A 56647-nucleotide genomic window follows, 5' to 3' on the forward strand; every position below is an offset into this window, starting at 1 on the left:
ACGGGATTGTGACTCCCGTTGTCGTGGGTTCGATCCCCATCGTCCACCCCATATTCCGAAAGGCGCCAGATTTAACAGTCTGGCGCCTTTTTTGTTTTACGGTTTCGGATTTTGGCGGCTGCAGGTTTCGGGTCGCAGGGCAGGGTGTTTCGTCGTATTAATGTTGCTCGATGATGCTGCGCTGTCCGCCGGCCTTGCTTGCGAGGTCGGCTGTCAGGGAGATGATTCAACCGCCTCTATATATAGAAGAGGTTGGCGCAGAGCCCTGGCTTGAATTGGCTGTATTTGCTAACAGGGCGAGGCGCAACCGCTTGTCCCCACCTTCAAATGGCCTGCTGTTTTTTTACCCGTTTTCAGTAGGGTGACTTCTTGAGTTTGACCTACTAGAATGCTTGCCCTTGATTCTTGGGTCGGAAACGGCCGGCTAACGTCTGTGCAACGAGGAATATCCATGCAAGTTTCTGTTGAAAATACTACTGCTCTTGAGCGCCGCATGAGCATCACCGTGCCGGCTGAGCGCATCGAGACTCAGGTCAACAAGCGTCTGCAGCAGACTGCCCAAAAGGCCAAGATTGCTGGCTTCCGTCCAGGCAAAGTGCCAATGAGCGAAATCAAGCGCCGTTTCGGTGCTGATGCGCGCCAGGAAGCGATCGGCGACGTGATCCAGTCCTCCTTCTACGAAGCTGTGGTTGAGCAGAAGCTGAACCCGGCCGGTTCGCCATCGATCGAGCCTAAGTCGCTCGAAGCTGGCAAGGACCTGGAATACGTAGCCGTATTCGAAGTGTTCCCTGAGTTCACCGTTGCCGGCTTCGAAGGTATCACCGTCGAGCGTCTGAGCGCTGACGTGGCTGACGCCGATCTGGACAAGATGCTGGACATCCTGCGCAAGCAGAACACCCGTTTCGAAGTGGCCGATCGCGCTGCCCAGAACGAAGACCAGCTGAATATCGATTTCGTTGGCAAGGTTGATGGCGAAGTATTCGCTGGCGGTTCCGCCAAGGGCACTCAGCTGGTGCTGGGTTCCGGCCGCATGATCCCAGGCTTCGAAGAAGGCCTGGTCGGCGCTAAAGCCGGCGAAGAGCGCGTTCTGAACCTGACCTTCCCAGAGGACTATCAGAACCTGGACCTGGCTGGCAAAACCGCCGAGTTCACCGTGACTGTAAACACCGTTTCCGAGCCAAAACTGCCTGAGCTGAACGAAGAGTTCTTCGCTCAATTCGGCATCAAGGAAAGCGGCATCGACGGTTTCCGCACCGAAGTTCGCAAGAACATGGAGCGTGAACTGCGTCAGGCGATCAAATCCAAGGTCAAGAATCAGGTAATGGACGGTCTGCTGGCCACCAACCCGATCGAAGTGCCGAAGGCTCTGCTGTCCAACGAAGTTGACCGTCTGCGCGTGCAGGCTGTTCAGCAGTTCGGTGGCAACATCAAGCCTGACCAACTGCCGGCCGAGCTGTTCGAAGAGCAAGCCAAGCGTCGCGTTGTCCTGGGTCTGATCGTGGCTGAAGTGGTCAAGCAGTTCGACCTGAAGCCAGACGAAGCCCGCGTTCGCGAAATGATTCAGGAAATGGCTTCGGCTTACCAAGAGCCTGAGCAGGTCGTGTCCTGGTACTACAAGAACGAGCAGCAACTGAACGAAGTTCGTTCGGTTGTGCTGGAAGAACAAGTTGTGGATACTGTTCTGCAGAAAGCTAGCGTGACCGACAAATCGGTCTCTTACGAAGAAGCGGTCAAGCCGGTAGAAGCTCCAAAAGCCGACTGATTGTTTTTGCGTTAGAAGCACACACCATAAGCCAGCCTTCGAGCTGGCTTATGCGTATTCAAGACATGACTATTTGGGAGTGACTGCAGAGCATGTTCCGTAATTCCTATATTCAGCAGAACTCTGATATCCAGGCCGCCGGCGGCCTGGTCCCGATGGTTGTCGAGCAATCTGCTCGTGGCGAGCGCGCCTATGACATCTACTCGCGTCTTCTTAAGGAACGAGTGATCTTTCTGGTGGGTCCTGTAGAGGACTACATGGCCAACCTGATTTGCGCGCAATTGCTGTTCCTTGAAGCGGAAAACCCGGACAAGGACATCCATCTTTATATCAACTCCCCGGGCGGTTCGGTGACAGCGGGCATGTCGATCTACGACACCATGCAGTTCATCAAGCCAAACGTATCAACTACCTGTATCGGTCAGGCGTGCAGCATGGGCGCGTTCCTGCTGACGGCCGGTGCACCTGGCAAGCGTTTCTGCCTGCCGAACTCGCGCGTGATGATTCACCAGCCGCTGGGCGGTTTCCAGGGGCAGGCGTCGGACATCGAAATCCATGCCAAGGAAATCCTCTTCATCCGCGAGCGTCTCAACACGCTGATGGCCAAGCACAGCGGCCGTACGCTTGAAGAAATCGAGCGCGACACCAACCGCGACAACTTCATGAGTGCAGAAGCTGCGAAGGAATACGGTCTGATCGACGAAGTGATCAACCAGCGCCCAGCTTAAAATAAGCAACTCAAAATAGGCTTGGTCGGCGCGTCTGATCAGCGGCGGGCTTGAAAAAGCCCGCAATAGCCTTCATCTTGTGTTGCAAGCCTATCGGATTTGGATCGAACGAATGACTGACACCCGCAACGGCGAGGACAACGGCAAGCTGCTCTATTGCTCCTTCTGTGGCAAAAGCCAGCATGAAGTGCGCAAATTGATTGCCGGCCCCTCGGTCTTTATCTGCGACGAGTGCGTCGACCTGTGCAATGACATCATCCGCGAGGAGGTGCAGGAAGCACAGGCCGAAAGCAGCGCGCATAAATTGCCTTCGCCTAAAGAAATCAGCGGCATCCTTGATCAGTATGTAATTGGTCAGGAACGTGCCAAGAAGGTTCTGGCAGTAGCGGTGTACAACCACTACAAGCGTCTGAACCAGCGTGACAAAAAGGCTGACGACGTCGAACTCGGCAAGAGCAACATCCTGCTGATCGGCCCGACAGGCTCTGGTAAAACCCTGCTGGCCGAAACCCTGGCCCGTTTGCTGAACGTTCCGTTCACCATCGCCGACGCAACCACCCTCACCGAGGCGGGTTATGTGGGTGAAGACGTCGAGAACATCATTCAGAAGCTGCTGCAGAAGTGCGATTACGATGTAGAGAAAGCCCAGATGGGGATTGTCTATATCGACGAAATCGACAAGATTTCCCGCAAGTCCGACAACCCGTCGATCACCCGAGACGTTTCCGGTGAAGGCGTGCAGCAGGCCTTGCTCAAGCTGATCGAAGGCACGGTCGCTTCCGTTCCGCCGCAAGGTGGCCGCAAGCATCCGCAGCAGGAATTCCTTCAGGTTGATACCCGTAACATTCTGTTCATCTGCGGTGGCGCATTCTCCGGTTTGGAGAAGGTCATTCAGAACCGTTCCACCAAGGGTGGCATCGGTTTCAACGCAGAAGTGCGCAGCAAGGAAGAGGGCAAGAAAGTCGGTGAATCCCTGCGTGAAGTCGAGCCTGACGATCTGGTCAAGTTCGGTCTGATCCCGGAGTTCGTCGGTCGTCTGCCGGTTCTTGCGACGCTGGACGAGCTGGATGAGGCTGCTTTGATGCAGATTCTCACCGAGCCGAAAAATGCCCTGACCAAACAGTATGCCAAGCTGTTCGAGATGGAAGGCGTAGATCTGGAGTTCCGTTCCGACGCGCTGAAGTCGGTCGCCAAGCGTGCCCTGGAGCGTAAAACCGGTGCCCGTGGCCTGCGTTCGATTCTCGAAGGTGTACTGCTCGACACGATGTATGAAATCCCCTCGCAGTCCGAGGTGAGCAAAGTCGTGATCGATGAAAGTGTGATCGAAGGCAAGTCCAAGCCACTGTATATCTATGAAAACAGTGAGCCGGCTGCCAAGGCTGCGCCGGACGCGTAAGCGCCCGGGCTGCCGGAACAAGGAAGGGGCCTTCGGGCCTCTTTTTTTTTATGTCGTTTTTTACATCCGCTTTGCGCTTGTTTTTTTTCAAGTCAGCCCCCATCTTGGTTTCAAGTTTAATTCCATCTGATTACGGCCGTATGGCCGCCGTAGAGGCGAAATCATGAAGACCACCATCGAATTGCCTCTCCTGCCATTGCGTGATGTCGTTGTGTATCCGCACATGGTTATCCCGCTGTTCGTGGGGCGCGAGAAATCCATCGAAGCCCTCGAGGCTGCGATGACGGGCGACAAGCAGATCCTGCTGCTGGCCCAGAGAAACCCGGCTGACGACGATCCCGGTGAAGAAGCTCTCTATCGCGTAGGTACTATCGCCACTGTTCTGCAGTTGCTGAAGCTGCCGGACGGCACCGTCAAGGTTCTGGTCGAGGGCGAGCAGCGTGGTGCTGTCGAGCGCTTCAGCGAAGTTGATGGCCACTGCCGTGCTGAAGTGTCGCTGATCGACGAAGTCGACGCCGCCGAGCGCGAATCCGAAGTGTTCGTGCGCAGCCTGCTGTCGCAGTTCGAACAATATGTGCAGCTGGGCAAGAAAGTCCCGGCTGAAGTCCTGTCGTCGCTCAACAGCATCGACGAGCCTGGCCGCCTGGTAGACACCATGGCCGCGCACATGGCGCTGAAGATCGAGCAGAAGCAGGAAATCCTCGAAATCATCGATTTGTCGGCCCGGGTCGAGCACGTTCTGGCCTTGCTGGACGCCGAGATCGACCTGCTGCAAGTCGAAAAACGCATTCGTGGCCGCGTCAAAAAGCAAATGGAGCGCAGTCAGCGCGAGTACTACCTGAACGAGCAGATGAAGGCCATTCAGAAAGAACTCGGCGACAGCGACGAAGGCCACAACGAAATCGAAGACCTGAAAAAGCGCATCGACGCTGCCGGTCTGCCGAAAGATGCCCTGGCCAAGGCCACTGCCGAGCTGAACAAGCTCAAGCAAATGTCGCCGATGTCCGCCGAAGCCACCGTGGTGCGCTCGTACATCGACTGGCTGGTTCAAGTGCCGTGGAAGGCTCAGAGCAAGGTACGTCTGGACCTGGCCCGTGCCGAAGACATTCTCGACGCCGATCACTACGGCCTGGAAGAGGTCAAGGAACGCATCCTTGAATACCTTGCCGTGCAGAAACGCGTGAAAAAGATCCGTGGCCCGGTGTTGTGCCTGGTCGGTCCTCCAGGCGTGGGTAAAACCTCGCTGGCCGAGTCGATCGCCCATGCCACCAACCGCAAATTCGTGCGCATGGCCCTCGGTGGCGTGCGTGATGAAGCTGAAATCCGTGGTCACCGTCGGACTTACATCGGTTCGATGCCAGGAAGATTGATTCAAAAGATGACAAAGGTGGGTGTGCGCAACCCGCTGTTCCTGCTCGATGAAATCGACAAAATGGGCAGCGACATGCGTGGCGACCCTGCGTCGGCGTTGCTGGAAGTGCTCGATCCTGAGCAGAACCACAACTTCAACGACCACTATCTGGAAGTCGATTACGACCTTTCGGATGTGATGTTCCTGTGCACCTCGAACTCGATGAACATTCCGCCGGCGCTGCTGGACCGGATGGAAGTCATCCGTCTGCCGGGCTACACCGAAGACGAGAAGATCAACATTGCGGTCAAGTACCTGTCGCCGAAGCAGATTGCAGCCAACGGCCTGAAGAAGGGCGAGCTGGAATTCGACGAAGAAGCGATCCGCGACATCATCCGTTACTACACCCGCGAAGCCGGTGTGCGTGGCCTCGAGCGGCAGATTGCCAAGGTCTGCCGCAAGGCGGTCAAAGAGCACGCGCTGGAAAAACGCTTCTCGGTAAAAGTGACAGCTGATCTGCTGGAGCATTTCCTCGGTGTTCGCAAGTTCCGCTACGGTCTGGCCGAGCAACAGGATCAGATCGGTCAAGTGACCGGCCTGGCCTGGACTCAGGTGGGCGGCGAACTGCTGACCATCGAAGCCGCCGTGGTGCCGGGTAAAGGTCAACTGATCAAGACCGGTTCGCTGGGTGACGTAATGGTCGAATCGATCACTGCGGCCCTGACCGTGGTGCGTAGCCGTGCCAAGAGCCTGGGCATTCCCCTGGACTTCCACGAGAAGCGCGACACGCACATCCACATGCCGGAAGGTGCTACGCCGAAAGACGGCCCGAGCGCCGGTGTAGGCATGTGTACTGCGCTGGTGTCGGCTTTGACGGGGATTCCTGTGCGTGCCGATGTTGCCATGACCGGCGAGATCACCCTGCGTGGTCAGGTTCTTGCCATTGGCGGTCTGAAGGAAAAACTGCTGGCCGCTCACCGTGGCGGAATCAAGACTGTGATTATTCCGGAAGAGAACGTGCGCGATCTGAAGGAGATTCCTGACAATATCAAGCAGGATCTGCAGATCAAACCGGTTAAATGGATTGACGAGGTCCTGCAAATTGCGCTGCAATACGCGCCGGAGCCCTTGCCGGATGTGGCTCCGGAGATAGTTGCCAAGGACGAAAAACGTGAGTCTGACTCTAAGGAAAGAATTAGCACGCATTAATACGCTTTTGCCTGGGGGGCTTCCTTGACAGCTTTTTAGAGCCCTTGTTATAAAGCGGCTCTTAAGTGTCTGTAGGCCATTCAGCACTCGTTTTTGCTTTCACCAAAAAACTTAGAATCATACTCAAATAGATATAAGGGGACTTAGAGTGAACAAGTCGGAACTGATTGATGCTATCGCTGCATCCGCTGATATCCCGAAAGCTGCTGCTGGCCGTGCGCTGGACGCTGTAATCGAATCCGTCACTGGCGCTCTCAAGGCCGGCGACTCCGTTGTTCTGGTTGGTTTCGGTACTTTCTCCGTGACTGATCGTCCAGCTCGCATCGGTCGTAACCCACAGACCGGCAAGACTCTGGAAATCGCGGCAGCCAAAAAGCCAGGTTTCAAAGCCGGTAAAGCCCTGAAAGAAGCCGTCAACTAAGTTTGATTCAGGATTTTACCCATCCGGGTCGGGGTCATGCCTGACTTGGCAGCGGAGCGGTAGAGCAGGTAGTTGAAACAGTTGCCTGTCACACCGGGATCGAGGGTTCGAGCCCTGTCCGCTCCGCCAGTTACGAGAAGGCGCATCCTCGGATGCGCCTTTCTTCTATCCGGATTCTACCCACGCTCCACGGTTGCCAAATTTTGAAGTTCAACCGTTTCTGGGGGACGCATGCTGCAGAATATCAGGGACAATTCACAAGGCTGGATTGCCAAGACCATTATCGGAGTCATCGTTGCACTGATGGCTCTGACCGGTTTCGACGCCATTTTCCAGGCCACGACTCACAAGAATGAGGCGGCCAAGGTCAACGGTGAAGAAATCAGCCAGAACGAGCTGAGCCAGGCGGTGGATATGCAACGCCGTCAGCTGATGCAACAACTGGGCAAGGACTTCGACGCTTCCTTGCTGGACGAAAAAATGCTGCGCGAATCGGCCCTCAAGGGTCTGATCGATCGCAAGCTGCTGCTGCAAGGCGCAGAACAATCGAAATTCGCTTTCTCCGAAGCGGCCCTGGACCAAGTGATCCTGCAGACGCCTGAATTCCAGGTCGACGGCAAGTTCAGCTCCGACCGTTTCGATCAGGTGATCCGTCAACTGGGCTACAGCCGCATGCAGTTCCGCCAGATGCTGGCTCAGGAAATGCTGATCGGCCAACTGCGCGCCGGTGTGGCGGGCAGCGGTTTCGTGACCGACGCTCAGGTGCTGGCCTTCGCCCGTCTGGAAAAACAGACCCGCGACTTCGCCACGCTGAACATCAAGGCTGACCCTTCGGCCGTGAAGCTGACCGATGACGAGGTCAAGGCTTACTACGACGAGCACGCCAAGGAGTTCATGACCCCGGATCAAGTGGTCATCGATTACCTGGAATTGAAGAAGTCTTCGTTCTTCGATCAGGTCGCCGTCAAGGACGAAGACCTGCAGGCGGCGTATCAGAAAGAGATCGCCAACCTGTCGGAACAGCGTCGTGCGGCGCACATTCTGATCGAAGTCAACGACAAGACCACCGAGGCCCAGGCCAAGGCGAAGATCGAAGAAGTCCAGGCGCGTCTGGCCAAGGGCGAGAAATTCGAAGCGCTGGCCAAGGAGTTCTCGCAGGATCCGGGTTCGGCCAACAACGGCGGTGACCTCGGTTATGCCGGTCCTGGCGTTTACGATCCAGCCTTTGAGAAAGCCCTGTATTCGCTGAACAAGGATCAGGTTTCCGAGCCGGTTCGCACCGACTTCGGTTTCCATCTGATCAAGCTGCTGGGTGTCGAGGCGCCTGAAGTGCCGACGCTGGCCAGCCTGAAAGACAAGCTGACCCGCGAGCTGAAAACCCAGCAAGTCGAGCAGCGTTTCGTCGAGGCGACCAAGCAACTGGAAGACTCTTCGTTCGAAGCCTCCGACCTGGCCCAGCCGGCGCAGGATCTTAAACTGACCGTGCACACCTCCAAGCCGTTCGGCCGTGAAGGTGGCGAAGGCGTTGCAGCCAACCGTGCTGTAGTGACTGCCGCGTTCAGCACCGAAGTGCTGGAAGAGGGTGCCAACAGCACCGCCATCGAGCTGGATCCGGAAACCGTGATCGTGCTGCGCGCCAAGGAGCACCTCAAGCCTGCTCAATTGCCGCTGGAAAGCGTGGCTGCTGCCATTCGCACCCAGTTGACCAAAGAGCACGCCAGCGCGGCGGCCAAGACCCACGCCGAACAACTGATCGCCAGTCTGCGTGATGGCAAGACGCCGTTGGACAAAGCGGTCGACGGTCAGAGCTGGAAAGTCACTGAAGCGGCGAACCGCGCTCAGGAAGGCGTTGACCCGGCGGTGCTGCAAGCACTGTTCCGCATGCCTAAGCCGGCTGCCAAGGACAAACCGACCTTCACCAGCGTGACGCTGGCGGATGGTAGCCTGACCATCGTGCGTCTGAACGGCGTGAACGAAGCGGCCGCTCCGACCGATGAAGAGAAAGCGCAGTACCGTCGCTTCCTCGCATCACGTGTGGGCCAGCAAGACTTCGCGGCGTACCGCAAGCAGCTGGAAGCCGAAGCCGACATCAAGCGTTTCTGATGCCTGGCTGAGCTGCAAGACCCGAGCCCCGGATGAAAATCCGGGGCTTTTTTATGCGCGTTATCCCGCGTTCGGGAAGCCATGACTTCGGGCATTGACGGTCGCATTCAGAGTCAGCAGCAACAGACCTGCGACCAGCCACGGGTAACTCCCGACGCCCAGATTGTTCAGCAACAGGCCTCCCGCAAGCCCGCCGCCGGCAATGCCGACATTCCACAGGGTCACCAGCATCGATTGCGCGGTATCGGCAGCCTCCCTGGCGGTTTTCGCCAGGGCCGTCTGCAACAGTGAGGGCATCGCGCCGAACGCGAGACCCCAGACGGCGGTGGCGGTGTAGACCACACCCGGCGATTCGCGCCACAGGCCCAATGCTATCGCCGACAGCAGGAACAGCGCGGCACTGACCAGAACCAATTGACGCAGCCAGCGATCAATCAGGCTGCCGACAATCCACAGGCTCAATACCGATGCCAGGCCAAACACCAACAACACCCGGTCGATTTCTGCGCCAAGTCCCGATGGCTCCAGAAATGGCGCGATATAGGTGTACAGAAGGTTGTGCGCGACGACGTAGGACAAAGTCACAAACAACACGGATCGCACGCCCGGCAAGGTAAACACCTGACACAGTGGCAGGCGCTTTCCGGCGCGTTCACCGGCGAAGTCCGGTACTTGCCAACGCACCCAGATCACCAGCAGCACGGTCAGCCCGGTCATGATCGCGAAGCTCAGGCGCCAGCCGACTGCCGTGCCCAGCAGCGTCCCGGCCGGAATGCCCAGCGACAGCGCAAGCGGCGCCCCGAGCATGGCCACCGTAATCGCCCTGCCTTGCAAGTGAGGTGTGACCATCCGGCTCGCGTACCCCGCCAGCAAAGCCCAGAGCAGCCCCGCGAACACGCCTGCGATCAAGCGTGCAATCAGGGTCAGCCAGTACAGCTCGGACAACGCAGTGATGCTGTTGGCGATGGCAAACCCGCTAATGGCCGCCAGCAACAGCGGGCGCCGACGCCAGCCCCGTGTGGCAATGGTGAGCGGAATCGCCGCCAGCATCGAACCAATGGCGTACAGCGTGACCAGTTGCCCGATCAGGGCTTGAGAGACATCAAGCCCCGCGCTCATCTGTGGCAGCAGGCCGGCGGGCATTGCCTCGGTCAGCACGGTGATGAACCCGGCGGTGGCCAGTGTAAGCAATGCACCCAGCGGTAATCGTTCCGCGGGCTCGACTGTGCCAGCGAGCGTGGGGGAAGTGAGTGGCGCATCGTTCATGGGCGGATTTCCATTTTGCCAAAGGAGACGAAGGCCATAGGGTAGGGCGCTGCACATTCGGGAAAAACAGTTTAGGGTTCCGAACATCTCGGACAAGAATGTCGCGAATCAGGGAGGGATGAATGGACAGCCTGGGCAGTATTTCAGTGTTTGTGCAGGTGGCGGAAACCCGCAGCTTTACCGAGGCCGGCCGCTTGCAGGGCGTGTCCTCGTCGGCGGTTGGCAAAAGCATCGCCCGCCTGGAAGCTCGACTCAATGTGCGCTTGTTTCACCGCACCACCCGCAGCATCACGCTGACCAGCGAAGGCGCGCTGTTTCTTGAACGTTGCCGCAAGATCCTCGCCGAAGTGGAGGCGGCGGAATTTGAACTGTGCGATGCCGCAGCGGCGCCTCACGGCAAGTTGCGGGTCAGCCTGCCGCAGGTGCATGACCTGGTGATGCCGGTCATGAACGAGTTCATGGCGCTGTATCCGCAGATCGAGCTGGATCTGGACCTGACCGATCGCATGGTCGATGTGGTTGAAGAAGGTTTCGATGCGGTGATTCGGACGGGTAAACCGCGAGATTCGCGACTGATGGCACGACCGTTGGGCGAGTTTCATATGGTGTTGGTGGCCAGCCCCGCGTACCTGCGCGAGCGCGGCGAACCGCTGACCCCGGCCGATCTGGCGGAGCACGCCTGCCTGCGCCATACGTTTCACGCCACCGGCAAACTGGAGTCCTGGCCGTTCAAACGCGAAGAGGGCGCTCCCGAGCCGACCTTGCCGACACGCCTGGTCAGTACGTCGATCGAAGCCGTGCGGCATGCAGCGCTGGCGGGCATGGGCATCGCTTGTCTGCCGGACTTCATGATCTTCGAGGCGCAGCAGCAGGGTCGCCTGCAGCGCGTGCTCGATGAGCATCTGGAGCACGTCGGGCAGTTCTGGGTCCTGTGGCCATCAAGCCGGCATGCAACCGCCAAATTGCGCGTGTTCATCGATCATTTATCGGCGCGACTTTTTCCTGTCGCCCATGACCGGTAGAGTTGTAACTGTTTTAAGACACTAATCCATACGCCGCGGGGCAGCGATCTGTTGCACAATACGCCCCGGACCGTTTTCCCCTCAGGATGTTTAATGTTGAATTCTATTCCCGTGCGTTTCATCGGGTTGGCGTTGTTGCTGACCGCCGCTGCCGGCTGCTCCAAGGACAAGCCTATCTACGAGCATGAGAATTTCGACGACTCCGGCACCTTTTCGCGCAATTACCCGGTGACCGACACCGCCAGTTGCGAAGCGGCCCGCCGAGCGTTACTCAGCCAGGGCTACATCATTACCAGCAATGACCCGAAACTGGTCAGCGGGCACAAGAGCTTCCAGCAGACCGGCGAAACCCACCTGGAGATCAGCTTCAACGTGGTGTGCGCCGATGATGGCAGCGCCGGCCATCACGCCACCGTGTTCGCCAACGCCTTGCAGGACCGCTACGCGCTGAAGAAGACCAACAACTCGGCCAGTCTGGGTGTCGGCGTATTGGGTTCGGTGTCGATGCCGATCGGCTCGTCTGACGATTCGATGGTGAAAGTGGCCAGTGAAACCGTGTCGTCGCAGAAATTCTACGAGCGTTTCTTCACCCTGGTCGAGTTGTTCCTGCCGGCCGACGCGAAGAAAGCCGCGCATATCACCGAAAAGCCCAAGACTGACCTGGGTGTGCCGGAAGCCAAGGCAACGCCGGCTCCTCTGGCTCCAGCCCCAGTGGCTGAACCGACCCCAGCGCCGGCCGCCGAGCCCGCTGCGGCACCGGCGCCAGCGCCTGCAGAAGCGGCCCCGGTCAGTTCCGAGCCGGTAGCACCGCCTGCCGAAGCCGCGCCGATCACCCCGGCACCGGTTGCCGAGCCTGCGCCCGCGACGGAAACCATCACGCCGCCGGCCAACCCGACGGACATGCCGCCACCCTCCGAGCCGATTCCGGCCATGCCTGCCTCCGGGCAGTAAACTTCACGCCACGCCTCCGGCTCCTGTCGGACGCGTGGCGTTTTGTTGTCTCCCTTGAGCTTCTTCCTGCCAGCCCCGTCGAAAAATATCCCGCGATAAATCCCTGACCGCCTGCTACGTTTATTTCATGAAGGACGCGTTTCATTTTTCCTTCACACGGGCACTTTATGCTCGAGGCGCTGGTCATTTGTTCCAGGCCATTTCAAGCAAGCGTCAGGGGGATTACGCAATGGATGACTATCAAGAAGAACTGCTGGAATTCCAGGCCTTTGAGCTGGATTCACCAGAGCCTGCGGAAGACGCCACCGAGCTGTGAGGCGTCAGCCTGTCTTGCGGTGACTGCGGCGAAACTCGCCCGGTGTCTGGCCGTTCCAGCGCTTGAATGCGCGCTGGAAAGCTTCTGCCGAGGCAAAGCCCAGCAGGTAGGCAATTTCACCGAATGCCAGTTCGGTGTCGCGGATGTAGGTCATTGCCAGATCACGGCGGGTGTCATTGAGGATCGCGCGAAACTGCGTGCCTTCCTCGGCCAGTTTGCGCCGTAACGTCCAGGTCGGCAGCTTCAGGCGTGCCGCCACTTCTTCCAGGTCGGGTTCCCGGCCACCATTGAGCAACGGCCCGAGCAATTGCGTGATGCGTTCGCGCAGGCTGCGGGTGCGGGTCAATTGCTCGAGTTCCCGTTCACACAGACCGAGCAAATGTTTCCAGGTGCTGGGGCAATGCTCCGGATTGCGTTGGCCCAGGCTGGTGAGGCTCAGGCGCAGTTGATTGTGTTCGGCGCCGAACTGGATCGGGCATTCGCCAAGCACCGCATAAGCGTCGCGATAATCCGGGTTGTCGAACTCGATCTCGATCCGCTCGGCGCGCAAGGGTTCGGGGCTGACGCTGGACAACTGATGCAGCCACCCGGCAATGATCGAATCCACCACAAACCGGTTGTAAGCGTTGTACGGGCTGATCGAATAGAAGCGCAGCCACGCACCGCTGGCGTCTTCGTGGAAACTCGACTGGCCGCGATAGTTGGAACCGTACAACGGTTCGAAACGAGTCAGGCAGCGAGCGGCTTCGCGCACGGTCGGGGCCTGCGCGGCGGTCACACCGGCCAGCCCGGCCTGACTCAATCGGCTGAGTCCGCCCATGCGCAAACCCAATGCCGGATCGCCGGTCAGCTGGATCGCGCCATGTCCCAGGCGCATGTAGCGCGGGATCGACAGGCGCGCTCCGGCTTCGGCCAGCCGGGCGGCATCCAGGCCGTACTGTTCGAGCAAGGGAAGGGGATCGATGTCATGGCTGCGCACGGCATCGGCCAGGCTGTGGACGAAGCCCACCGACAGATCCCCGAGACGCATCGGCAGCGGCTTCACGGGTTACAACCAGAGGTTCAGCAGGCGCGCGCCACGGGCTTCGCTGTCGGCGAATTGCTGGCCGTTGCTACTGAGGAAACTTTGCCCGGCGCTCGGCTTGTCCCAGAACTGCCCGCGCAGAAACACACTCATACCGGCCTGCGCCTTGCTGGCCGGCGGTTGCGCGGTCAGGGTCAGTTGGTGCCAGGCCTGGCCTACACTGACTGCTCCTGGTTTCAGGCTGACCGAGTCCGGCACGCTCGAGCCTTTGTAACCCTTCCAGGGTTGATCCCACACGCCATGACCGACGACAAACGCGGGCACCGCGATCAGCTGCGCGCCTTGCTCGTCAAGTTTGCGGTAGTTGTCCGGGTACCAGCTGTCGTTGCCGATCAACACGCCGAGGCGTCCGGCCGGGGTGTCGATCACATTGATCCGCGAAGCTTCGCGGGTGCCGGAGTCATCCTGATCGAAGACCGGACGCATCTGCCGCTGCGGCTGGCCGAGCGGGGCACCGTCGCGACCGAACACCACCGTGCTGTTGTACAGCGCGCCACTGCCGGCCTTGAGCCGGCCGTCGGTGATGTTCGGTTCAGGCAACACGATCGTGCCGGCCACCAGAGTGACGTGGAACTCCTTGGCCAAACCACCGAACAGCGCCTGATAGTCCTTGGCCATGTCCCGGGACTTCATGCGCAGGTGCGCGTCATCCAGACGGCTGCTGCCCTTGGCGGTGAGCCAGGCGCGAGCAAACTGCACCGGGTTGCTCGCTGCCAGCCAGTTCATCGCTTCGGCGAGGGTGGCGGCCTGGTACAGCTCGTCTTTTTCGCCGCTGATCATCAGCCAGGTGCCGACATGCTCCGGCAGGATGACCACGGTTTTTTCATTCAACAGCCCCTGATCCTGCGCCTGCTGCAAATAGGCGGCGAGCTTGCGGTGCAGGCGTTCGGGGCTTTGGTAGTCGGTGGGGAACAGCTCGGGCTGGATGCCCAGCAGGTTGCCACGGTCGGCGGGCGTGCCCTGATCGACCGCGAGTTTGATCCGCAGGTCCGACAGGTAATGACCGGGCGGACGGTCAGCCGCCCACATGGCGTAAAAGGTGAGTGCGGCGATGAGCGCCATGGAAAAAGTCAGGTACAGAAGTTTGCGCATGAAATCCAACAACAACCGGGTACAGGGTGTGCGGACAGGGTAGGGCGCCAGCCCCGGCTTGCCAAGGGGTGCTGCGCATTTGGATCAATAACTTGTCAGTTACGGTCATTGAGTGACAGCGAGGCGACTCCTAATCTGTCGAGCATGACTGACGGGGGACGCAGAGCTCCCGCATTTTCCGTGATCGCTCGCTGTGGAGTTAACGATGACCGCCACTCAATACCCGCACCTGTTGGCCCCGCTGGACCTGGGATTCACCACGTTGCGCAACCGCACCCTCATGGGCTCGATGCACACTGGCCTTGAAGAGAAACCGGGCGGTTTCGAACGCATGGCGGCGTATTTCGCCGAGCGTGCCCGTGGCGGCGTTGGCCTGATGGTCACCGGCGGTATCGGTCCGAATGACGAGGGCGGTGTGTATTCCGGCGCGGCCAAGCTGACCACCGAGGAAGAAGCGCTCCAACACCGCATCGTCACGCGCGCCGTGCACGAGGCGGGCGGCAAGATCTGCATGCAGATCCTCCACGCCGGCCGTTATGCCTACAGTCCGAAACAGGTCGCGCCGAGCGCCATTCAGGCGCCGATCAACCCGTTCAAGCCCAAAGAGCTGGACGAGGAAGGCATCGAGAAGCAGATCCGCGATTTCGTCACCTGCTCGGTACTGGCCCAGACCGCCGAGTACGACGGCGTGGAAATCATGGGCTCGGAAGGTTATTTCATTAACCAGTTCCTCGCCGCTCACACCAACCACCGCACCGACCGTTGGGGCGGCAGCTACGAAAACCGCATGCGCCTGCCGGTGGAGATCGTTCGCCGGGTGCGTGAAGCGGTGGGCCCGAACTTCATCATCATCTTCCGTCTGTCGATGCTCGATCTGGTGGAAGGTGGCAGCACCTGGGAAGAAATCGTCACCCTGGCCAAAGCCATCGAGCAGGCCGGCGCGACCCTCATCAACACCGGCATCGGCTGGCACGAAGCGCGGATCCCGACCATCGCCACCAAAGTGCCGCGTGCGGCGTTCAGCAAGGTCACGGCCAAGCTGCGCGGTTCGGTGAATATTCCGCTGATCACCACCAACCGCATCAACACCCCGGAAATCGCCGAGCAGATCCTCGCTGAAGGCGATGCCGACATGGTCTCGATGGCGCGGCCATTCCTCGCCGACCCGGACTTCGTCAACAAGGCTGCTGAAGGTCGCGCCGACGAAATCAATACCTGCATCGGCTGCAACCAGGCCTGCCTCGATCACACCTTTGGCGGCAAGCTCACCAGCTGCCTGGTCAACCCGCGTGCCTGCCACGAGACGGAACTTAATTACCTGCCGGTCAAGCAGATCAAGAAAATCGCCGTGGTCGGTGCCGGTCCTGCCGGTCTGTCCGCCGCCACCGTGGCCGCCGAGCGCGGGCATCAGGTGACCTTGTTCGATTCGGCCAGCGAGATCGGTGGCCAGTTCAATGTCGCCAAACGTGTGCCGGGCAAGGAAGAGTTCTACGAAACCCTGCGTTACTTCAAACGCAAGTTGCAGACCACCAACGTTGAGGTGTGCCTGAACACCCGCGTCGATGTGGCAAAACTGGTCGAGGGCGGTTACGACGAAGTCATCCTCGCGACCGGCATTGCGCCGCGTCTGCCGGCGATTCCGGGTGTCGAGAACGCCAAAGTGCTGAGCTATCTGGATGTGCTGCTCGAGCGCAAACCAGTGGGCAAGCGTGTGGCGGTGATCGGCGCCGGCGGTATCGGTTTCGACGTGTCGGAATTCCTCGTCCATGAAGGTGTGGCCACCAGTCAGGATCGCGCTGCGTTCTGGAAAGAGTGGGGGATCGACACGAATCTGGAAGCCCGTGGTGGCGTGGCCGGGATCAAAGCTGCACCGCACGCACCAGCGCGCGACGTGTTCCTGCTGCAACGCAAGAAATCCAAGGTCGGCGACGGCCTGGGCAAGACCACCGGCTGGATTCACCGCACCGGTTTGAAGAACAAGCAGGTGCAGATGCTCAACAGCGTCGAATACCTGAAGATCGACGACGAAGGCCTGCACATCCGCATCGGCGAAACCGGCGAACCGCAAGTGCTGCCGGTGGACAACATCGTCATTTGCGCCGGCCAGGATCCGCTGCGCGAGCTGCACGACGGTCTGGTCGAAGCCGGGCAGAACGTGCACCTGATCGGCGGCGCCGATGTGGCGGCCGAGCTGGATGCCAAACGTGCGATCAATCAGGGTTCGCGTCTGGCCGCCGAGCTCTGATCCACCCTAGAATGCCGGCTCTTTGCACAGAGCCGGCCTTCATGTTTCTGCCTCCCACCGACTGGCTACCTCAAGCCCCCCTCGAAGCGCTTGATCTGGACTGGCTCACCGCCGCCGGTATTGAAGTGGCGGCCCTGCGTCTGGACCGGATCGATCCGCTGATCAGCGGCAACAAATGGTTCAAACTCGTCGAACATCTCAAAGCCGCCGACCGCGCGGGTGCCGAAGGCATCATCAGCCTCGGCGGCGCGCACTCCAATCATCTGCATGCACTGGCGGCTGCGGGCAAGCGCCTGGGATTCACGACGGTCGGGCTGTTGCGCGGGCATCCGCAGGACACGCCGACGGTCAGGGATCTGCAGGAGTTCGGCATGCAGCTGAACTGGCTCGGATACGGCGGTTATCGGGCGCGGCACGAGCCGGGATTCTGGCAGCCTTGGCGAGAGCAATATCCGACGCTGCATCCGGTGCCCGAAGGGGGCGGTGGTCTGCCGGGTGCGCAGGGTTGTGCGGCGCTGAAGGATCAAGTCAGTGAACAACTCGGCAAGTTCGGCTGGGACGACTATCACGGTTGGTGGCTGGCCTGTGGCACGGGCACCACGCTTGCGGGATTGGTGTTGGCCGTGGCCGGACAACATGCGGTGTACGGCGCAATGGCCGTGCCCGACGATCACGGCGTCGCGGCCAATGTCGAGGCGATTGTCGGCGAAACCGGAGGGTATGAGTTGATCGACGCCAGCCGCGGCGGCTTCGCCAAGGTCGATCCGGCGCTGCTTGAATTCATTTTGCAAACCGAACAGGCCGGCGGCATTCCCCTCGAGCCGCTGTACACCGGCAAGGCCTTGCTGGCGCTCAAGCAACAGGTCGAGGCGGGCCGCTTTGCTCGGGGTTCACGCTTGATCTTCGTCCACACCGGCGGCTTGCAGGGGCGGCGCGGCTTTGACGGCTAACCCTGGCTGCGCTTGGGCATCATCCGCAGCAACGTGTTATCGCGCACCACGTAATGGTGATAGATCCCCGCCAGCGCATGCAGACCGATCAGCCAGTAGCCGATGGTGCTGATCAGCACATGCCAGTGCTCAACCTCTTTGGCGAACACCTTGTCTTCACTCACCAAAAGAGGCAGATCGAAACCGTAGAACATCACCTGATGACCTTCGGCGCTGGTGATCAGCCAGCCGAGGATCGGCATGCTGATCATGAACAGGTACAAGGCCCAGTGCATCAAGCGTGCGAGGATGGTTTGCCACGGTGGCGAGGCCGGGAAGATTTTCGGCGCCGGGCCCAGGCTGCGGGCGAACAGGCGAAACCAGACCAGCACGAATACCGTCAGCCCAAGCATGTAATGCACTTCGCGGATCAGCGTGCGGCCGCCGCTGCCCTTGGGAAACAGACCACGCAATTCCATGCTGGCGTACACCAGTACCAACAGCACCAGCATCAGCCAGTGCAACAGGATCGACACGGTGCTGTAACGGGATTCGGAATTTGTCCACGGCATACGGCGTTCCTCACGGTTCAGGGCTCAAGCGTGCCGTTCTGCGACGGCATGCCTTAACTGTAATCCCCTTTGGCGCGTTTGCCCGAGGCTAAAAAAGCTTTCACTGAGCTGAGTCAGCGATTTGACTGAAAACACCCATGAAAAAACGCCAGTGTCGGGCAGACACTGGCGTTTTTGTTTGTCGAGATGGGTGCAATCAGCTGCTTTGCGGCATCTCGCCGTTGGCCAGGCGCTTGTTGATGTCGGCGATCACTTCCGGCAGATCGCTGATGGTGTCGATCATGTAGTGCGGGCGCGAACCTTCGAACAGCGCGTGAATGCGCTTGCGTTCGCTGGCCAGCGCGTCGCTGCCCAATGCGCGGTAGCCTGCATAATCCAGGCCCAGCGCATTGCCGGAGCAGATCAGCGCCACGGTCCACATCCCGGCGCGACGGCCTTCGAGAATCCCCGGCACGGTGTCGTCGATCTTCACGCAGGCGGCGACATCGTCGATGCCCAGCGCAATCACGTTGGCCAGCGCCTGCGCCGGCCATGGACGGCCGTTCGGCACTTCGTCGGTGGCCACGACGTGGTCGGCGATGTAGCCGTTGGTGGCGGCCAGTGCCACGACCTTGTCCATCACTTGCTTCGGATAGCCGGAGCACGAGCCGATCTTGATCCCTTGCTGGCGCAGGTTGGCGATGGTCTCCAGTGCACCGGGAATCAGCGCCGAATGCTCGGCGATTTTCTCGATCTGCAGCGGCATGAAGCGGTTGTAGATCGCGGTGACGTCATCGTCGGTCGGGGTGCGGCCGAATGCCTTGCGATAGCGCTCGGCAACCTGCGGCTGATCGCACAGGGTGCGAATGTGATCCCACTTGCCCATGCCCATCGGGCCACGGGCCTCCTCGATGGACACCTGGACGTCGAACTCGGCGAAGGCTTCAACGAAGATCTGGGTCGGTGCGAAAGAACCGAAGTCGACCACGGTGCCGGCCCAGTCGAGGATGGCGGCTTGCAGCTGGGTTGGGTTGTTGTAGTTCATGTTGGTCAGAATCCTGTGTGGGCAAGGCAATTCAAATAAGGGAGCGGGCCGGGTGAATCAGATGTCGAGCACTTCCATCTCGCGCAGCACTTCACCCACCGCCGCGACGGCTTCGCGCATCTGCGCCGGGGTGACGTGGCCGATGCAGCCGACGCGGAAGGTTTCGACCTGGGTCAGCTTGCCGGGGTAGAGGATGTAACCCTTGGCCTTGACCCGTTCGTAGAAGTCCTTGAACTGGTAGCGCGGATCTTTCGGTGCGTGGAAGGTTGCGATGATCGGCGCCTGGATCGCGGCGGGCAGGAAGCTGCGCAAGCCGAGTTTGCCCATCTCTTCCATCAACGCCTGGCAGTTGGCGGCGTAACGCGCATGCCGTGCCGGCAGGCCGCCTTCTTCGTTGTATTGCAGCAGCGCTTCGTGCAGCGCCGCGACCACGTGGGTCGGCGGGGTGAAGCGCCACTGGCCGGTTTTTTTCATGTAGCTGTGCTGGTCGAACAGGTCCATCGCCAGCGAATGCGAATTGCCGGCGGCTGCGGCCAGAGATTCCTTGCGGGCGAACACGAAGCCCATGCCCGGTACGCCTTCCAGGCATTTGCCGGAGGCGGCAATCAGCGCGTCGAACGGGACTTTTTGCGCGTCCACCGGCAACGCGCCGAACGAGCTCATGGCATCAATGATCAAGCGTTTGCCGTGCTGCTCTACAACCTGAGCGATTTCCGGCAGCGGATTGAGGATGCCGGTGCTGGTTTCGCAGTGGATCAGCGCGACGTGGGTAATGTCGCTGTCGGCACACAGCAGGCGGTCGACGTCGGCGGCGGTGGTCGGTTCGTCTTCAGCGGTTTCGAAGGTGCTGAACGAGCGGCCCAGCACTTCGCAGATTTTCGCCAGACGCTTGCCGTAAGCGCCGTTGATCAGCACCAGGACCTTGCCGTCACGGGGGACGAGGGTGCCGATCGCGGCTTCGACGGCGAAGGTGCCGCTGCCCTGCAACGGTACGCAGTGATGGCTGTCGGCGCCGTTGAGAATCGCCAGCAGTTGTTCGCACAGGCTGGCGGTCAATTGGTTGAAGCGGTCATCCCATGAACCCCAGTCGACCATCATCGCCTGGCGGGTGCGGGCCGAGGTGGTCAACGGGCCGGGAGTGAGCAGGATGGGTGCGGCAGTACTCATTCGTATGTCCTCGCGATAGCGCTGTGGGATGAAGCTACGGGGCCTACGTTGCAATTCGCCGGATCATCAATCAAATTGTTTGTTGTTATGCCAGCCATCAGTGAGGGTTATTCATGAACCTGTTCCAGCTCCGCGCCTTCGACGCCGTGGCCCGGGAGGGCAGCTTCACCCGTGCCGCCGCACGCCTGTTCATCAGCCAGCCCGCGGTCACCGGGCACATCAAGGCGCTGGAGGAGCATTACCAGATCACCCTGTTGCGACGCACGGCGCGCCGGGTCGAGCTGACGGAAGAGGGCACCAAACTGGCAGCGATCACCCGGGCGATGTTCGGTATGGCCGAGGAGGCCCAGGCGTTGCTCGAGGCCAATCGGCAATTGCTCACCGGACGCCTTGAGGTGGCGGCGGACGGTCCGCACATGGTCATGCCGATGCTCGCCAGCCTGCGGGCGCGCTATCCGGGGATCACCGTGAATCTGCGGTTGGGCAATGCCCAGGAAACCTTGGCGGCGTTGTTGTCCGAGCATGCCGATGTGGCGGTCTTGACCGAGGTCGAGCCGCGCAAAGGGCTGCATCTGCAAGCGTTGAGTGAATCGCGGATCTGCGCGCTGGTGCCGGCCGCGCATCCGTGGGCGACACGTGCAGGCGAGGTCAGGCTCAAGGAGCTGGATCAGGTGATCATGGTCTTGCGCGAGCCGAGTTCGATTACCCGGCGCACGTTTGATCAGGCCTGTGCGCAAGCGTCGGTCAGCCCACGGGTGTTGCTGGAACTGGACAGTCGCGAGGCGGTGACCGAGGCGGTGGCGGCTGAACTGGGGGTTGGGGTGGTGTCTTCGGTGGAGGTCAGCCATGACCCCCGTGTCGTCGCGATTCCCATCGCGGGAGAAGGGCTGGTGAACCGGCACATGATCGGCTGCGTGGAGCGGCGGCGGGAGTTGCGGTTGATTCAGGCGTTCTTCGGATTGGCCCCCGCCTGAACAAGACTCTCGCGCACCATCTCTAGAAACGTCGCCACCACCCGCCGCGAGCTCTGCTCGCGCAGGCACACCAGCGTTTCGGTCAAGCGCCGGGTGCAATCGGTGATCGGTAGCGCGCAAACCCGTGAGTCCGCACCAAACTCCGCCGCCGACACCACACCCACGCCAATCCCCACCACCACTGCCTCCCGCGCCGCTTCCCGGCCTTCGACCTGGATCGCCGGGCGGATGCGGAAACCAGCCCGGGCCATTTCTTCTTCCAGGGTCTGGCGAGTCACCGAGCCGTGTTCGCGCAGCACCAGCGGCGTGTCGTCCAGATCTTCCAGACAGATCGATTCACGCTCGGCCCACGGATGATGGCGCGAGACGAACGCCACCATCGGGTCGTTGCGCAGCGGCACACACAGCAGGCGTTCATCGCTGACATCGCGACCGAGCAACGCCAGATCGGCCTGATAGTTGAACAGTCGAAACAGCGATTCATCGGTATTGCCGGTCTCGATTTTCACGCTGATCCCCGGGTAGCGTTCGCAGAACCGGGCGATCTGCGGCAGCACATGCACCGGCGCATCCACTGCCAGTATCAGACTGCCAGTCTGCAAGGCCTGGGATTCCTGCAGCAACTCCTGGGCTTCGGCCTCGACCACAAACAGACGCTGGGTGATCGCCAGCAAGCGTTCGCCCAAATCGGTCAGGCGCACCGAGCGCTTGTTGCGATGGAACAGCAACACACCGAAGCGTTCTTCCAGCTTGCGCACCTGGTCGGAAATCGCCGGCTGCGTCAGATAAAGCCGCTCGGCGGCCTTGGTGAAGCTTCCGTGCACGGCCACGGCGTGAAAGGCTTTGAGCTGGGCGTGGGAAACCGACATGTTCTGACTCCAGTAACAAGCTGAGCTTATGTGTGAAATACGATAAATCGATTGTATTTATTAAACAGTAATTGCTTTGATCGGCTTACGCCAACGCTGACTGCCCGGTCGGGCAGCGACGCTGGCCATGAGTCTGTGCGTGCAACACCAGGACTCATCTGACCGGTATCGCCGAAGGGACGGGGTGATATCGCAGTGCTCAACAATAAAAAACACAGGCGTTTACTCATCGATTCTGCCGGCACACTCACACCCTGAGGTCAGAACCACAATGAACAAGCACATCGGCACCATTGCGCGTTGGCGCATGCAGATCTTCGCTGTCACCTGGCTCGCTTACGCCGCGTTCTATTTCACCCGCAAAGCCTTTTCGGTGGCAAAACTGGGCATCGCCGAAGACCCGAGTTTCACCCTCGACAAAATGGCCATGGCCAACCTCGACGCGATTTACCTGGCGGCCTACGCCATCGGCCAGTTCACCTGGGGCATGCTCGCCGACCGCTTCGGCCCACGGGTCGTGGTGCTTGGCGGGTTGCTGATTTCCGCTGCGGCAGCGCTGGTGATGGGCAGTTTTGCGACCTTGCCGATCTTCGCCACCTGCATGTTGATTCAGGGCCTGGCGCAGTCCACCGGTTGGTCGGGGTTGTGCAAGAACCTCGGTAGTTTTTTCCCTTCGGAACAGCGCGGGCGAGTGCTCGGGTTGTGGAGTTCCTGCTACGCCTTCGGTGGATTGGTGGCCTCGCCGTTCGCCGGTTGGTGGGCGTACACGCTGGTCGGCACCTGGCACGCGGCGTTCATTTCCAGTGCGGCGGTGGTCGCGGCGGTGGCGGTGTTGTTCTTCATCTTTCAGCGCAACAAACCGGAAGATGTCGGCCTGCCGGCGGTGGAACCGGAACCGGTCATCAGTGCCGAGGAAGCCGAAGCCAACAGCAAACTCAGCGTGTGGGAACCGCTCAAGGAAATCCTGCGTAACCGCACGGTGCTGGTGTTGGGTCTGGCGTATTTCCTGTTGAAACCGGCGCGTTACGCGATTCTGCTGTGGGGCCCGGTGATCGTGTTCGAACAGATGCCTTCGGTCGGCAAGGTTGGTGCGGCGATCATTCCCACGGCGTTTGAACTGGCCGGTCTGCTGGGTCCGATCATGATCGGCCTGGCCTCGGACAAACTGTTCGGCGCCCGCCGCATGCCGGCCTGCGTGTTGAGTCTGCTGGCGCTGACCGTGACCCTTGCGCTGTTCATGGGCGCCTTGCACACCGGCAGCGTGATGCTGGTGGTCGCATTGTTGTTCGTGATGGGCCTGACCCTGTACGGCCCGGACTCAATGATCAGCGGCGCGGCCGCGATCGATTTCGGCAAGGCCAAGGCCGGCGCCACGGCGGCGGGATTCGTCAACGGCTGCGGCTCGGTCGGTGCGGTGCTCGGTGGTTTGCTGCCGGGTTACTTCGACTCGGTGACGGTGTTCATCGTGTTCGCCGGTTGTGCGCTGTTCTCGGCGCTGGTGCTGATTCCACACTGGAACAGCCGCCCGGTCGGCGTCATGGAACCGCGCGCCTACGTGCCCAATCGTGCCCTGACCGTCAAACCCCTGCGTAACTGAAACCCCTTGTCTCGCGGCCTGCTGCGGCACTCGCGGCAGGCTGTGTCGTGGCCGACTGACTGGAGAATTTTCATGAGACCGTTTTGGCTGGAGCAGGCTTTGCAGCTCGACACGTCCGAATCTTGCCCGCCGCTGCAAGGCGATGTGCGCACCGATGTGTGCATCGTCGGCGGCGGTTACACCGGGTTGTGGACGGCGATCATGCTCAAGCAGCAGAACCCTGAACTTGATGTGTTGCTGATCGAAGCCGACATTTGCGGTGCCGGCGCCAGTGGGCGCAACGGCGGTTGTGCGCTGTCGTGGTCGGCGAAGTATTTCACCCTGGAGCGGCTGTTCGGCGTCGAAGAGGCGGTGCGGCTGGTCAAGGAATCGGAGCGCAGCATCCACGCCATCGGCGAGTTCTGCGAGCAGTACGGCGTCGACGCCGATTACCGCCTCGACGGCACGCTTTACACCGCCACCAACCGCGCGCAATGCGGCTCCACCGACGCGGTGATTGCGGCGCTGGAGCGCAATGGCATCAACTCGTTTACCCAGCGGCCGGTCGCCGATGTACAGCGCATGGCCGGTTCGGAAAAGCACCTGGAGGGCTGGTTCTCGCCGGCCGCCGCCAGTGTGCAGCCGGGCAAATTGGTGCGTGGCTTGCGCCGGGTGGCGTTGCAGTTGGGCGTGCGAATTCACGAAAGCACGGCGATGACCGGGCTGGAGGAGGGCCGTCCGGCGCGCCTTCACACGGCGAACGGCCGGGTGACCGCCGACCGCGTGGTGCTGGCGATGAATGCGTGGATGGCCCGCGCTTTCCCGCAGTTCGAGCGCAGCGTGGCGATCGTTTCCAGCGACATGCTGATCACCGAACCGCGTCTGGATCTGTTGCAGGAAATCGGTTTGACCAGCGGCGTCACCGTGCTCGACTCGCGGATTTTCGTGCACTACTACCACAACACCCCGGACGGCCGGATCATGCTCGGCAAGGGCGGCAACACCTTCGCTTATGGCGGGCGGATGCTGCCGGTGTTCGACCAGCCATCGCCCTATACCGGATTGCTAAAACGTAGCCTCGACGATTTCTTCCCGGCATTCGCGGATGTGAAAGTCGATGCAACCTGGAACGGCCCCTCGGATCGCTCGGTCACCGGATTGCCGTTCTTCGGCCAGATGAGTGCCAGCGGCAACGTGTTCTACGGTTTCGGTTATTCCGGCAGCGGCGTCGGGCCGTGCCACATGGGCGGGCAGATTCTCGCCTCGCTGGTGCAAGGACTCGACAGCCCGTGGACGCGATCGCCGCTGGTCAACGGGCCACTGGGATACTTTCCGCCGGAGCCGATCCGCTACCTCGGCTCGCTGATGGTGCGCAACGCCATTCGCCGCAAGGAACGCGCCGAGGATCACGGTCGGCGGCCCCGGCACCTTGACGTGCGTCTGGCGAAATTCGCAGCGGCGGCGGGCAAGGCCGACAAGGCTTGAGCGTCAGCTTGGCGGGGCGGAACGGTTGAGCAGCCAGTCGAGCAGGAGGTCGTCGTCGGGTTCGTTTTCTGTCGGCGGTGCCTGGCGGAGCCGACAAGCGTCGAGGCAGAGGATCGGTCGGTCGGGATCGCTGTCGAGAAAACTCACCCAGACCTCGCTGCCGGCGCAGGGCAGATTTTCCCGAGGCAGGCCACCGCCGACAAAAGGCATGACCACCGGCAACCACAGCCCTTCGCTTGCGTCGGAGTGTGGCTGATCGGGCCATAACCGGACGACGATCCGGCCCTGAGCGTCCACTTGCGCCGGTTGCCCCGGCACGCCGAGCACTTGCGCCGGCTGATACCCCGGGATGCTCGGACGCTCTTGTTTCGGCGGCGGGCGAAACGGGGTCGACCAGGGCAGCGCCGTAAAGTCGTTGTGATAGCGACGAACCGTTGGCACCGGATCGAGTATCGAAGGTTGCTGGCCCTGATGACGCAAGTCGATGATCAGCCACTGCTCGTTGAACGCGCTCACCGGGTGCTCCATGACTTGCAACAGGCCCCCGCTGAGCAGTCGCGGGCAATCGCTGCGGCCGTGGATCGAGCGTGACCGGCAGCGTTGGCGTTCCAGCAGGCGGCGACTGCGCTGGGCGACGTGACGCTGCGCAGTCGGCAGAAATCCCGGTGGGGCGACGGCACTGCCCAGCGTGTGATTGGCGGCCTCGTGGCCCGTAATCGATTGCCCTCGCTCACGTACGCCGACTGGCATTTGAGGCAGCACCGCCTCATGGCGCTGGAACAGGCTGCTGAGGCCGGTTGCCGGCGCATCAATCTGCGTGTTGAAAGCCATCGCTGTCGGTTGTTGCGGCAGGCTCAGGCTGTCATCGGCGAACACCACCACATGACCGTCCGGCTGATGTTCGAAGTGATAGTGGATGCCTTCCTCTTCGCAAAGCCGTTGCAAAAAGGCCAGGTCGGTTTCTTCGTATTGAATACAGAACGGGCGCGGAGGGTAATGGCCGACAGTCATCTCGATCCGGTAACTGTGGGCTGGCAGGTGATGTTCGCTGAGCAGTTGTTCAAGGATGGCCGGCACGCTCAGTTGCGTGAAGACACGGCGTACGGGATGTTGCTCCAGCGCTTGCAGATGCGGCATCAGCACCAGTTGGTAAGCGATCCGGTGCGTTGCGCGGTGTTCGCAGCTGGCACTTTGAATGATGCCGTGAACTCCGTGGTCGTCGTCCAGATGCAGAAACGCCGCCTGATGCAGCAACTTACCGGGTGCCCAGGCGGGCGCCAGGCCCATGACTTCGATCTCGAACCGAAAGGGCTGATTCAGCGCTTCGTGGCCGCTGAAGTGCAGGACTGGCAGGCTTATCCCACCCTCGGCCAGGGTCAGCGAAAACGGACTTTCCTTGTCATTGAGCATTCGGGCGGGCTCTGTTCAGGCAATACGGGCGACAGAGGGTACGAAAACACGACGTCGAATGGACGTGGCAAACCAGTTTTTCAGAATCGCCCTACAAGGCGCGTAGAAGATGTCGATGCGCATCGGAATTTTTGGTCGATTGCCGACTTTAGGCCGTATAAACTTGGCGCCATGCGTCGGCCAATAGATGTCTCGGCGCCACAGATCAAGAGAGTGAGTAATGGGCGCACAGTGGAAGGTTAAACACAAAGAAGCGGCAGCCAACGCCAAGGGCAAGATCTTCGGCAAACTGGTGAAGGAAATCACCATTGCTGCGCGTAACGGTGCCGATACCGCGACCAACGCACACCTGCGTCTGGTGGTCGAACAGGCCAAGAAAGCCTCGATGCCCAAGGAAACCCTGGACCGCGCCATCAAGAAAGGCGCAGGCCTGCTGGGCGAAACCGTTCAGTACCATCGCGTGACTTACGAAGGTTTCGCACCGCATCAGGTGCCGCTGATCGTCGAGTGCGTGACCGACAACATCAACCGCACCGTGGCGGAAATCCGCGTGGCGTTCCGCAAGGGCCAACTGGGTGCTTCCGGTTCCGTTGCCTGGGACTTCAACCATGTCGGCATGATCGAAGCGTCGCCGGACACCCCGGACGCCGATCCGGAAATGGCCGCAATCGAAGCCGGCGCCCAGGATTTCGAGGCTGGCGAAGAGGGCGCGACCCTGTTCCTGACCGATCCGACCGACCTCGATGCCGTGCAGAAAGCCCTGCCGGAACAAGGCTTCACCGTGCTGTCGGCCAAACTGGGCTATCAGCCGAAGAACCCGGTCAGCGGTCTGAGCGACGAGCAGATGGCTGAAGTCGAGGCGTTCCTCGAAGGCCTGGACAACCATGACGACGTGCAGGATATGTTCGTCGGTCTGGCCGGCTGACAAACCGGAAAATCGCAGCCCTCGGGCTGCGATTTTTTTCAGGCGTGTTGCAACGCCTGGCTGATCTCGCCAAACCCCGGCCGCGCCAGCACATCCGGCTGACAGCAGCGCTGTTCCAGGGCCTCTAGCACCTGACGCTGTTCATCGCTCAACCCCGAGTCGATACGCGTCAGCAGTTCCCCCAGTAAAATCCCGAACGCACGCACTTCGAGGCGTTGCAGCGCGCGGGTTTCAGGCGTGTCCGCCATGGCATGGAACGACGCCGCGCCAAAGTCCCCCAGCAGACAGTCGCCCTGATCGTTCAACAGAATGTTGTGTCCGTAGAGATCGCCATGGGTGATGCCGTGACGGTGCAGATGCCCGGCGACAGAGGCTATGCCGCGAGCGATACGCAGGGCAACGTCGGCACTGAAACGACAATCGTCGGCATATACGTCCCGTGAACAGGACGCCAGGCTCGGCAGCCCGGCCAGGTTGCGATAGCTCGGATCGATCAACTGCATCACCAGACCTTGCTGGCCATCGGGATGCTGGTCGATGCGGCCTTCGACGCGGATCAGGTTCGGGTGCAGCCCGGCGGTGATGCACGCGTTCATTTCATGCAGCGGCGAGCCGTCGCTGGTCATTTCGCCCTTGTACAACTTGACTGCCACGGACGTGGCCGGCTGATTCGCGGGCTGCCACTGCGCCCGGTAAATGACCCCGGAAGCGCCTTCGCCCAGCGGTTGTTCCAATTGCAGCGCCGACCAGTCGATCAGTGGCGCTTTGTCGAGGGCGGCCGCATCGGCTTCGGTTTCCAGCGGATTGCCGGCGTAGGCCAGCCAGGTCAGGCTCGGCAGGGTCAGCAGCCATTGCGGCAACTCGGTCAACTGGTTGGCGGCGATGCGGATCAGCTCCAGTCGATGGCACTGGCTCAGTGACGGCGGCAGGGTGTTCAGACGATTGCCGGCAAGCATGAGTTTTTGCAGCAGCGGACGTTCGCCCAGTTCGGTGGGGAGGGTTTCGATGGCGTTGTCGGTCAGGATCAGCCAGCGCAGATTTGGCGGCAGCGCCGCGCCGGGCACCTGAGTGATGCGGTTGGCCTTGAAGCCGATCATCGTCAGCGCCTGGCACTGGCCCAGGCACGCCGGCAATTGCGTGAACTGATTGTCGGAGCAGAACAGCACGCGCAGGCGCGTCAGACGGTGCAAGTCGTCCGGCAGGCTGCTCAGGGCGTTACCGCTGAGGTTGAGCACTTCCAGCGTGTCGGCCAGGTTGAAAATCTCCGGCGGAAATTCAGTCAGTCCTTCGGCCAGGTCCAGCCGGGTGATGCGTGACAGTTCGCCGGCGCGCAGTTGTGCAAGGGTGTGCATGAAAAAGGATCGCTATCGAGAAGGCGCAGGGCGCCGGAAATGGACCGCATGATAACGGCAAATCAGCCTGGTTCGTGCACTTCGCGCAATTGCCCGAGCCGGCTGCGGGTGCGGGCCAGATCGATCGCCTGGCCACCGAGGCTTTCGCGCAACGGGAGCTGGCCGAGCAGGGTCAGATGTTTGTCCTGATCGTAGAGCACGTCGATCAGGTTGATGAACCGCTGCTGGGCGGCGATCGAACATTCGCCCAGTTCCGGCAGTTCATCGATGATCCAGTGGTCGAAGCGCCGACACAGTTCCAGATAATCCATCACCGCCGTGGGCTGTTCGCAGAGGTCGTTGAAGGTGAAGCCGACGCGCCGGTCTTCGCACAGTCGCGCCTGCAAATGCCGGCTGCCGACCGCCAAGGGCAACGGCGCGGCATCAAGGGGCGGCAGGTTCAAGGCGAGGCGCTGCGCCGGGCTGGCCGGCCAGACGTAATGGCCCTGGGTGAAGACCTGATGCGCGTGCCGACGCGCCTGGCTGCGGTAATCGTGGGGGCCGCCGACTTCCATGACCTGCATGCGCGCATTGATCAGGTCGATTACCGGTTTGAACCGCGCGTGATACAGCGGATTGGGCAGCAAGCCTTCGGGCGGGTAGTTGGAGGTCACCAGCAACAGGATCCCGCGCTTGAACAGTGCCTTGAACAGGCGGGTGATGAGCATCGCATCGCCGATGTCATGCACGTGAAATTCATCGAAACACAGCACCCGACAGTCCATCAACAGCGCATCGAGGGTAACGGCGAGCGCGTCATCGCGATCGCGGTGCTCGAACATGCCCTGATGCAACTGGGCGAAAAATCCATGGAAGTGCAGACGGCGCTTTTGCTCGATGGGCAATGCCTGGAAAAATCCGTCCAGCAACCAGCTCTTGCCGCGTCCGACCGCTCCGTGCAGATACAGGCTGGGCGGGGTTTGCGCAGGGGTGCCGAACAACAGACCGGCCTGATGGGCCATGCAGTCGATGACCCGCTGCTGGCTGTGGCTGAGGGTGTAGCCCTGGCCGTGGGCCTTTTGCCGGAAATAGTCACGCACCGATTGCGCGCTGGCAGCGCACTGGCCCGCGTTTGTAACGGAGCGTTTGCCGAAGAAATGGCGCAAGGCTGACCAGCGCTGGATCAGACGCGAACGGTCGGGCGGTCGGGCGGGCACTGCAATCACTCCGTCATCATCGGGCCGGCTCCCCGGAGCGCGGCGGGGTAGTTTAACCAGACGGGTAGTTTTGCTTCCACTGCGCTTTATCGTTTTTCCGTAGAGCAATCTGCGGTGTGTACAGGATTTTTCAACACTTTAAATCGGCGTGTTGCCAATCTTTCGAAACAAATCCCGGCGGGCGACTGGATCCAATCGACTGGCGCAATCGGCGTCCGTTGCTAACCTGAAACACTGTAACGACAGAGACGCTGTCGCCATCAAGGAACGGGCGGTGAATGCAGGGATGGTCTGGGCATTGCTGGGCGGGCTCGCGGTACCGGTCCACGCCGCCGACCTTCAGGTCGAGGTGCGGGTCGATGTGCAGCGCGGTTGCCAGCTGATCGGCCTGCAACGCGAGGCCGGTATCGAGCAACTGGGTGTGCTCGACTTCGGCACCACCGCGCGGCTTGGCGAGCGGGACGGGCCACTCGGCGCGGCGCTGCCCAATTCGCGCCTGCCGCGTCTGGAATGCAACCCGGACACCCCGTATCAGTTGCGCGTCGATGGCGGCCTGCACGGCGGCGTGGGCGAGGTGCGTTATATGGCGGGGGAGGCCGGCAGCAAGCCGATTCCCTATCGCCTGTATCAGGACGCCGCGCGGCGGGTGCCGCTGGTGGTGGATGTGCCGGTCAGTGGCCGGGTGCCGGACAGCGGCACGGTGGACTTGCCGTTATACGGGCGGATCGAGCGTATGGCGGAGGTGCCGCGCGTCAGCCGGTATTCGGATCTGGTGAAGGTGACGGTCACCTGGTGATCGCGGAGTTTTTCAGCCATTCGGTGGAACCGGGTGGCGCAGGGAAGGGCGTTCAATGACGAGCGCAATGGTCGAGTGATCCTGAAGGAGTCGGGGCTCAATGATGGGCAGACACGGGCGAGTAATCGCCACAGCCACGTTGCTGTTGTTCACCGAGATCGCGTCGGCGGCGGTCAGTGGGCATATCCTTGCGCGACTGACGCTGATCGCCGGCTGCGAGGTCACCAACGCCTCCAGCCCCGCCAGCCCGGTGGATGGGCTGGGCTCTCTCGATTTCGGCCAGCAGGGCCCGACCTGGAACGCACCGATCAAGGCCAGCCTCAGCGAAGCGGGCAGCGGCCAACTGAATGTCGCCTGCAACCCTTCGGTCACCGGGTTCACCGTGACCATCGACGGCGGCACCCACGGCGACGGCACCACACGCCGGTTGAGCAACGGGCGCCAGACGCTCCCCTATCAGCTGTTTCTCGATGCCTCCGGCAGCCAGAGCTACAGCATCGGTCAACAACACAATTTCGCTGTCACCAGCGGCGCACAGATACCCATCCCGGTATTTGGCTCGGTGGTGGCGAACACCCGAGCGGTACCGGCTGGTGTCTATACCGACACCCTGACGGTGACGCTCGACTGGTAACCCCGTAGAGGACGAACACCATGCGTACGATTGCATCAAGGATAGGTTTGTCGTTGCTCGGCCTGACGCTCGCTTCCAGCGTCAATGCCGCCACCACGGTCACCGGCCAGATCACTTCCAGCCTGATCCTGATCAGCAGTTGCCAGGTCAACGGTTCCGGCGGTTCGACCGGGCTGAACTTCGGTGCGTTGAACTTCGGCACCGCCAACAGCCTGTTCACCACGGCCACCGGGCAGGTGCTGGGCGGCGGGGGCGGGGCGCTGTCGATCCTGTGCTCGGCCGGCACCACCCCAACGGTCAAGGTTCGGGCCGGCGCCCATGACGGGCTCTCGCCGGGTGGTACTCGCGCACTGTACGACGGGGTCGCCAACTACGTGCCGTATGACCTGTACACCGACGCCGGACACTCGCAGTTGCTGGCCATCGACGGGGTGATCAACCTCGCCGCCAGCACCGGTGTGGCGCAGACCGTGAACATCTACGGTCAGGCGGTGGGCAAGGCCGGGCTGCCGGCGGGCACGTATACCGACACGATTTCCGTCGAACTGACGTTCTAGTGCCATGGCCCGGCATGGCGGTGCGGTGCTGTTTCTGTTGTGTGCGGGCAGCTTGCCGCTGCCGTTGGCGGCGGTGACCAGCCAGAGCTTTCAGGTCAGTGCCACAGTGACACCGGGCTGTCTGGTGGTGGGGGGCGTATCGAACTATGGCGGGCTGAATTTCGGTTCGCGTTCGGCGCTGGCCACCGGCACGGTGCAGGTCGCATTGACCGGTGGTGTCACGCTGCAATGCACGCCGGGGGTGGCGCTGAACATGACGGTCGATGGCGGCCAGTACAACAGCGGAGAGCGACGCATGCAGATCAGCGGAGGCAGCGCGAAGGTGGCGTATGCGCTGTTTCGCGATGCGGCATTCAGCCAGAGCCTGGGCATCGGTCAGAGTGTGGCGGTGGCCTACAGCGATGCGAACAATATCAGTCTGCCGATCTACGGACAGGTGCAATTGCCGGGCAATCAGCCCGGGGGGACATACAGCGATGTGTTGCAGGTGCAGCTGTCGTGGTGATGTGAAATGACAAGGAGCAGGTTTATGGGGTTTTTCACGTCACGCTATTGGTCCGTGTGTTGCGCCGTGCTGGCGCTGGTCATGTTCGGGACGCTCAAGGCCCAGGCCGCCAGTTCGGTGCTGATCTGGCCGATCGATCCGGTGCTGGAGGCCGATCAACAGGCCAGTGCGCTGTGGCTGGAAAATCGCGGCACGGAAACCGCCAACCTGCAGATCCGCGTGTTCGGCTGGAGCCAGAGCGGTTTCGAAGAGCAATACCGCAATCAACGCGAGGTGATCGGCAGTCCGCCGGTGGCGAAGATCGAGCCGGGTCAGAAGCAACTGGTGCGCCTGACCCGTACCAAAGACGTGCCGCCAGGTCAGGAGCTGGCGTACCGGATCATCATCGATGAAATCCCCTCGGCCCAGCCGCCCGTTGCCGAAGACGGCAAGACCGCTGCGGCGATCCGCTTCCAGATGCGCTACTCGGTGCCGCTGTTCGCCTATGGCGCGGGCCTGTGGAGCAAGGAAGACAGCGCCCGTCAGCGTGACCCCAAAGGTATCGGCCTGCCGCAACTGAGCTGGCGGACGGTGGCGATGGAGGGCCGTCCTTATGTGGAAGTGCGTAATCAGGGCGCGGTTCATGCGCGATTGACCGATGTGGCCATCAAGCAGGGCAGCCAAAGCAAACCCTTGGCCGAAGGCCTGCTCGGTTACGTGCTGCCCGGCGCAGTGATGCGCTGGCCGGCACCGGGGCCGGTGACGGGAGAGCTGGCGGGGCGCATCAATGGCGCGGCGCAGGTGCAGAGCATTCCGCCGGCGCGATAGCCGTAGCGAGTCATGTCGAAGCCTGGCTTCGGCGCCAGCGGTTTCAGGAGGAATCAGTCCATTGACGGACGTAACACGCTAATGAGTCCGGGATGGGCTCGCCGTATTCAGCGTCCGTTGTGGCTCATGACCGGCGCGTGGTGCCTGATGTTCATTCATCCATCCGGGGCCGGCGAACTGCCGCCGCCTCCCAGCGGCATGGAGGCCGTCAGCGATGCACAGTTGTTTCTGGAACTGGTGGTCAACCAGATGAATACCGGTCGGGTGGTGGCGGTGGAGCAGCGCGGCGGGCGCCTGTTCCTGCCGGCCAGCGTATTGCGCGACACCGGCATGAAGCTGCCGGAAGAGGCGGGTGCCGAAGTCGATCTCGACGGCCTGCCGGGCCTGCACAGCGATTACGACAGTGTCGGCCAGCGCCTGCTGCTCGACGTGCCGCCGGACTGGCTGCCGGAGCAGTTCATCGGCAACCGCGAGGTTTATCCACGCACCCCGGCGCTGAGCAGTTTCGGCGCGTTATTCAACTATGACCTGTATCTCAATGACACCGACGACGCCGGCACTTATCTGGCGGCGTGGAACGAGGTGCGGGTGTTCGACAGTTGGGGCACTTTGTCGAACACCGGGCAATATCGCCGCACGTTGTCGGGGGATGCGGTCAGCACGCTGGACAACGGTTATCTGCGTTACGACACCACCTGGCGTTACTCCGATGACGAACGGATGCTGACCTACGAGGCCGGGGACGTGGTCAGCGGCGCCTTGCCCTGGAGCAGTTCGGTGCGGCTGGGCGGTGTGCAGTTCTCCAGGGATTTTGCGGTACGCCCGGATCTGGTGACCTATCCGCTGCCGCAATTCGCCGGGGAAGCGGCGGTGCCATCTTCGGTGGATCTGTTCATCAACGGCTACAAATCCAGCAGTACCGACCTGCAACCGGGGCCGTACACCCTGACCAACATTCCGTTTATCAACGGTGCGGGCGAGGCGGTGGTGGTGACCACCGATGCGCTGGGCCGGCAGGTGTCAACCACGGTGCCGTTCTACGTCACCAGCAGCCTGTTGCAAAAAGGTCTGAGCGATTTTTCGGTGGCAGCCGGTACGTTGCGCCGGGATTATGGCCTGAAGGATTTTAGCTATGGGCCGGGCGTGACCTCGGGCAGTCTGCGTTACGGCGTCAGCGACACCTTTACTCTGGAGAGTCATGCCGAAGCGGCGGATACCCTGACCCTCGGCGGGCTGGGCGGTAACTTGCGGCTGGGCAATTTCGGGGTGCTCAACAGCGCGATCAGCCAGAGCCGTTTCGATGGCGACGGTGGTCAGCAACTGAGCCTCGGTTATCAATACAGCGGCCAGCGCTACAGCTTTTCCTATCAGCGTCTGCAACGCCGCGATCGCTATGCCGACCTGACCGTGGTCGACAGCCCTTACACCACACTCAGCAAGCGCAGCGAGCAGGCGACCCTGAGCCTCAACCTCGAGCGCTGGGGCAGTCTCGGCGTCGGTTATTTCGATATTCGCGCGGCAGACGAAACCCGCACGCGGTTGCTCAATCTGAGCTGGAGCAAACCGCTGTGGCGCAACAGCAGTTTCTACCTGTCGGCCAACCGCGAAATCGGTGACAGCAACTGGGCAGTGCAGGCGCAACTGGTGATTCCGTTCGACCTGCGCGGCAGCCTGGCCATCAGCAGCGAACGCAGCAAGACCGGACAGACCCAGCAACGGGTCAATTACAGCCGCGCCGTACCGTCCGAGGGCGGGGTGGGCTTCAATCTCGGCTATGCCAAGGGCGACGGCGCCGATTACCGTCAGGCGGACGTGACCTGGCGCCTGCAATCGGTGCAATTGCAGGCGGGCGTCTACGGCACGTCCGACGCCGAAACCCGTTGGGCCGATGCCAGCGGCTCGCTGGTGTGGATGGATGACCAGGTGTTCGCCGCCAACCGCATCGACGATGCGTTCGTGGTGGTCAGCACCGATGGTTATGCGGACATTCCGGTGCGTTACGAGAACCAGCAGGTCGGCCAGACCGACCGCAACGGCCACCTGCTGGTGCCGTGGAGCAGCGCCTATTACCGCGGCAAATACGAAATCGACCCGCTGAACCTGCCGGCCAACGTGCGCAGCCCCAACGTCGAACAGCGTATTGCCGTACGCCGGGGCAGTGGCTATCTGCTGGAATTTCCGCTGAGCCGGGTGATTGCCGCGAGCATCGTGCTGGTGGATGCGCAACAAAAGGAATTGCCGCTGGGCAGTGGCGTGCTGCACGAGCAGAGCGGCACGCGGACGGTGGTCGGCTGGGACGGGCTGGTCTATCTGGAAAATCTCCAGGCGCAGAATTCGCTGCGAGTGACACTTGCGGACGGCAAGACTTGCCAGGCGCAATTCAGTGTCGATCTGCAGCAGGACGAAGTGCCACTGATCGGCCCGCTGGTGTGCCAATGATCCGGGCGCGATTTGTTCTGTGGCTGTTGTTGCTGCTGCCGGGGCTGGCGCAGGCGCTGTGTTCGGTGGTGACCACCACACCGGCCGGGTTCGGGAACATCAGTTCGATCGCCGTGCGCACTACCTCGCAACCCAGTTCTACCTTGAACGGAGGCTTGAGTTGCACCGGTTCGCTGCTGTCGCTGCTGACCAACAATGACCATTTCTGGGCCACCGTCACCTCAACCCAGAGCGGTTTGCTCGGGCCCACCGGTGACGTCATCGGTTACACGATCTACGCCAACAACAGCACCAGTTACCCGCTGACGCGCGGCACCGCCTATGACTTCGCCCGCAATGGCATCATCGATGCCCTCGGTTTGCTCGGCGGTACGGTGCCGAAAACCGTTCCGCTGTACTTCGGTACCACCATCGGCAGCAACGTGGCGGCCGGCGTGTATACCGAGACACTGAGCATTTTCTGGAACTGGAATTATTGTTCGGGCATCGGTGTCGGCGGGCTTTGCCTGGGCCGCGACATCAACAGCGGCACCACGACGCTGACGGTCAACCTGACGGTGTCCAACGACTGCACCATCACCGCGCCGAACATCGCTTTCGGCAGTGCGCCGGTGGTCAGTGCATTCACCCCGGTGACCGGGCAGACGATCAACCTCGCCTGCACCAAGGGCAGTGCCTACACGGTGGGTCTGAACGACGGGCAAAATGCACTGAGTGTCGGCGGACGACGGCGGATGATTTCCGGCAGCAACTATCTGGCCTACGACATTTTCAAGAGTGCCGGCACCACCCGTTGGGGCAGTGTCGGCGCGGCTCGCCGCGCCAGCAGCGATGCCGAGGTCAACCCCGGCAACGGGCTGGGCACCGGCAGCCAGATCTTCAATTACAACGCGAAAATCTACACCGACCAGACCACACCGCCCGCCGGAACCTACCTGGACAATGTGGTGCTGGATGTGGGGTTCTGAACCGGCTAGAAACTCACGGATTGCTGGAGCATTTTCGCCGCCGGGGTATTGGCCGGGCTGACCATCGCGTAGTTGTAGCCCTTGCCGGACCAGTACTCGGCCTGCAGATCTCCGTCCTGGCGGCTGCCCCGGGGCAGGAAGGTATTCTTCGGTCCCGGTGGACGTACATAGAAACTGACCTTGTGCCCGCTCCGGTCTTCATACATCACCATCGCCGCCGGGCCTTCATCGGTGCTCAGCAGACGGCCGCTGACCGGTGCGAAACCGGCCGACGTCAGGTCCGGCAGGCGATTGGCCTGAGTGAAATAACGGTCGAGCCAGCGCTGGATATCGCCGTCACCATCGACCTTGTAGTCCGCCGGCAGAAGCCCTTGCTGGGCGATCAAACGGTACGCCTGCAAGGCATCCGTCATCGGTGCCGGGGGATGAAACACAGTCATGTCCCGGGCCTTCCAGCCTCCGACACCGCCGAGGCTGACGGCAATCAGCAGCACCGCCGCGCTGGCCCACTGGCGGCGTGACTGGCGTTTGAGGCGCTGACGGATCAGCGCCGGATCAAGGTCAGGATTGGCCGGTTGTTGCAAGGCACCGCTGAGGGCGGCGCGCAGGTGCTGGGCGTCCTGTTGCCAGGCGCGAACCTGCGCCGCTTCGTCCGGATGGCTGGCGAGCCAGGTGTCCAGCACATGCCGGTCGGCCTCGCTGAGCTGGTGATCGACGTAGGCGTGCAGGTCACGTTCGTTGGGGGGCAGACTGATCATTTGAGTATCCGCAAGGAAGGGCTGCTGATTTCCCCGTCGCTGAGCTGGCGCAGGGCCTGGCGAGCACGGGACAGGCGCGACATCACGGTGCCGGTGGGGACGTCGAGAATCTCGGCGACCTCCTTATAAGTCAGGCCTTCCACCGACACCATCAGCAGCAGGGCGCGCTGTTCGGTGGGCAGTCGGTCGAAGGCCTTCAAAGTCGATTGGGCAATGACGGTGCGTTCCACCGAGGGCTCGGCGTCATCACGGCCGGTGAAGAATTCGAGCATCCGCGCATAACGCCGCGAACGCCGATGCGCATCGAGAAACTGCCGGTACAGGATCGAAAACAACCAGGCGCGCAGATCGCCGTCGGCGCGTTTTTCGCCCCAACCCGACAGCGCGCGCTCCAGACTGGCCTGTACCAGATCGTCGGCGCTGCTGCTGTTGCGAGTCAACGACACGGCAAAACGCCGCAATCTGGGGATTATTTCTCGCAGTTGTTCGTCGAATTCGCTCATGAAGTTGTACTAGTCGCTACGCTGTGGACTAGGAAGACGCCCGGCATTGGAGGTTATTCCACGTTCTGAAAAATAAATACCGGGCCGTGGAATAAATCCCGATGACGTGCGTCTTGCTGATTCTTCCTACTTGTGGCCGATGGCCCTGGAGTGCTTCATGGTTGATCGCAGCTCATCGCCCGGCGGGCCACAACGCCCGCCACTGAGTGCCGCGAGCCTGGTGTTGCGTCTTGGCGGAATCGCCGTGGTCGTCGCAGCCCTGGCCGGGGCCTTTGCCTACGTTCATGGTTCATTTGACCCACAACGTCTGACGCCTAAAGCGTTGGTCGATGTGCTGGAAAAGAACAACGGCGTGCATCCCGGCTTTCGCCGCAATCACGCCAAAGGTGTTTGCGTGATCGGACATTTCGAGAGCAGCGGCGAGGCTCGCTCGTATTCTGTCGCGCAAGTGTTCAACGAGCCGCGCACTCCGGTGGTCGGGCGCTTTGCGTTGCCGGCCGGCAGTCCGTATGCGCCGGACAGCGCCGTACCGATCCGCAGTCTGGCGCTGCGTTTCACTCAGGCCAACGGCCAGCAGTGGCGCACCGGGATGAACAGCATGCCGGTGTTCCCGGTCGGCACGCCCGAGGCGTTCTATCAATTGCAGCAGGCGCAATCGCCGGATCCCGCCACCGGTAAACCGGATCCGACCAAGGTGCCGGCATTTTTTGCCTCACACCCGGAAGCCGTGCCGTTTCTGACCTGGATAAAAACCGCCAAACCTTCGGCCAGTTACGCGACGGAAACCTACAACAGTGTCAACGCGTTCTATCTGGTGGACGCCAGCGGCAAGAAGCAAGCGGTGCGCTGGAGCATGACGCCTCTGGCCCAGGACGCTGCCGGTGCGACCGCGCCTGAAGGTAGCGACTTCCTTGAAAAAGACCTGGTGCAGCGCCTGGCCGAAGGGCCGCTGCGTTTTCAGTTGAACATCACCTTGGCCAACGCTGACGATCCGGTGAACGATGCGAGCAAGACCTGGCCCGCCGGTCGCAAAACGTTGAACGCCGGCACCCTGGTGCTGGAAAAGACCCAGCCGCAGCTCAGCGGCGAATGCCGTGACATCAACTACGATCCGCTGGTGCTGCCGGCCGGCATTCAGGGTTCCGACGATCCGCTGCTCGCCGCGCGCTCGGCCGGTTACGCCGATTCCTACCTGCGTCGCACCAGCGAAGTCAGCCAACTGCCCACCGGCAAAAAGGAGGCTCGCCCATGAGCACGCAACCGACTCATTTCAATCCGCTGGCGCGGTTGCTGCACTGGTTGATGGCGTTGATGATCATCGCGATGTTGTTCATCGGCGCCGGTATGGTGACCTCGGTGTCGGCGCGGCATGAATGGTTGATCAACCTGCATAAACCGTTGGGCATCGCGATACTCGCTTTGGTGATCGTGCGCATTCTGGTGCGACTGGGCACCCGTCAGCCGCCGCTGCCGGCGGATCTGCCGGGCTGGCAGGTGATGGCGGCCAAGGCCTCTCATCTGTTGCTATACGCGCTGATGCTGGTATTGCCGCTGCTCGGCTGGGCGATGATCAGCGCGGCGGGGGATCCGGTGATGCTCGGCACGTCCCTGCAATTGCCGTCGATCGTGCCGGCGGATGCGCAGGTGTTCGCGTTGCTGCGCAAGGCTCATGGGTATCTGGCGTATCTGCTGTTCCTGACCGTGCTGCTGCACCTGGCGGCGGCGCTGTTCCATGGCTGGGTGCGCCGCGACGAGGTGCTCGACAGCATGCTGCGGGGACGCAATCGCGGTTGATCGTGTGTCAGTCCGACGTGGCGAGGGCGCAAGCCGCCTCGCCACGTTTCCGGGTGGCCAGCGTTCGCCACCAGTACAGCAGCGCGACCACGTTGATTGCGGCACCCAGCCAGCAGACGCCCGGCCATCCTGCCCAGGCGTACATGGCGGTCGAGGCGATTGAGCCCAAGGCGCTGCCCATTGAATAAAACAGCATGTAGCCGGCAGTCAGTCGGCTTTGTGCCTCTGGGCGGACGCTGTAGATCAGGCTCTGGCTGGTGACGTGCACGGCCTGCAAGCCCAGATCCAGGGTGATGACGCCAAGCAGCAACGCCCACAACGAAGACTGGGTCAGTGCGATCGGCAACCACGAACCGAGCATCAGCAGCAGCGACAGACCGCTTACCCATTGCCCCAATCCTCGATCCGCCAGGTGTCCGGCTCTGGCGGCGGCGAGTGCACCCGCCGCGCCGGCGAGTCCGAACAATCCGATTTCACTGTGGGAAAGCGACAGCGGCGGGGCGGCCAGCGGTAACACCATCGGCGTCCACAGCACCATGGCGCTGGCGAAGGTGAGCAGGGCGAGGATCGCACGTTGGCGCAGCACCGGTTCTTCACGAAACAGGCTGAACACTGAGGCAATCAATGCCACGTAATGCGTGGATGGTCGTGCTTCTTCATCCTTGGGTAACACCCGAAACAGCAACACAGCCATCACCAGCGTCAATCCCGCTGACAGCAGATAGATCGAGCGCCAGCCGGCCAGATCAGCCATACCGCCGGCCACCGTGCGCGCCAGCAGAATGCCGATGACGATGCCGCTGGTGATCACGCCCACAACCTTTCCGCGTTGCGCCGGGACGGCCAGGGTTGCGGCGTAGGCGACCAACACCTGGGTGACCACGGCCAGCAGGCCGGTCAGGGTGACGCCGATCAGTAGCCAGACGCTGTTCGAGGCCAAGGCGATCATCAGCAAGGCAGCGGCGGACAACAGCGTTTGCGTGACGATCAGCCGCCGGCGGTTGAGCAGGTCGCCAAGGGGCACGAGCAACAACAGCCCGAGGCCGTAGCCGACCTGAGTCAACGTCATGACGATGCCGATGCTGCCCGGCGACAGGCCGAAGGCGTCGGCCATTGCATCCAGCAGCGGCTGGGCGTAATACACGTTGCCCACCGCGAGGCCGCAGGCGATGGCGAAAAGCAGCACGACATCTTTATCGAATGTTGCAGTTTTCATGTCCCGGATCCTTTCAGGTTTCAATTTGAAACTTGATCGACGGTAAGGAATCCGGTTTTGATTTGCAACCTGATTGGGTAAAAGTCGGCGCAAAAAAAAGATCGCAGACAGGCTGCGATCTTTCGTGAAGCGAAAATCAGGGGACGATCAGCGCAGGGTGTCGACCATGTCCGCGATGGTGGTCAGCACGTCCTTGCCCAGTTGCTTCGAGCGCTTGCCCGACCAACCGGTGAGCGGGTTCGGCGCGTCATCGTGATCCTTGAATGGCATTTCCAGGGTCAGCGACAGGCAGTCGAACTTCTGGCCGACGCTGTTGCAGGCCAGGGTCATGTTGGCCTGACCCGGTTCGTCGCGGGTGTAGCCGTACTTGGTCTGGAAGTCTTTGGTGGTGTGCTTCAGGTGGCTGCGGAAGTGCTCTTCGAGCTTCTCCAGGCGCGGGGTGTAGCCCGGATTGCCTTCGCAACCGGCAGTGAACACGTGGGGGATTTCTTCGTCGCCGTGTACGTCGAGGAACAGATCGACGCCGTACTTTTCCATCTGCTGCTGTACGAAAAGCACTTCCGGGCTGACTTCCTGACTGGCGTTCTGCCAGGCGCGGTTCAGGTCCTGGCCCATGGCGTTGGTGCGCAGGTGACCGTGGAAGGCGCCGTCCGGGTTCATGTTCGGCACCAGGTACAGATCAGCGCTGGCCAGCAGTTTGTTCAATACCGGATCGTCATGATGCTCCAGGCGTTCGATCACGCCTTCCATGAACCATTCGGCCATGTGCTCGCCGGGATGTTGCTGGGCAATGATCCAGATCTTGCGGCGACCTTCGGCGCCGGTGCCTTTGCGCAGCAGCTGAATGTCGCGGCCTTCGACGCTTTTACCGGTGGCCAGCAGTTCGGTGCCGGCCTTGGTCAGCGCTTGCTCGATCAGCCAGTCATGACGGCCGCGGCTGTAAGGCTCGAAGTAGGCGAACCAGGCGTGGGTCTGCTCGGCTTCAAGGCAGAAGCGCAGGCTGTCGCCTTCGAATTGGGTCGGAATGCGGAACCAGTTGACGTGGTCGTAGGAAGCGACTGCCTGATAACCGGTCCAGGCCTTGTTGTACGAGGATTGGCTGGCGTTGACCAAGCGGAACCAGTGTTCCTGATGAACGTGCAGGCCGCTGGCCTTGAAGTGGAACCACTGGAAATGGCCGCTGCGAGTATCTGGCCGAATTGCCAGAACCGGGTTGAGCGGGTTGCTGATGTCGATGACTTGGATGTTGCCGCTGTCGAAGTTGGCGCTGATGTCGAACGAAGATTTGGCCACGGTCATAATCGGTTCCTGAATATGATTTTTATGGCGGCTACTTTACACGCAAGACAGGGGTGAAACCGAGGGAAATTGCGGGTTGTGGCGGGGGGCGTCTTCCATGACGCGGATGCAGCTTAGTGGCTGTGCGATTGATTCTCAAGTGCTAATTGGCATTACTTTGCCCCAATGTGGCCGGGGTTCGCTTGCCAAGCAATATCCTTTTGATATTATCCGCGCCATTGAATTTGCGGCACCCAAAGACTTCATTAGCCTGAAGCCACAAGCCAGATAACTGGCAAAAAAAAGACCCGGCAAAAAGCCGGGTCAAAAACCGTGATTAGCCTGATGAGGAGATAGTCCAGAAGACCGACCTAAGGTCTCTGGTCCATCGACTGATCTCGCGACCAGTTGCTTGCAATAATAATCATTATCATTTGCAAGTCAAATGTTTTTATCTGCGCGATAGGAAAGTTCTTTCCTGTCCGTCCGAACTCCCGTCTTCAGCGCACTGCGCCATCAAGCGAGTGATCAACCATCGCCCGCGCCATGTCCACCATGTGCACGACCGAAAACGCCAGATCCCGATTGACGCCCTGCAAGCTGTCCGCAGCCTTGAACGCCGTCGCTGCTGCACAACGGAGCAGGTCGGAGGCGTGGACCAGGGATTCTTCGCCACTCAGGTTGCTGTTCACGCCGAAAAAGCGCTCATCCACTTCCGGTTCTGACACAGCTGGTTTCAAGTAATAGTCCAACGCCCGTTGCGCAGCGGCGCACCCTTGCGGAGACGTAAAGGTGGTGTCCATTTGCAGGTCGGGCAAGTCTTTGCTGGGGATATTCATGGTGAAAGGTCACTCCTTGGTCGATTCAAATCCGTGACCCAAGAATAGTACCAATAGTATTTGTGACCAGAATTTAAATACTACAATATGTGTTTTGTCGGCCGAAGGCGTCCACGTATGGTGCCGCACATGGATAAATGGATTGAGTTGGTCAAGGCCAAAATGAGTGAACTCAACGTCACTCAAGTCGAGCTCGGCGAGCGTGTCGGCATGTCTCAGGGTGGCATCGGCCATTGGCTGAACAAGCGTCGCGAGCCCGGAATCACGCAGATGAACCGCGTGCTGAAAGCGCTGGGCATGGAGTATCTCGAAGTCGCAGTGGTGATTCGTGAACCGCAGATCGATGCGGATGACGAAATGCCTCTGGCACAGAAGTACAACCCTTACTTTCGCTACCCGGTCAGCGAGTGGAATGCGCCGATCGAGGCCCGTGAAAGCCAGCCAGCGTATTCGAGTGCCAAGGACAAGCGACGTTTCGAACTGACGGACTATCACGCCCGTGGCCCGGCGTTCTGGCTCACCGTGATGGGGAATGCGATGACCGCGCCCACTGGGCAGAGCATCGGCGAGGGGATGATGATCCTGGTGGATCCGGCGCTGGAAGCCGAGCCCGGAAAATTGGTGATCGCCCAGTGGCCGGACAGCGACGAGGCCATTTTCCGCAAACTGATCGAAGAGGGCGGCCAGCGTTACCTGGCGCCGCTCAATCCGACCTGGCCGAAAGCCTTGTTGACCGACGAGTGCCGAATTATCGGTGTCGTGGTTCAGGCAACCGCCAAATACTAGTCAGATCGATCCTCGCCAAGCGTAGGATCGATCCACCTTTCAAGCTTCTTCCAGTTCGACCAGTGCACTGCCTTCGCTGACCATTTCGCCTTCCTGGCAATACAGCACCTTGATCACGCCGGCATGGGGCGCGCGGATGCTGTGCTCCATCTTCATCGCTTCCAGCACCACCAATTGCGCCCCGGCTTCAACCGATTGCCCGGCCTCCACCAGCACCCGCACGATGCTGCCGTTCATCGGCGCCGTCAGACCGCCTTGATGGCTGTGACTGGCTTCGACAGCGCTGATCGGGTCGTACGTTTCAACGCGTCGCAGCTCGCCGTCCCATTGCAGAAACAGAACCTCTCCACGACGAATCGCACGCAGTTGTCGGCGCAGCCCATCGTGCTCGAGCACCAGTTGTTCGCCGATCAGTTTTGCTTTGCCGCCAGCGCCGAGCGTCAACGCCCGATCCTGCCCCTCGCAACTCAAATGCAGAGTGATTTCCCGTGGCAACCCAGCGCGCAGACCGCTCTGAAGCGCCCAAGGCGAAGCGGGATCATCCGCCCTAGCCATCTCCGGCAGGCTCTGCGCAAAAGCCTGCGCCGCCGCCTCCCAGAATTCATCGCTCAGCGCAGCAGGCGCTGGTAACAGTTGTTCCTGATAACGCGGAATGAACCCGGTATCCAGCTCGGCCGCCGCAAACGCCGGATGCCCGATGATCCGCCGCAAGAAGTTGATGTTGGTCTTCAGCCCGCCAATCGCAAACTCGTCGAGCATGCTCAGCAGCCGTAAACGCGCCTGCTCACGATCTTCGCCCCAGGCAATCAGCTTGCCGAGCATCGGGTCATAGAACGGTGAAATCTCGTCGCCTTCTTCAACGCCGCTGTCCACACGGCGCCCCGGCCCTGCGGCGGATTCGCGATACAGATCCAGACGCCCGGTCGCCGGCAGAAAATCATTCGACGGATCTTCCGCATACAACCGCACTTCAATTGCATGCCCGTTCAGCGGCACTTGATCCTGAGTGATCGGCAACGCTTCGCCACGGGCGACGCGAATCTGCCAGGCCACCAGATCGAGCCCGGTAATGGCTTCGGTGACCGGGTGTTCGACCTGTAGCCGCGTGTTCATCTCCATGAAGAAAAACTCGCCGCGCGCGTCCAGCAGAAATTCCACCGTGCCGGCGCCGACGTAGCCGATGGCCTGCGCCGAACGCACCGCCGCTTCGCCCATCGCCCGACGCAGTTCCGGACTGAGGCCCGGTGCCGGCGCCTCTTCGACGACCTTCTGGTGCCGACGCTGAATCGAGCAGTCGCGCTCATTCAGGTACAGGCAATTGCCATGCTGATCGGCGAACACCTGGATTTCCACGTGACGCGGCTTGAGCAGGTATTTCTCCACCAGCATCCGCGAGTCACCGAACGACGACTGCGCTTCACGCTGAGCCGAGGCCAGCGCTTCACCCAATTGGCTGACGTCCTCGACAACTTTCATACCTTTACCGCCACCGCCGGCTGTGGCTTTGAGCAGCACCGGATAACCGATGCGTTCGCAAGCATCGCGGAAGGTATCAAGATCCTGAGCCTCGCCGTGATAACCCGGCACCAGCGGCACGCCAGCAGTTTCCATCAATGCCTTGGCGGCGGATTTGCTGCCCATCGCATCGATGGCCGAGGCGGGCGGGCCGAGGAAAATCAGGCCGGCGGCTTCGATGGCGCGGGCAAAACCGGCGTTCTCCGACAGAAAGCCATACCCCGGATGAATCGCCTGAGCGCCGCTGGCCTTGGCCGCCGCGATCAGTTTGTCGATTTGCAGATAGCTGTCGGCCGCTTTGTTGCCGCCCAGATCGACGCGGATATCCGCTTCACGGCTGTGCCGCGCTTCGCGGTCGGTGGCGCTGTGCACGGCGACGGTGGTCAGGCCCAGCGCCTTGGCGGTACGCATGACCCGGCAAGCGATTTCGCCACGGTTGGCCACCAGCAGGGTGGTGAGAACAGGTGCGCTCATCAACGCGGCTCCTTGGTGGTGATTGCGGCTTGCCAGCTCGGCGGACGCTTCTGCAGAAAGGCCCGCAGACCTTCCTGGCCTTCCGGGCTGACGCGGATGCGGGCGATGGCATTTTCGGTGTAGCGACGCAGTGCCGGGGTCAGCGCGCCGTTGCCGACTTCACGCAGCAGATCCTTGCTGGCGCGCATGGCGGCGGGGCTGTTGAGCAGCAGGTTGTCGATCCATTGCTCGACTTTCTGTTCAAGCTCGGTCGCTGGATAGCTCTCGGACAACAAACCGATTTCCCGCGCCCGCTGTCCGCCGAATCGCTCGGCCGTCAGCGCATAACGCCGCGCCGCCCGTTCGCCGATGGCTTGCACCACGAACGGACTGATCACCGCCGGCGCCAGGCCAATGCGCACTTCCGACAGGCAGAACTGCGCGTCATCGGCGCCAATCGCCATGTCGCAGCAACTGATCAGGCCCAGCGCGCCACCGAACGCCGCGCCTTGAACCACGGCCACGGTCGGGATTTTCAGTTTGGCGAGGTTGTACATCAGCTCCGCCAGTTCCCGGGCGTCGTCGAGGTTGGTGTGGTAATCGAGTTCGGCCGATTGCTGCATCCAGGCCAGATCGGCGCCGGCGCTGAAGTGTTTGCCGCGTCCGCGCACCAGTAGGAAACGCAGGCTGGCGTCGCTGGCGACCTTGTCCAAAGCCAGGATCAGTTCGCGGATCATCTCGGCGTTGAACGCGTTGTTTTTTTCTTCGCGGCTCAGCCACAGGGTCGCGAAACCCCGTGGGTCGCTGTGCAATTCGAGGGTGTTGAAGTCGCTCATGAGGTTCTCCCGATCACATCCGGAACACGCCGAAGCGGCTCGGTTCGATAGGCGCGTTCAACGACGCGGACAAGGCCAGGGCTAGTACATCGCGGGTTTGCGCCGGGTCGATGACGCCGTCGTCCCACAGCCGTGCGCTGGAGTAGTAGGGGTGACCCTGCTCTTCGTACTGGTCGAGAATCGGTTGCTTGATCTCGGCTTCCTGCTCGGCGCTGAACGCCTGACCGCTGCGTTCGGCCTGCTCGCGCTTGACCTGAACCAGCACGCCGGCCGCCTGTTCGGCACCCATCACGCCGATCCGCGCGTTCGGCCACATCCACAGGAAACGCGGATCGTAGGCCCGCCCGCACATGCCGTAGTTACCGGCACCGAAGCTGCCGCCGATGATCACGGTGAATTTCGGCACCTTGGCGCACGCGACGGCGGTCACCAGTTTGGCGCCGTGTTTGGCGATGCCGCCGGCCTCGTATTTCTGGCCGACCATGAAGCCTGTGATGTTCTGCAGGAACAGCAGCGGAATGCCGCGCTGGCAGGCCAGTTCGATGAAGTGCGCGCCTTTTTGCGCGGCTTCGGCGAACAGGATGCCGTTGTTGGCAAGGATCGCGATCGGGTAGCCGTGCAGGTGGGCGAAACCGCAGACCAGCGTGGTGCCGAACAAAGCTTTGAATTCATCGAACACCGAACCGTCGACCAGTCGCGCAATCACTTCACGCACATCGAAAGGCTGTTTGGCGTCCGCCGACACCACGCCGTACAACTCTTCGCTGGCGTACAGCGGCGCAATCGGCGCGCGCTGCTGCACTTCGCCGAGCTTGCGCCAGTTGAGGTTGGCGACGCTGCGGCGGGCGAGGGCGAGGGCGTGCTCATCGCTTTCTGCGTAATGGTCGGCGACCCCGGAAGTCTTGCAGTGCACATCGGCCCCGCCGAGGTCTTCGGCGCTGACCACTTCACCGGTCGCGGCTTTCACCAGCGGCGGGCCGGCGAGGAAAATCGTCGCCTGATTGCGCACCATGATCGCTTCGTCGGCCATCGCCGGCACGTAAGCGCCGCCGGCGGTGCAGGAACCCATGACCACCGCAATCTGCGGAATGCCCATGGCGCTCATGTTGGCCTGATTGAAGAAGATCCGCCCGAAGTGCTCGCGATCCGGAAACACTTCGTCCTGACGCGGCAGGTTGGCGCCGCCCGAGTCCACCAGATAAATGCATGGCAGACGGTTTTGCTGAGCGATGGTCTGGGCACGCAGGTGTTTCTTCACGGTCAGCGGGTAGTACGAGCCGCCTTTCACGGTCGCGTCGTTGGCGACGATCATGCACTCGACGCCTTCCACGCGGCCAATCCCGGCAATCACGCCAGCGGCCGGCACTTCTTCGCCATACACGGCGTGAGCGGCCAACTGGCTGATTTCCAGAAACGGCGAGCCCGGATCGAGCAAGCGGTTGATCCGCTCACGGGGCAGCAGTTTGCCGCGTGAGGTGTGACGTTCCTGAGCTTTCGCGCCGCCACCCTGGGCCACTTGGGCGAGCAGGGTGTGCAGGACGTCGACCTGTTTGAGCATCGCCGCGCTGTTGGCGGCGAACTCCGCTGAACGAGGGTTGAGCTGGGTATGCAGGATAGCCATGGACAGCTCCGTTTAGCGGGTTTCGTTGAACAGTTCGCGGCCGATCAGCATGCGACGGATCTCACTGGTGCCAGCGCCGATTTCGTACAGCTTGGCGTCACGCAGCAGACGGCCGGCCGGGAATTCGTTGATGTAGCCGTTGCCGCCGAGAATCTGGATCGCGTCCAGAGCCATTTGCGTGGCGCGTTCGGCGGTATAGAGGATCACGCCGGCGGCATCCTTGCGGGTGGTTTCGTTGCGCTCGCAGGCCTGGGCCACAGCGTAGAGGTAGGCGCGGCTGGCATTGAGCTGGGTGTACATGTCGGCGACCTTGCCCTGGATCAGCTGGAATTCACCGATGCTCTGGCCGAACTGCTTGCGGTCGTGGATGTACGGCACGATCAGGTCCATGCACGCCTGCATGATCCCGGTCGGGCCACCGGACAGGACAACGCGCTCGTAGTCGAGGCCGCTCATCAGCACTTTCACGCCGCCGTTGAGCACGCCGAGGATGTTTTCTTCCGGCACTTCGACGTCATCGAAGAACAGCTCGCAAGTGTTGGAGCCGCGCATGCCGAGCTTGTCGAACTTGTTGCTGCGGCTGAAGCCTTTCCAGTCACGTTCGACGATGAACGCGGTGATGCCGTGCGGGCCTTTTTCCAGGTCGGTCTTGGCGTAGATCACGTAGGTGTTGGCGTCGGGGCCGTTAGTGATCCAGGTCTTGCTGCCGTTGAGCACGAAACGGTCGCCGCGTTTATCGGCCCGCAGTTTCATCGAAACCACGTCGGAACCGGCGTTCGGCTCGCTCATGGCGAGGGCACCGACGTGTTCGCCGCTGATCAGTTTTGGCAGGTATTTGGCTTTCTGTTCGTGGTTGCCGTTGCGGTTGATCTGGTTCACGCAGAGGTTGGAGTGGGCGCCGTAGGACAACGCCACGGAAGCCGAGCCACGGCTGATTTCTTCCATCGCCACCACGTGCGCCAGGTAACCCAGACCAGCGCCGCCGTACTCTTCCGGTACGGTGATGCCGAGCAGGCCCATATCGCCAAACTTGCGCCACAGATCGGCCGGGAACAGGTTGTCGCTGTCGATCTGCGCGGCACGCGGGGCGATCTCCTTGGCGACAAAAGACTGAACCTGATCGCGCAGCATGTCGATGGTTTCGCCGAGGGCAAAGTTCAGGGATGGGTAGCTCATGGGTCACCTTTTGGCTTTTTTGTAGGGTGGGGAGAAGGGCGTTTCAGTTCTCACCTTTACGTTAACGTAAGCCTGTGACGAATGGCTGTCAATCACCCTTTACGTTAACGTCAACTTGAGCGAGAGTAGGGCCAGTTCTGAATGGTCGGAGCTGCCGTGGCTCCGGTCCAACACCCACTAATAAAGACAATAGGGGTCGTTATGGATCAACCCAGTGCAAACCCGCAGCGCAGCTACACCCGTGGTTCCCAGGACAAAGCCTTGCTGGCGATGACCATCGGGCAGAAGTTCGACGAGACCGTCGCGCAGTACCCGGACGGCGAGGCGCTGGTGGTGCGTCATCAGCAGCTGCGTTACACCTGGCGGCAACTGGCCGACGCGGTGGACGTGCATGCCAGAGCGCTGCTGGCGTTGGGTTTGCAGGCCGGTGATCGGCTCGGCATCTGGGCGCCGAATTGCGCGCAGTGGTGCATCACTCAGTTTGCCACCGCGAAGCTCGGCGTGATTCTGGTCAACATCAACCCGGCCTACCGCAGCTCCGAACTCGAATACGTGCTCAAACAATCCGGTTGCCAATGGTTGGTCTGCGCCGGCGCCTTCAAATCTTCGAACTATCACGGCATGCTGCAAGGCTTGCTGCCGGAACTGGCCGAGCAATCCATCGGCGAACTGCGCAGCGAGCGCCTGCCGGAGCTGCGCGGGTTGATCAGCCTTGATCCCCAGCCGCCTTCGGGTTTTCTCCCGTGGTCGCAACTGGCAGATCTGGCCGCCAGTGTCTCTCCAGAACAATTGCGTGAACGCAGCGACAGCCTGCACTTCGATCAGCCCGTCAACATTCAGTACACCTCCGGCACCACCGGCTTCCCCAAGGGCGCGACCCTCAGTCACTACAACATCCTCAACAACGGTTACATGGTCGGCGAAAGCCTCGGCCTGACCGCCGCTGATCGGCTGGTGATCCCGGTGCCGTTGTATCACTGCTTCGGTATGGTCATGGGCAACCTCGGCTGTATCACCCACGGCAGCACGATGATTTATCCCAACGATGCCTTCGATCCGCTGCTGACCCTGAGCACGGTCGCCGAAGAAAAGGCCACCGCGCTGTACGGCGTGCCGACCATGTTCATCGCCATGCTCGATCAGCCGCAGCGCGCCGAGTTCGACCTGTCGACCCTGCGCACCGGGATCATGGCCGGCGCCACCTGCCCGATCGAAGTGATGCGACGGGTCATCAACGAAATGCACATGAGCGAAGTGCAGATCGCCTACGGCATGACCGAAACCAGCCCGGTGTCGCTGCAGACCGGCCCATCCGACGAACTGGAACTGCGCGTCACCACCGTCGGCCGCACCCAGCCGCAACTCGAAAGCAAAATCATCGACGAGGCCGGCAATCCGGTACCACGCGGCACCATCGGCGAGCTGTGCACCCGTGGTTACAGCGTGATGCTTGGCTACTGGAACAACCCGAATGCCACCGCCGAAGCCATCGACGCGGCGGGCTGGATGCACACCGGCGACCTAGCGAGCATGAACGACGAGGGTTACGTGTGCATCGCCGGGCGTAACAAGGACATGATCATCCGTGGCGGCGAAAACATTTACCCGCGTGAACTGGAGGAGTTCTTCTTCACCCACCCAGCGGTGGCGGACGTGCAGGTGATCGGCATTCCCTGCTCACGTTACGGCGAAGAAATCGTCGCCTGGATCAAATTCCATCCCGGCCACAGCGCCACCGAGCAAGAACTGCAAGCGTGGTGCAAGGAGCGTATCGCCCACTTCAAGACGCCGAGGTACTTCAAGTTTGTGGAGGAGTTTCCGATGACGGTGACCGGCAAGATCCAGAAGTTCCGGATGCGCGAGATCAGTATTGAGGAGTTGCGCAGTAACGAGGGTTGAGGAGCGAATCTGTGGGGGCTTTGCTCCCACAGTTTTCTGCAGGATTTCAGAACGCCAGACAGCACAAAGGGGAGCCGAAGCTCCCCTTTAATTTTGTCGTCGCGTGCTCTTTTTATTATTGAGGGGCGGTCTGTTGTTGTTTTTGGCAACCGTGGCCCTTTACCGCTGTTTTTTGGCGACCCCCATCCGGGGTCAAGAGCAAACGTATTTTTTTGAGCGCTGATCTGCTTTCTCGTCTAGCGATCCAACCGATTCGGGAGCTACCTGAAGGTAGTTTTATTGTTCTCTGCCCGGTTGCGGGTCATTCCGAGGAACACCCTGAAAAGCACACCTTCTCCAAAAAAATCTGTTAGCTGCGTCTCTGCCGTGTTGTTTTTGTTATGTCAGAGTCGGTACGTCTTATTTTTATTGGTTTGCTGCTTTTTATTCTTGTTATGCCATAGAGATAGCAGAAGCCGTGCCAACTTTTAAAAACCCTTTTAAATCAATGGCTTGAGATTTTTGAAGGATTTTTCCTTCAGGCAAAACCAGACAATTTGTTTCCGTGTTACTCGCTTGTGCCCACGTTTCGCGCTCGGCGGTAACACCATCCCTCACTGTGCGCTGCGAGCCTTGGCCACGCGCGAACCGGTCGGGCGGCCCAGCACGGAGCTGATCTGCTGGCCGGCGGCAATCAAGGCGTCGAGGTCGATACCGGTCTCGATGCCCAGGCCGTTGAGCAGGTACACCACGTCTTCGGTGGCGACGTTACCGCTGGCGCCCTTGGCGTACGGGCAGCCGCCGAGGCCGGCGATCGAGCTGTCGAACACCGCGATGCCTTCCAGCAGGCTTGCATAGATGTTGGCCATGGCCTGGCCGTAGGTGTCGTGGAAGTGGCCGGCGAGTTTCTCGCGTGGCACCTGTTTCGAGACCACTTCGAACAGCCGGCGGGTCGCGCCCGCGGTGCCGGTACCGATGGTGTCACCCAGCGACACTTCATAGCAGCCCATCGCGTACAGCTCGCGGGCCACCATCGCCACTTGCTCCGGGGCGACTTCACCTTCATAAGGACAGCCCAACACGCAGGACACGTAACCGCGCACGGTAACGCCGTGCTGTTTCGCCGATTCCATGATCGGCGCGAACCGCGCCAGGCTTTCGCTGATCGAGCAATTGATGTTGCGCTGCGAAAACGCTTCGGACGCAGCGGCAAACACCGCGACTTCCTTCACTCCCGCCGCAAGTGCATCTTCAAAACCGCGCAGGTTCGGCGCCAATGCACCATAGGTTACGCCGGGCTTGCGCTGGATCTGCGCGAACACCTCGGCGGAACCGGCCATCTGCGGCACCCACTTGGGCGAGACGAAACTGCCGACTTCTATATAGCCGAGACCGGCGGCGCTCAGCGCGTCGACCAGTTGCACCTTGTCGGCGACGCTGATGGGCTGGGCTTCGTTCTGCAGGCCGTCACGCGGGCCGACTTCGATCAGGCGTACTTGGGAGGGGAGGGACATGGTGTTGACCTGCTCTTTGAATTCCTGCGGAACCCCGTGTGGGATTTATTTAGGTTACTGAACTGATTGCTGACTCTTGAGCGTCTGCTCCAGCGCCTGCACGCAGCGTTCTTCGGCGGTGTCGAGTTCCAGCTTCATCTGTTCGATGTCCAGCAGTTGCTGTTCAAGCTGTGCCCGGCGCTCGCTGATTTTCGCCAGCATGCTGTTGAGTTGTTTGGTGTTACCGCTGGAGGGGTCGTAGAGCTCGATCAGTTCACGGCACTCGGCCAGGGAAAAACCGATGCGCTTGCCCCGCAGGATCAGCTTCAGGCTGACCTTGTCGCGTGGCGAATAGATGCGTTCCTGGCCTCGGCGCTCGGGGCTGAGCAGGCCTTGTTCTTCATAGAAGCGGATCGCCCGGGTGGTGATGTCCAGCTCGCGGGCGAGGTCGGAAATGCTGTAGGTCTGGCTGCTCATGAAAGCGCTCGAAGAAGGGTCTTGGCGCTAAGCTAATGGCAGGTTGACGTTTACGTCAAGTGGCGGGCGCCTGCAGCTTGTCGAGCTTCTTCTCGTGGGCTGTCACTTGCTGGCACAACTCGATCATCTGCTCGCGCATCCAGCGGTTGGCCGGGTCCTGATCGGTGCTTTCGTGCCAGTACAAATGGGTTTCCACCGGCGGCACATCGTTGACCGGCAGATTGAACGCATGCAGGTCATGCCGACGGGCGAAGCGCTCCGGCACGGTCATTACCATATCAGTCTGCTGCAACACCTGAGACGCCATCAAATAGTGCTGCGAGCGCAGGGCGATCTTGCGCTGGATGCCCATTTTGCCCAGCGCCAGATCGACATGGCCCAGACCACTGCGCCGGCTGGAAATATGAATGTGGGTCAGCGACAGGTAATCGTCGAGGGTGAATTTTTCCTTGGTCGCCAGCGGATGACCCTTGCGCATCGCGCAGACGTAACGGTCTTCCATCAGCTTGACGTGGCGCACCTGCGGGTCGGTGTTGAGCGGCGCATCCACGGCAAAGTCGAGACGCCCGGCAGCCAGCTCCTTGGTGGTTTCCCGGCGTTTGGACAGAAAGCTTTCGATGATCACAGTCGGCGCCAGACGACGCAGACGCTGGAACAGCGGCGGCAGAATCACCGCTTCGGTCAGGTCAGTCATGCTGATACGGTAGGTCTTGACCGCTTGCGAGGGGTTGAAAATGCGGCTTTCCTGAACCGATACCCGCAACAGCGACAGCGCGTTGCGCACCGGACCGATGATGTTCTGCGCCATGGGCGTCGGCACCATGCCCTGGGCGGTGCGGACGAAGAGCGGGTCGTTGAAGGTCTCGCGCAACCGCGCCAATGCGTTGGACACCGCAGGCTGGGTAATGCCGACAATCTGCCCGGCGCGTGTCAGGTTGGCTTCGGTGTAGATCGCGTCGAAGACGATGAAAAGGTTGAGGTCGACCTTGCTCAGATTCATTACGCGGCTCTCTTGTTATAGGTGCTTGTTATAGATGGATGGCGCGGGTCAGGGCGGCCAGGAAAATCAACCGATCATATATCGGTGATGAATGTTTATACACGCCGAGAATAGGCTAGGTAAATTATCAACGCTGTTCTAGCATCGATTGCATGACTTAAACAACCTGCCGAAAAAAGGTAATTGCTCATGGATTTCGCTTATTCGCCCAAGGTGCAAGAACTGCGTGAGCGCGTGACCGCGTTCATGGACACTTACGTTTACCCGGCCGAAGCCGTGTTCGAGCGCCAGGTCGCCGAAGGCGATCGTTGGCAGCCCACGGCGATCATGGAAGAACTCAAAGCCAAGGCGAAAGCCGAAGGTCTGTGGAATTTGTTTCTGCCTGAGTCGGAGCTTGGTGCTGGCCTGACCAACCTCGAATACGCGCCATTGGCGGAAATCATGGGCCGTTCGCTGCTCGGGCCCGAGCCGTTCAACTGCTCGGCGCCCGACACCGGCAACATGGAAGTGCTGGTGCGTTACGCCAACGAAGAACAGAAACAGCGCTGGCTCGAACCGCTGCTGCGCGGCGAGATCCGCTCGGCGTTCGCCATGACCGAACCGGACGTTGCGTCCTCCGACGCCACCAACATGGCCGCCCGCGCCGTGCGCGATGGCGACGAGTGGGTCATCAACGGCAAGAAATGGTGGACCTCCGGCGCCTGCGATCCGCGCTGCAAGATCCTGATCTTCATGGGCCTGAGCAACCCCGACGCCCCGCGTCATGCCCAGCACTCGATGATCCTGGTGCCGGTCGACACCCCCGGCGTGAAGATCCTACGTCCGCTGCCGGTGTTCGGTTACGACGACGCACCCCACGGTCACGCCGAAGTGCTGTTCGACAACGTGCGGGTGCCGTACGAAAACGTCCTGCTCGGTGAAGGACGTGGCTTCGAAATCGCTCAAGGTCGCCTTGGCCCAGGCCGGATTCATCACTGCATGCGTTCGATCGGCATGGCCGAGCGCGCACTGGAACTGATGTGCAAACGTTCGGTAAGCCGTACTGCATTCGGCAAACCGCTGGCGCGTCTGGGCGGTAACGTCGACAAGATCGCCGACTCGCGGATGGAAATCGACATGGCGCGCCTGCTGACCCTGAAGGCGGCGTACATGATGGACACCGTGGGTAACAAGGTCGCCAAGAGCGAAATCGCGCAGATCAAGGTCGTCGCACCGAACGTCGCGTTGCGAGTGATCGACCGGGCGATCCAGATCCATGGCGGGGCAGGGGTGTCGAACGATTTCCCGCTGGCCTACATGTACGCCATGCAACGCACCCTGCGCCTGGCCGACGGCCCGGACGAAGTGCACCGCGCTGCGATCGGCAAGTTCGAGATCGGCAAGTATGTGCCGAAGGAAATGCTGCGTAGCGAGCGCTGATTCAGCACTTCACCCCTGATCGCTCCCACGCAAAGCGCTGATCGCGGTGATCGTTCCCACGCTCTGCGTGGGAATGCATACCGTGACGCTCCGCGTCACAGTGGACGCGGAGCGTCCATGGCTGCGTTACCACGCAGAGCGTGGGAACGATCAGTGATTCGACGCTCAGTAAACCCAAACCTCAACCCGCCGATTCTTGATCCGGCCTTCATCCCCGCTGTTGGTCGCCACCGGCATCAGTGCGCCAAACCCGCGCACTTCGCGCAATACCACGCCGTTTTTCACCAACTCCCGGCGTACCGCCATCGCCCGCAGCTTCGACAGTAAATCAGCCCGTGCCGGGTCGTCTTTGGCGTCGCCGAAGCCCACCAGTGTTACCGCGCGGTCGGTCTTGTCGTGGTGCTTTATATAGTCGAACACCCGGGCCAGATCCTGACGGGCCTTGTTGTCGAGGCTGGCGCTACCTTCTTCGAA

At 61.1% G+C, this 56647-nt stretch carries 51 protein-coding genes (1 of these 51 cut by a window edge); 28 read left to right on the plus strand and 23 right to left on the minus strand.

Going from position 1 to position 56647, the window contains the following annotated elements; translation table 11 throughout:
- Window positions 1-451 precede the first annotated feature (451 nt).
- The 6 genes from tig to ACODTD_RS24175 all read left to right on the plus strand — a co-directional run bounded on the left by tig (window position 452) and on the right by ACODTD_RS24175 (window position 8970).
- Window positions 452-1762, plus strand: coding sequence for a trigger factor (gene tig, locus ACODTD_RS24150; protein WP_011335037.1), 1311 nt, complete (start codon window positions 452-454; stop codon window positions 1760-1762).
- A 92-nt stretch (window positions 1763-1854) separates the two neighbouring features.
- Window positions 1855-2490, plus strand: a complete 636-nt coding sequence (gene clpP / locus ACODTD_RS24155) for an ATP-dependent Clp endopeptidase proteolytic subunit ClpP (RefSeq protein WP_007951559.1) — start codon at window positions 1855-1857, stop codon at window positions 2488-2490.
- A gap of 112 nt (window positions 2491-2602) precedes the next feature.
- Entirely contained in the window at window positions 2603-3886 is a 1284-nt protein-coding gene (gene clpX, locus ACODTD_RS24160) for an ATP-dependent Clp protease ATP-binding subunit ClpX (RefSeq protein WP_007951558.1), read from the plus strand.
- Window positions 3887-4049: 163 nt separating this feature from the next.
- On the plus strand, window positions 4050-6446 hold the full coding sequence (lon, locus tag ACODTD_RS24165; RefSeq protein WP_007951557.1) for an endopeptidase La: 2397 nt from the start codon (window positions 4050-4052) through the stop codon (window positions 6444-6446).
- A 148-nt stretch (window positions 6447-6594) separates the two neighbouring features.
- Complete coding sequence (locus tag ACODTD_RS24170; RefSeq protein ID WP_002552737.1) at window positions 6595-6867, plus strand: HU family DNA-binding protein; 273 nt, start codon at window positions 6595-6597, stop codon at window positions 6865-6867.
- A 231-nt stretch (window positions 6868-7098) separates the two neighbouring features.
- Entirely contained in the window at window positions 7099-8970 is a 1872-nt protein-coding gene (locus ACODTD_RS24175; RefSeq protein ID WP_011335036.1) for a SurA N-terminal domain-containing protein, read from the plus strand.
- A 60-nt stretch (window positions 8971-9030) separates the two neighbouring features.
- On the opposite strand, the gene ACODTD_RS24180 is transcribed toward ACODTD_RS24175, so the two are convergent.
- Complete coding sequence (locus tag ACODTD_RS24180) at window positions 9031-10236, minus strand: MFS transporter (protein ID WP_489105300.1); 1206 nt, start codon at window positions 10234-10236, stop codon at window positions 9031-9033.
- 122 nt (window positions 10237-10358) lie between these two features.
- On the opposite strand from ACODTD_RS24180, the gene ACODTD_RS24185 reads away from it, so the two are divergent.
- The 3 genes from ACODTD_RS24185 to ACODTD_RS24195 all read left to right on the plus strand — a co-directional run bounded on the left by ACODTD_RS24185 (window position 10359) and on the right by ACODTD_RS24195 (window position 12525).
- Complete coding sequence (locus ACODTD_RS24185) at window positions 10359-11258, plus strand: LysR family transcriptional regulator (protein ID WP_489105301.1); 900 nt, start codon at window positions 10359-10361, stop codon at window positions 11256-11258.
- Between the two features lie 93 nt (window positions 11259-11351).
- Window positions 11352-12209, plus strand: a complete 858-nt coding sequence (locus ACODTD_RS24190) for a DUF2242 domain-containing protein (protein WP_011335033.1) — start codon at window positions 11352-11354, stop codon at window positions 12207-12209.
- A 127-nt stretch (window positions 12210-12336) separates the two neighbouring features.
- On the plus strand, window positions 12337-12525 hold the full coding sequence (locus ACODTD_RS24195) for a hypothetical protein (protein ID WP_146615297.1): 189 nt from the start codon (window positions 12337-12339) through the stop codon (window positions 12523-12525).
- A gap of 4 nt (window positions 12526-12529) precedes the next feature.
- On the opposite strand, the gene ACODTD_RS24200 is transcribed toward ACODTD_RS24195, so the two are convergent.
- Entirely contained in the window at window positions 12530-13570 is a 1041-nt protein-coding gene (locus tag ACODTD_RS24200) for an AraC family transcriptional regulator (RefSeq protein WP_489105302.1), read from the minus strand.
- Window positions 13571-13573: 3 nt separating this feature from the next.
- Window positions 13574-14701 (minus strand): nitrilase-related carbon-nitrogen hydrolase, encoded by a 1128-nt coding sequence (locus ACODTD_RS24205; RefSeq protein WP_489105303.1) that lies wholly within the window; start codon window positions 14699-14701, stop codon window positions 13574-13576.
- Between the two features lie 205 nt (window positions 14702-14906).
- Here ACODTD_RS24205 and ACODTD_RS24210 point away from each other — a divergent pair, with 205 nt between their 5' ends.
- Both ACODTD_RS24210 and ACODTD_RS24215 read left to right on the plus strand, forming a co-directional pair.
- Window positions 14907-16946, plus strand: coding sequence for an NADPH-dependent 2,4-dienoyl-CoA reductase (locus tag ACODTD_RS24210; RefSeq protein ID WP_285354410.1), 2040 nt, complete (start codon window positions 14907-14909; stop codon window positions 16944-16946).
- A gap of 41 nt (window positions 16947-16987) precedes the next feature.
- On the plus strand, window positions 16988-17896 hold the full coding sequence (locus ACODTD_RS24215) for a 1-aminocyclopropane-1-carboxylate deaminase/D-cysteine desulfhydrase (protein ID WP_489105304.1): 909 nt from the start codon (window positions 16988-16990) through the stop codon (window positions 17894-17896).
- Here ACODTD_RS24215 and ACODTD_RS24220 read toward each other — a convergent pair.
- The 3 genes from ACODTD_RS24220 to ACODTD_RS24230 all read right to left on the minus strand — a co-directional run bounded on the left by ACODTD_RS24220 (window position 17893) and on the right by ACODTD_RS24230 (window position 20638).
- The gene (locus ACODTD_RS24220) at window positions 17893-18447 is read right to left on the minus strand and encodes a cytochrome b (protein WP_011335028.1); all 555 of its coding nucleotides are present in this window, start codon (window positions 18445-18447) and stop codon (window positions 17893-17895) included. The genes ACODTD_RS24215 and ACODTD_RS24220 overlap by 4 nt on opposite strands.
- A gap of 196 nt (window positions 18448-18643) precedes the next feature.
- Window positions 18644-19471, minus strand: coding sequence for a phosphonoacetaldehyde hydrolase (gene phnX / locus ACODTD_RS24225; RefSeq protein ID WP_201820057.1), 828 nt, complete (start codon window positions 19469-19471; stop codon window positions 18644-18646).
- 57 nt (window positions 19472-19528) lie between these two features.
- Window positions 19529-20638 carry a 2-aminoethylphosphonate--pyruvate transaminase gene (locus ACODTD_RS24230; protein WP_489105305.1) on the minus strand — a complete coding sequence of 370 codons (1110 nt, stop codon included), beginning with the start codon at window positions 20636-20638 and terminating at the stop codon, window positions 19529-19531.
- A gap of 113 nt (window positions 20639-20751) precedes the next feature.
- On the opposite strand from ACODTD_RS24230, the gene ACODTD_RS24235 reads away from it, so the two are divergent.
- A complete protein-coding gene (locus ACODTD_RS24235; protein WP_489105306.1) occupies window positions 20752-21612 on the plus strand; it encodes a LysR substrate-binding domain-containing protein in 861 nt (286 codons plus the stop codon).
- Here the strand turns inward: ACODTD_RS24235 and ACODTD_RS24240 are convergent.
- A complete protein-coding gene (locus ACODTD_RS24240; RefSeq protein WP_273900801.1) occupies window positions 21582-22481 on the minus strand; it encodes a LysR family transcriptional regulator in 900 nt (299 codons plus the stop codon). The genes ACODTD_RS24235 and ACODTD_RS24240 overlap by 31 nt on opposite strands.
- Window positions 22482-22752: 271 nt before the next feature.
- Here ACODTD_RS24240 and ACODTD_RS24245 point away from each other — a divergent pair, with 271 nt between their 5' ends.
- Window positions 22753-24078: an MFS transporter gene (locus ACODTD_RS24245; protein WP_489105307.1), complete on the plus strand. Its 1326-nt coding sequence runs from the start codon at window positions 22753-22755 to the stop codon at window positions 24076-24078.
- Window positions 24079-24144: 66 nt separating this feature from the next.
- The gene (locus tag ACODTD_RS24250) at window positions 24145-25542 is read left to right on the plus strand and encodes an FAD-dependent oxidoreductase (protein WP_489105321.1); all 1398 of its coding nucleotides are present in this window, start codon (window positions 24145-24147) and stop codon (window positions 25540-25542) included.
- A 3-nt stretch (window positions 25543-25545) separates the two neighbouring features.
- Here the strand turns inward: ACODTD_RS24250 and ACODTD_RS24255 are convergent, their stop codons facing one another.
- On the minus strand, window positions 25546-26952 hold the full coding sequence (locus tag ACODTD_RS24255; protein WP_489105308.1) for a type VI secretion system Vgr family protein: 1407 nt from the start codon (window positions 26950-26952) through the stop codon (window positions 25546-25548).
- 220 nt (window positions 26953-27172) lie between these two features.
- Between ACODTD_RS24255 and ACODTD_RS24260 the strand changes: the two genes are divergently transcribed.
- Entirely contained in the window at window positions 27173-27877 is a 705-nt protein-coding gene (locus ACODTD_RS24260) for a YebC/PmpR family DNA-binding transcriptional regulator (protein WP_011335021.1), read from the plus strand.
- A 38-nt stretch (window positions 27878-27915) separates the two neighbouring features.
- Here the strand turns inward: ACODTD_RS24260 and ACODTD_RS24265 are convergent, their stop codons facing one another.
- Window positions 27916-29229 (minus strand): leucine-rich repeat-containing protein kinase family protein, encoded by a 1314-nt coding sequence (locus ACODTD_RS24265; RefSeq protein ID WP_489105309.1) that lies wholly within the window; start codon window positions 29227-29229, stop codon window positions 27916-27918.
- Between the two features lie 62 nt (window positions 29230-29291).
- Window positions 29292-30425: a cell division protein ZapE gene (gene zapE, locus ACODTD_RS24270; RefSeq protein ID WP_221614367.1), complete on the minus strand. Its 1134-nt coding sequence runs from the start codon at window positions 30423-30425 to the stop codon at window positions 29292-29294.
- A gap of 286 nt (window positions 30426-30711) precedes the next feature.
- On the opposite strand from zapE, the gene ACODTD_RS24275 reads away from it, so the two are divergent.
- From ACODTD_RS24275 to ACODTD_RS24305, 7 genes are all read left to right on the plus strand, one after another.
- Window positions 30712-31221, plus strand: coding sequence for a Csu type fimbrial protein (locus ACODTD_RS24275; RefSeq protein ID WP_489105322.1), 510 nt, complete (start codon window positions 30712-30714; stop codon window positions 31219-31221).
- Window positions 31222-31321: 100 nt separating this feature from the next.
- Entirely contained in the window at window positions 31322-31855 is a 534-nt protein-coding gene (locus ACODTD_RS24280; RefSeq protein ID WP_011335017.1) for a Csu type fimbrial protein, read from the plus strand.
- Between the two features lie 20 nt (window positions 31856-31875).
- Window positions 31876-32412, plus strand: a complete 537-nt coding sequence (locus ACODTD_RS24285) for a Csu type fimbrial protein (RefSeq protein ID WP_007951533.1) — start codon at window positions 31876-31878, stop codon at window positions 32410-32412.
- Between the two features lie 4 nt (window positions 32413-32416).
- Complete coding sequence (locus tag ACODTD_RS24290) at window positions 32417-32917, plus strand: Csu type fimbrial protein (RefSeq protein WP_489105310.1); 501 nt, start codon at window positions 32417-32419, stop codon at window positions 32915-32917.
- 24 nt (window positions 32918-32941) lie between these two features.
- The gene (locus ACODTD_RS24295; protein ID WP_489105311.1) at window positions 32942-33724 is read left to right on the plus strand and encodes a fimbrial biogenesis chaperone; all 783 of its coding nucleotides are present in this window, start codon (window positions 32942-32944) and stop codon (window positions 33722-33724) included.
- Between the two features lie 81 nt (window positions 33725-33805).
- A complete protein-coding gene (locus tag ACODTD_RS24300) occupies window positions 33806-36163 on the plus strand; it encodes a fimbria/pilus outer membrane usher protein (protein ID WP_041475352.1) in 2358 nt (785 codons plus the stop codon).
- The gene (locus ACODTD_RS24305; protein ID WP_011335013.1) at window positions 36160-37131 is read left to right on the plus strand and encodes a Csu type fimbrial protein; all 972 of its coding nucleotides are present in this window, start codon (window positions 36160-36162) and stop codon (window positions 37129-37131) included. Before ACODTD_RS24300 ends, ACODTD_RS24305 begins: the two co-directional genes overlap by 4 nt.
- A 5-nt stretch (window positions 37132-37136) precedes the next feature.
- On the opposite strand, the gene ACODTD_RS24310 is transcribed toward ACODTD_RS24305, so the two are convergent.
- Window positions 37137-37889 (minus strand): anti-sigma factor family protein, encoded by a 753-nt coding sequence (locus ACODTD_RS24310; protein ID WP_489105312.1) that lies wholly within the window; start codon window positions 37887-37889, stop codon window positions 37137-37139.
- Entirely contained in the window at window positions 37886-38392 is a 507-nt protein-coding gene (locus ACODTD_RS24315; RefSeq protein ID WP_489105313.1) for an RNA polymerase sigma factor, read from the minus strand. The genes ACODTD_RS24310 and ACODTD_RS24315 overlap by 4 nt, the downstream gene beginning before the upstream one ends.
- A gap of 157 nt (window positions 38393-38549) precedes the next feature.
- On the opposite strand from ACODTD_RS24315, the gene ACODTD_RS24320 reads away from it, so the two are divergent.
- Both ACODTD_RS24320 and ACODTD_RS24325 read left to right on the plus strand, forming a co-directional pair.
- On the plus strand, window positions 38550-39644 hold the full coding sequence (locus tag ACODTD_RS24320; protein ID WP_489105314.1) for a catalase family peroxidase: 1095 nt from the start codon (window positions 38550-38552) through the stop codon (window positions 39642-39644).
- Window positions 39641-40186: a cytochrome b gene (locus ACODTD_RS24325; protein ID WP_011335009.1), complete on the plus strand. Its 546-nt coding sequence runs from the start codon at window positions 39641-39643 to the stop codon at window positions 40184-40186. Before ACODTD_RS24320 ends, ACODTD_RS24325 begins: the two co-directional genes overlap by 4 nt.
- Window positions 40187-40193: 7 nt before the next feature.
- On the opposite strand, the gene ACODTD_RS24330 is transcribed toward ACODTD_RS24325, so the two are convergent.
- Together ACODTD_RS24330 and ACODTD_RS24335 are read right to left on the minus strand one after the other, a co-directional pair.
- A complete protein-coding gene (locus ACODTD_RS24330; protein ID WP_011335008.1) occupies window positions 40194-41402 on the minus strand; it encodes an MFS transporter in 1209 nt (402 codons plus the stop codon).
- A 147-nt stretch (window positions 41403-41549) separates the two neighbouring features.
- Entirely contained in the window at window positions 41550-42701 is a 1152-nt protein-coding gene (locus ACODTD_RS24335) for a M14 family metallopeptidase (protein ID WP_221614372.1), read from the minus strand.
- Window positions 42702-42798: 97 nt separating this feature from the next.
- Here ACODTD_RS24335 and ACODTD_RS24340 point away from each other — a divergent pair, with 97 nt between their 5' ends.
- Window positions 42799-42972, plus strand: coding sequence for a hypothetical protein (locus ACODTD_RS24340; protein WP_489105315.1), 174 nt, complete (start codon window positions 42799-42801; stop codon window positions 42970-42972).
- A 208-nt stretch (window positions 42973-43180) separates the two neighbouring features.
- Here ACODTD_RS24340 and ACODTD_RS24345 read toward each other — a convergent pair whose 3' ends face one another.
- The gene (locus tag ACODTD_RS24345; protein ID WP_011335006.1) at window positions 43181-43519 is read right to left on the minus strand and encodes a DUF6124 family protein; all 339 of its coding nucleotides are present in this window, start codon (window positions 43517-43519) and stop codon (window positions 43181-43183) included.
- A 129-nt stretch (window positions 43520-43648) separates the two neighbouring features.
- On the opposite strand from ACODTD_RS24345, the gene ACODTD_RS24350 reads away from it, so the two are divergent.
- Window positions 43649-44305: a LexA family protein gene (locus tag ACODTD_RS24350; protein WP_041475588.1), complete on the plus strand. Its 657-nt coding sequence runs from the start codon at window positions 43649-43651 to the stop codon at window positions 44303-44305.
- Window positions 44306-44344: 39 nt separating this feature from the next.
- On the opposite strand, the gene ACODTD_RS24355 is transcribed toward ACODTD_RS24350, so the two are convergent.
- Genes ACODTD_RS24355 through ACODTD_RS24370 form a run of 4 tightly spaced genes read right to left on the minus strand, consistent with a single transcriptional unit; the run spans window position 44345 to window position 49906 of the window.
- Window positions 44345-46294 carry an acetyl/propionyl/methylcrotonyl-CoA carboxylase subunit alpha gene (locus tag ACODTD_RS24355; RefSeq protein ID WP_489105316.1) on the minus strand — a complete coding sequence of 650 codons (1950 nt, stop codon included), beginning with the start codon at window positions 46292-46294 and terminating at the stop codon, window positions 44345-44347.
- On the minus strand, window positions 46294-47109 hold the full coding sequence (locus ACODTD_RS24360; RefSeq protein ID WP_011335003.1) for a gamma-carboxygeranoyl-CoA hydratase: 816 nt from the start codon (window positions 47107-47109) through the stop codon (window positions 46294-46296). The genes ACODTD_RS24355 and ACODTD_RS24360 overlap by 1 nt, the downstream gene beginning before the upstream one ends.
- A gap of 13 nt (window positions 47110-47122) precedes the next feature.
- On the minus strand, window positions 47123-48730 hold the full coding sequence (locus tag ACODTD_RS24365) for a carboxyl transferase domain-containing protein (protein ID WP_489105317.1): 1608 nt from the start codon (window positions 48728-48730) through the stop codon (window positions 47123-47125).
- 12 nt (window positions 48731-48742) lie between these two features.
- Window positions 48743-49906: an isovaleryl-CoA dehydrogenase gene (locus ACODTD_RS24370; protein WP_011335001.1), complete on the minus strand. Its 1164-nt coding sequence runs from the start codon at window positions 49904-49906 to the stop codon at window positions 48743-48745.
- Between the two features lie 201 nt (window positions 49907-50107).
- Between ACODTD_RS24370 and ACODTD_RS24375 the strand changes: the two genes are divergently transcribed.
- On the plus strand, window positions 50108-51805 hold the full coding sequence (locus ACODTD_RS24375) for an AMP-binding protein (RefSeq protein WP_011335000.1): 1698 nt from the start codon (window positions 50108-50110) through the stop codon (window positions 51803-51805).
- 593 nt (window positions 51806-52398) lie between these two features.
- Here ACODTD_RS24375 and ACODTD_RS24380 read toward each other — a convergent pair.
- Genes ACODTD_RS24380 through ACODTD_RS24390 form a run of 3 tightly spaced genes read right to left on the minus strand, consistent with a single transcriptional unit; the run spans window position 52399 to window position 54754 of the window.
- Window positions 52399-53298: a hydroxymethylglutaryl-CoA lyase gene (locus tag ACODTD_RS24380; protein WP_011334999.1), complete on the minus strand. Its 900-nt coding sequence runs from the start codon at window positions 53296-53298 to the stop codon at window positions 52399-52401.
- Window positions 53299-53352: 54 nt separating this feature from the next.
- Window positions 53353-53754: a MerR family transcriptional regulator gene (locus tag ACODTD_RS24385; protein WP_011334998.1), complete on the minus strand. Its 402-nt coding sequence runs from the start codon at window positions 53752-53754 to the stop codon at window positions 53353-53355.
- Between the two features lie 55 nt (window positions 53755-53809).
- Window positions 53810-54754, minus strand: a complete 945-nt coding sequence (locus ACODTD_RS24390) for a LysR family transcriptional regulator (protein ID WP_011334997.1) — start codon at window positions 54752-54754, stop codon at window positions 53810-53812.
- Window positions 54755-54943: 189 nt separating this feature from the next.
- On the opposite strand from ACODTD_RS24390, the gene ACODTD_RS24395 reads away from it, so the two are divergent.
- The gene (locus ACODTD_RS24395; protein WP_074688994.1) at window positions 54944-56173 is read left to right on the plus strand and encodes an acyl-CoA dehydrogenase; all 1230 of its coding nucleotides are present in this window, start codon (window positions 54944-54946) and stop codon (window positions 56171-56173) included.
- Window positions 56174-56338: 165 nt separating this feature from the next.
- Here ACODTD_RS24395 and ACODTD_RS24400 read toward each other — a convergent pair whose 3' ends face one another.
- Window positions 56339-56647: the 3' end of a substrate-binding domain-containing protein gene (locus tag ACODTD_RS24400; RefSeq protein WP_011334995.1), read on the minus strand. The gene runs 1026 nt beyond the window's last position; only the last 309 of its 1335 coding nucleotides appear in the window; the start codon falls outside the window, past its right edge; the stop codon is at window positions 56339-56341.

Source organism: Pseudomonas sp. FG35, assembly GCF_057809295.1.

Bases quoted from the DNA above. Each gene is read 5' to 3' on its own strand.
- tig (WP_011335037.1), top strand. From the start codon at position 452: ATGCAAGTTTCTGTTGAAAATACTACTGCTCTTGAGCGCCGCATGAGC.
- clpP (WP_007951559.1), top strand. From the start codon at position 1,855: ATGTTCCGTAATTCCTATATTCAGCAGAACTCTGATATCCAGGCCGCC.
- clpX (WP_007951558.1), top strand. From the start codon at position 2,603: ATGACTGACACCCGCAACGGCGAGGACAACGGCAAGCTGCTCTATTGC.
- lon (WP_007951557.1), top strand. From the start codon at position 4,050: ATGAAGACCACCATCGAATTGCCTCTCCTGCCATTGCGTGATGTCGTT.
- ACODTD_RS24175 (WP_011335036.1), top strand. From the start codon at position 7,099: ATGCTGCAGAATATCAGGGACAATTCACAAGGCTGGATTGCCAAGACC.
- ACODTD_RS24180 (WP_489105300.1), bottom strand. From the start codon at position 10,236: ATGAACGATGCGCCACTCACTTCCCCCACGCTCGCTGGCACAGTCGAG.
- ACODTD_RS24185 (WP_489105301.1), top strand. From the start codon at position 10,359: ATGGACAGCCTGGGCAGTATTTCAGTGTTTGTGCAGGTGGCGGAAACC.
- ACODTD_RS24190 (WP_011335033.1), top strand. From the start codon at position 11,352: ATGTTGAATTCTATTCCCGTGCGTTTCATCGGGTTGGCGTTGTTGCTG.
- ACODTD_RS24195 (WP_146615297.1), top strand. From the start codon at position 12,337: ATGAAGGACGCGTTTCATTTTTCCTTCACACGGGCACTTTATGCTCGA.
- ACODTD_RS24205 (WP_489105303.1), bottom strand. From the start codon at position 14,701: ATGCGCAAACTTCTGTACCTGACTTTTTCCATGGCGCTCATCGCCGCA.
- ACODTD_RS24210 (WP_285354410.1), top strand. From the start codon at position 14,907: ATGACCGCCACTCAATACCCGCACCTGTTGGCCCCGCTGGACCTGGGA.
- ACODTD_RS24215 (WP_489105304.1), top strand. From the start codon at position 16,988: ATGTTTCTGCCTCCCACCGACTGGCTACCTCAAGCCCCCCTCGAAGCG.
- ACODTD_RS24220 (WP_011335028.1), bottom strand. From the start codon at position 18,447: ATGCCGTGGACAAATTCCGAATCCCGTTACAGCACCGTGTCGATCCTG.
- phnX (WP_201820057.1), bottom strand. From the start codon at position 19,471: ATGAACTACAACAACCCAACCCAGCTGCAAGCCGCCATCCTCGACTGG.
- ACODTD_RS24230 (WP_489105305.1), bottom strand. From the start codon at position 20,638: ATGAGTACTGCCGCACCCATCCTGCTCACTCCCGGCCCGTTGACCACC.
- ACODTD_RS24235 (WP_489105306.1), top strand. From the start codon at position 20,752: ATGAACCTGTTCCAGCTCCGCGCCTTCGACGCCGTGGCCCGGGAGGGC.
- ACODTD_RS24240 (WP_273900801.1), bottom strand. From the start codon at position 22,481: ATGTCGGTTTCCCACGCCCAGCTCAAAGCCTTTCACGCCGTGGCCGTG.
- ACODTD_RS24245 (WP_489105307.1), top strand. From the start codon at position 22,753: ATGAACAAGCACATCGGCACCATTGCGCGTTGGCGCATGCAGATCTTC.
- ACODTD_RS24255 (WP_489105308.1), bottom strand. From the start codon at position 26,952: ATGCTCAATGACAAGGAAAGTCCGTTTTCGCTGACCCTGGCCGAGGGT.
- ACODTD_RS24260 (WP_011335021.1), top strand. From the start codon at position 27,173: ATGGGCGCACAGTGGAAGGTTAAACACAAAGAAGCGGCAGCCAACGCC.
- ACODTD_RS24265 (WP_489105309.1), bottom strand. From the start codon at position 29,229: ATGCACACCCTTGCACAACTGCGCGCCGGCGAACTGTCACGCATCACC.
- ACODTD_RS24275 (WP_489105322.1), top strand. From the start codon at position 30,712: ATGGTCTGGGCATTGCTGGGCGGGCTCGCGGTACCGGTCCACGCCGCC.
- ACODTD_RS24280 (WP_011335017.1), top strand. From the start codon at position 31,322: ATGATGGGCAGACACGGGCGAGTAATCGCCACAGCCACGTTGCTGTTG.
- ACODTD_RS24285 (WP_007951533.1), top strand. From the start codon at position 31,876: ATGCGTACGATTGCATCAAGGATAGGTTTGTCGTTGCTCGGCCTGACG.
- ACODTD_RS24290 (WP_489105310.1), top strand. From the start codon at position 32,417: ATGGCCCGGCATGGCGGTGCGGTGCTGTTTCTGTTGTGTGCGGGCAGC.
- ACODTD_RS24295 (WP_489105311.1), top strand. From the start codon at position 32,942: ATGGGGTTTTTCACGTCACGCTATTGGTCCGTGTGTTGCGCCGTGCTG.
- ACODTD_RS24300 (WP_041475352.1), top strand. From the start codon at position 33,806: ATGAGTCCGGGATGGGCTCGCCGTATTCAGCGTCCGTTGTGGCTCATG.
- ACODTD_RS24305 (WP_011335013.1), top strand. From the start codon at position 36,160: ATGATCCGGGCGCGATTTGTTCTGTGGCTGTTGTTGCTGCTGCCGGGG.
- ACODTD_RS24310 (WP_489105312.1), bottom strand. From the start codon at position 37,889: ATGATCAGTCTGCCCCCCAACGAACGTGACCTGCACGCCTACGTCGAT.
- ACODTD_RS24315 (WP_489105313.1), bottom strand. From the start codon at position 38,392: ATGAGCGAATTCGACGAACAACTGCGAGAAATAATCCCCAGATTGCGG.
- ACODTD_RS24320 (WP_489105314.1), top strand. From the start codon at position 38,550: ATGGTTGATCGCAGCTCATCGCCCGGCGGGCCACAACGCCCGCCACTG.
- ACODTD_RS24325 (WP_011335009.1), top strand. From the start codon at position 39,641: ATGAGCACGCAACCGACTCATTTCAATCCGCTGGCGCGGTTGCTGCAC.
- ACODTD_RS24330 (WP_011335008.1), bottom strand. From the start codon at position 41,402: ATGAAAACTGCAACATTCGATAAAGATGTCGTGCTGCTTTTCGCCATC.
- ACODTD_RS24335 (WP_221614372.1), bottom strand. From the start codon at position 42,701: ATGACCGTGGCCAAATCTTCGTTCGACATCAGCGCCAACTTCGACAGC.
- ACODTD_RS24340 (WP_489105315.1), top strand. From the start codon at position 42,799: ATGACGCGGATGCAGCTTAGTGGCTGTGCGATTGATTCTCAAGTGCTA.
- ACODTD_RS24345 (WP_011335006.1), bottom strand. From the start codon at position 43,519: ATGAATATCCCCAGCAAAGACTTGCCCGACCTGCAAATGGACACCACC.
- ACODTD_RS24350 (WP_041475588.1), top strand. From the start codon at position 43,649: ATGGATAAATGGATTGAGTTGGTCAAGGCCAAAATGAGTGAACTCAAC.
- ACODTD_RS24355 (WP_489105316.1), bottom strand. From the start codon at position 46,294: ATGAGCGCACCTGTTCTCACCACCCTGCTGGTGGCCAACCGTGGCGAA.
- ACODTD_RS24360 (WP_011335003.1), bottom strand. From the start codon at position 47,109: ATGAGCGACTTCAACACCCTCGAATTGCACAGCGACCCACGGGGTTTC.
- ACODTD_RS24365 (WP_489105317.1), bottom strand. From the start codon at position 48,730: ATGGCTATCCTGCATACCCAGCTCAACCCTCGTTCAGCGGAGTTCGCC.
- ACODTD_RS24370 (WP_011335001.1), bottom strand. From the start codon at position 49,906: ATGAGCTACCCATCCCTGAACTTTGCCCTCGGCGAAACCATCGACATG.
- ACODTD_RS24375 (WP_011335000.1), top strand. From the start codon at position 50,108: ATGGATCAACCCAGTGCAAACCCGCAGCGCAGCTACACCCGTGGTTCC.
- ACODTD_RS24380 (WP_011334999.1), bottom strand. From the start codon at position 53,298: ATGTCCCTCCCCTCCCAAGTACGCCTGATCGAAGTCGGCCCGCGTGAC.
- ACODTD_RS24385 (WP_011334998.1), bottom strand. From the start codon at position 53,754: ATGAGCAGCCAGACCTACAGCATTTCCGACCTCGCCCGCGAGCTGGAC.
- ACODTD_RS24390 (WP_011334997.1), bottom strand. From the start codon at position 54,754: ATGAATCTGAGCAAGGTCGACCTCAACCTTTTCATCGTCTTCGACGCG.
- ACODTD_RS24395 (WP_074688994.1), top strand. From the start codon at position 54,944: ATGGATTTCGCTTATTCGCCCAAGGTGCAAGAACTGCGTGAGCGCGTG.